Here is a 47,027-nt window from a genome sequence, read left to right as displayed (position 1 = left end):
CGACGGCTCCTACAGCTATGTGCGCGACGCCGGCACCCAGGGCGGCCATGACGACGTCTTCACCTACACCATCAAGGACGGCGACGGCGACCTGTCGCACACCACGCTGACCATCTCGATCGGCGACTCCACGCCGAGCGACACCATCCCGACCCCCGGCGGTCCGACCACCACCGTCTATGAAGCGGGCCTGCCGCCGCATGGCGGACTGCCGGCCGGCTCCGGCGAGATCGCCGACGGCAATCCCAACAACAACTCCAACACCTCCGAGACCACTTCCGGTACCATCGGCTTCACCTCGCCCGACGGCATCCAGACCGTCTCGCTCGGCGGCCATGTGCTGAGCGGCGTGCCGCAGACCTTCACCGACGCCACCGGCTCGCTGACGGCAAGCTATACTTACAACGCGGCAACCGGCGCCGGCACCATCAGCTACGCCTACACCCTCGCCACCAACACCTCGGGCGACAACACCAGCGTCAGCTTCGCGGTCGGCGTGACGGACAGCGACGGCGACAGCGCGCCGGCCGGCAACCTGGTCATCAACATCGTCGACGACGTGCCCACGGCGCATGCCGATACCGACAGCGTCGCCGCCAACCAGTTCAGCGCCGAGGGCGGCAACGTGCTGACGGCAGTCGGCACCACCTCGCCGGTCACCGGCGTCGACGTGCTCGGCGCCGACGGCGCAACCGTCGTCGGCGTCGTTGCCGGCACGACCGCCGGCGGCGAGGACGCCAATGTCGGCACCGTCATCCAGGGCACCTACGGCAAGCTGACGCTCAATGCAGACGGCTCCTACAGCTATGTGCGCGACGCCGGCACCCAGGGCGGCCATGACGACGTCTTCACCTACACCATCAAGGACGGCGACGGCGACCTGTCGCACACCACGCTGACCATCTCGATCGGCGACTCCACGCCGAGCGACACCATCCCGACGCCCGGCGGTCCGACCACCACCGTCTATGAAGCGGGCCTGCCGCCGCATGGCGGACTGCCGGCCGGCTCCGGCGAGATCGCCGACGGCAATCCCAACAACAACTCCAACACCTCCGAGACCACTTCCGGCACCATCGGCTTCACCTCGCCCGACGGCATCCAGACCGTCTCGCTCGGCGGCCATGTGCTGAGCGGCGTGCCGCAGACCTTCACCGACGCCACCGGCTCGCTGACGGCAAGCTACACTTACAACGCGGCAACCGGCGCCGGCACCATCAGCTACGCCTACACCCTCGCCACCAACACCTCGGGCGACAACACCAGCGTCAGCTTCGCGGTCGGCGTGACGGACAGCGACGGCGACAGCGCGCCGGCCGGCAACCTGGTCATCAACATCGTCGACGACGTGCCGACGGCTCATAATGACACCTGGGGTTCGCCCATCACCGGTCCGACGACCCTTACTGGTCTGCTGAGCAACGACGTCTTCGGTGCCGATGGCGTGGCGACAACAACGCCCGGCGTGATAACGACCACGAACGGGGCTCATGGCACGGTCGTCTACAACAACGACGGAACGTTCACCTACACGCCGACCGGCGTCTACGTCGGGTCCGACACCTTCACCTACACCATCAAGGATGGCGACGGCGACACCTCGACGGCCACCGTCACTGTGAACGTCAACACCAATACCGTTCCGACCGGCGGCGGTACTGCATCACTGACGCTGAATGAGGCGGCGCTCGATACAACGCTCGACCTTGCGGCCCCTGCTGACTTGCAAGCGGGCGTAGTGACTGGCACTGATCCAGGCAGCCGAGGGGAAACTGCGCAAGCCAGCAGCGGTATCACCTTCACTGCCACTGGCGAAGCGATCAGCGTCGCATTCGCCAACCCGACAGGGGATCCGAACTGGGTGGCACCGACCGTCTCCGGTCTTGCCGCAGGATACTCAATCAGCTGGTCCCTCGTCGGCGGCCAATTGGTCGGCACTCTGATGCAAGGCGCCACTAATCTTGGGGCGTCCATATATCTGGCGCTGTTGAACACCAGCGCCGGCCCGAACAGCACTTTGACCCCGGTGGTCACCGCGACACTGACTGACCAGCTGCAGCATACCGCCGGCTCCGGAAATATTACCATCAACGGGCTGCAGGTGGTGGCAACCGACACCAGCGGCGATCATGTCTCCGGCGCCGTCAATCTGACGGTCTTGGACGATGTCCCGCGCTCGTTCATCGGCGACGGAATCAATCTGCCCGACTCGCTGCACACCACCTTAACGGAGCATCTCAATTTTGCCCCAGGCGCCGGTGCCGACGGTGTCGGCAATGTCGTGTTCAGCGTAACCGAAGGTGCTCCAGTCACTGACGCCAATGGTGCGAATGTCTTCCTCAATGGCGAGCAACTCTTCTACCACATCTCGCCAGACGGCCACACGGTGCAGGGACTCACATCCGTTGCAAACGGCTCTGATCTTGGCTTCACCGCTACGCTCGACCCGGCAGCCGACACGTGGTCCTTCACGTTGAACGGCACGATCTTCAATGGGGCCGAATTCACCACGCAAGGCGCGATAGCGGTCGGCGGCAACAATCAGGTGAACGCGTTCACCACGCTGACGAGTCCGGATACTCCGAACGATTTGCTGGTGACCGCGAATGGTTCGAACAACGTCAACACCAGCACAGGCAACTTTGGTGTCGGCAGCGGACAAAGCATCACGAATGGTGAAGCGATCCGCTTCGACTTCGTGACCAATACATCGACCAACGGCACAGTGGCCGGCACCAGCTACACCGACCACTATGAAGTCGCGAGCTTCACTCAGGGGCTAACCAAAGTGGTCGGCGGCACGGTGGACCTTACGATCCGAGCAGTGAATGCCGACAATGACTCGGTCTTTATCGGCGACGCTTCGGGGGAAACCACGGCCACCGGTATCACGGTTACTGTCGTGAACGGATCAGGCGGAGCCGCGCCGACGGTGACGGCAAATGCCGACGGCACTTTCACGTTGCATGGGATGGCGCAAGGAGACACCTTCACTGTCACGGCAAGTTCTGATCCGTTCAGCGCGGTCGAGATCTATGGCGCTTCGTCGGGAACGTTCAAGCTCGGCTCGGCCAGCTTCTCGACCGCTAATGCCGTGGATCCGTTCGATATCAAGATCCCGGTGACCGGAACCGATGGTGACGGCGACACGGCTGCCGGCAGCCTGACCGCGCACCTTTATCCGACGAGTTCCTCGCTGGAGGGCACCAATGGCATCGACTCGCTGACCGCGACAGCGACCAAGACGACGGTGATGGGCCAGGACGGCAACGACACGCTCACCGGCATCAATGGTCACGACACCATCCTTGCTGGCGGACAGGGCAACGATACGCTGACCGGCATGGACGGAAATGACAAACTCTATGGCGGTTCCGGCGACGACACTCTCATCGGCGGCGCCGGCAACGACCTGCTGGTCGGCGGCTCTGGGCTAAACCATATGACCGGTGGGGCCGGCAACGACACGTTTGTGATCGATCCATCCAAGCTGTCGGTCCACTTGACCGATGTAATCGCGGATTACACACCCGGCCAGGACGTTATTGACTTGTCTGATCTTCTCAAATCGCTAGGGACCGGCGCGCCGACCACCGATGCGCAGGCAGGCGCCTCGATCGATGTTACCTTCTCTGGCGGCGCGGCTCACGTAATGGTTGACAACAACGGCACGGCGGCTGGCGGAAGCATGGTCGAGGTGGCCTCGTTGACGGGAGTTGCAAGCGGCTCTGTAATCAGCATCCTCTACGATCACAATCAGCCGACCCACACGGAAACCGTGACTTGACGGTGTCTGGATGACGCAAACTTTGGTGGCTTGGGGGCGTGGCGTAAAGCCACGCTTCCATGCTATGCATTAGAGAACCGTGAATTCGCAGTTTGGAGAGGGGCTTACATGAAACATTCCGCAAGATTGCTGGCTTCGGCCGCGGCGCTGCTGCTGGCCGGGTCGACGGGCTTTGCCGCCGATATCATCGGCGAGCCGGCGGTGAATTATTGCCGCACCGTGGGCACCTCGGACCTGGTGCTGACCGACAACATGGTCGAGCTCAAGGACCATGTGGTGAAGCTGATGGACGAGTCGGTCGCCGTCGCCAACAGCCCGGAATGGATCAACTCGTCGCGTCCCGCCTTCGTCTGGGCTTCGGAAGCCAAGGTCGCCTGCGGCATGGCCTATGGCTACCTCAAGACGAACTACAAGGACGAAGACACGCTCAACAAATGCGAGTGCTTCCACGACCGTATGGTCGAGTACATGCACTGAGTTGACGGGCGAGCGCTGCGCCGACCGGTTGCGATGATGGCCATGAAAGCCCGGGCGGAGGCGGACGCCTCCGCGACCCCGGCGCCGGCTCCCCGCGTGGCGCCGCCAGCTGATTTCCGACGCAAGCGTTGGCGAGCCCTGGCGCTCGCCTTTGTGGTTGCCGCGGCCGCCTCCGGCTGCCAGTCGAAAAGTGGCGCATCGGATGTGCTCGACCCATCGGCGATCGCGGCACCCGCCGGCCAGGCGGGCAGCGCGGCGACGCAGCAGGCAAGCAGCGCGACCCAGAGCAGCCTGACCCAGGCCCTCGCGGCCCAAGTCCCAGCGGCTCAAGGCGCTGGAACCGCGAACAGCGCGACTGTGAGCGGCCCCACCGCGGCAGCGAAGGCCAACCTGACGCTTGGCACGGGGTCGACCAAGGTGACCATGCTGCTGCCGCTTTCGGCGCCCGGAAGCACGGGCGAGAACGGCCGAAAGATGTATGACGGCGCGCGGCTCGCAATGGCCGATCTCGGCGACAAGCTTCTGACGCTGACGATCCAGGATACGCGCGGCGACAGCGGCTACGCCAAGGACCTCGCGGTGAAGGCGATCACCTCGGGCACGGCCAAGGTCGTCGTCGGCCCGTCGGAGCTTGCGGCCGCGCAGCACCTTGCCAAGCTCTCCGGCTCCAAGCGGCCGCCGGTGCTGGCGCTGGCCGACAATTTCGCCGGTGGGCCTGGCGTCTATTCCGTGCGGCTGAGCGAAGCCGACAGCGCGGCGGCGGGCGCGGCGGCAATCGCCAGCAAGGGCGCCAGGAAATTCGTGCTGATGGTGCCGGCGGGCGCGGATTCAAGCGCCGTCGAATCCCGGGTCGCCAACGCGCTCAGCATCTACGGCGCCACGCTTGCGGTGACGCTGCCCTTTTCACCGACGGACGGTGGCGCCAAGGTGGTGTCCGACATGAGCTCGCTGGTCGAGGCGCCGGATGCCGTCGTCGTCGCCTGCGGCGACAGCAGCCCGGCCGCGGTGCTTGCGGCGCTGAAGGCGAAGGGCATTCCCAGCAGGACGGTGACGCTGATCGGCACCGACCGCTGGCTTGAGCGCCCGATGGATCCGCTCTATGAGGGCGCTTACATCGCGACGCTCGACCAGAGCGAGACCGGGCCGATCGCCGACCGCTTCAAGGCGACCTACAGCTACCAGCCGGACGTCAACGTGGCCTATGCCTACGACATGGTGGCGCTGAGCGCGGGCATAGCGAGCTCAGCCGGCCCCGACGGCTTCAACAAGCAGGTGCTGGAGAACGCGACCGGCTTCCGCGGCTCGACCGGCCTGTTCCGCTTCCGCAGCGACGGCTCGAGCCAAAGGTCGATGCCGTTCTTCAAGGTGGAAAAGGGCCAGCTGAAGCTGGTGGAGAAGCAGACGGCGGGGTTTTGAGAGCAATTCCAGGAAAGCGCGCAACGGTTTGCTGTCCGGATTGCTTAAAAACAAAGGGCTAGAGGGGGTTGGCGATTCCATCAAACGCTGAATCGCTCTAGAATCAGGCTCTGGGGGGTCTCCTTTGGGTTTTCTTAAAAAGCTTCTCATTTTGGCTGTTGTGGGCGCGGTGGCGGCTGGCGCGGTGGCCCTCACCGAGCGCCTGATGTTCGAGGCGCCGAGACCAGCCGTCTCCAGTGAACCGCCGCCTCTGCCCCTCATCAAGAAAAAGCCGGTACGCCAATGGAAATGGCGCCTGACATAGCTGCCGAACAATCAAGGTTCTCGGTCTCCGCAAAGCTCGCGGTTGTTTGCCTGTGCTATGCCGGGCTCGCGGCCTATCTGTACCCCGATACCTATTTCGCCGCGCTGGGCACGTTCAGGCTCCTGCTGCTTTATCTGTTGCTGCCCGTCCTGATCCTGGTCGGGCTGATCGTTGCGGCGGTCATCAGCCAACCACGGGCTCCAGCCAGCTGGCTACGGCGCAAACTCGTATCGCGAGGCGTCGGAGCGACATCAACGCTTGGAATCTTCATCCTTTGTCTGGCTGCATTCACTGCGTATAAGCATGAATTCTCGCAGATGGTGCCGTTCTTCGCCGATCAATTCCTGGCAAGGATCGACGCTGACCTGCATTTCGGCGATCCCTGGAGATGGGTGCGCGCCCTGCCGGTTCCAGGCACTGCGGATCGAGCGCTCTACATTCTGTATTCTCAGCTTTGGTTCGTCGTGCTTGCCACCGTCGTCGTCGTGGCGGCCTGGCTGGACGATGCGTCGAAGCGCCTGCGTTATTTCCTGTCGCTTATCACCACGGCAGTCGTTCTGGGTGTGATCGCTAGACTGGCCGCTTCATCGGCAGGACCGATCTTCTATGATCGGCTGTTCGATCCAGACAGATTCGAGGACCTTATCCGATCGCTCAAGGCAAGCGATTCCGGACCGGACACCCTGCTGATCACCGATTACCTGTATGCGTCGTATACGACCCACAGAGCCTCGATAGGGACAGGCATTTCGGCGATGCCCAGCTTCCACGTGGCTATTGCCGTGCTGAACGCCCTTTTCCTTTCAAGCCTCAATCGACGGGTCGGCGCCGTGGCGTGGACCTATGCCGGCGTGATCCTCTTCGGCTCGGTGTATTTCGGCTGGCATTATGCCATCGATGGTTACTTCTCGATCATCGCGATAGTGGTGATATGGCGATGCTGTAGAGTATCGCCTACCTCACGTTCCTTGTAGCCAAACCTTTGCTGGGCCGGCGGCAGAGTGTGGCCAGCGATGGATTGGTCTCATCGCGGCGCTGGCTGCTGCTAAAGGACCTAGAAGCCAACCAGGGAGTTCTAACCAAGCTGCCCGAGAATACCGGTGCTCGTGGCCAGCATCACACCGCTATAAATCTGGAACAGTATTGCGCAGATCGCGGCGGCCGAGATCGGCACGCCGAACGGCACCACGCCTTTCCTGTCCATGTGCTGGACATAGAGGCGGAACGCGCCCGCCGGCAGGAGAAAGGGGTTCTTGACCAATGCCGCGGTTGCCAGCGCGAAGACCAGCAGGAACATCGTGAACACGACAAGGCCGTTTCCGCCAATCAGAAGCGGCACCGCCGCCATCAGCTTCACGTCGCCGGCGCCGAGCTTGCGCAGGACCCAGAATGGAAACAGCGCCACGAACAGCAGCACGCAGCCGATCACGCTCAGGCCCATGTCCCACCATGATCCGCTCTGCACGGATACAAGCTGGAGTGAGCCCAGACCGAGGCATATCAGCAGCAGCACGTCGCGGTTGGCAATCTTCTGCGTCGTGAAATCGGTCCAGGCGATCCGACCGAGGAGCGGGATGGCCAGCGCCCTGAGCAACAGCGACGCGGCGAGCAACAGGCTCATGACCGTTCTATGTTCCGCACGCTTGACGACAGCAACTTCAGATTGTTGGCCACGGTCGGATCGTTGGGCGCGAGCTCGTAGGCCTTGAGGAAATTCGTTCGCGCCTCCTGCAGTTTGCCGCGCAGCAGATAGGAGTAGCCGAGATTGTTGTAATATTCCGGCGTCGCGCCGAGCAGCTTGAAGGCACGGCTATAGGCCAAATCGGAGAGATCGAAGCGGCGAATGCGGTCGCAGGAGGCGGCAAGGCCCAGCCAGGCGACGCCGTCATTCGGCGCAAGCCGAGTCGCCTTGTAGAACAGCGCGCCGGCATTGCCGTAGTTCTCGGAGCGGAATTGGGTCTTGGCCTCGGTGACCGCCTGGTCGGAGGCATAATAGTCGACATCGCTGATGGTCTTCAGCCCGTCGAAGGTATCGCCAAAGGCGGTGTAGTCGCCCTTGGCGGGCTCGTTGGTACGAACGACGCCGCCCGTGGTGTCGGTCGACTGGCAACCAGTGAGCATGACCAACAGCGCACCGGCTGCGGCGGCGAGGCGTATCGACCCTGTCATTTTCTGCCCCAAGGAGCCCTCCGACTCAATTTTAGAACCTAATCATATGACGGATCAGAAGAAAACGCCTTTCATGCGAATGATCACCGGCAGGAGGATCACCATCAGCACAACCGGGAACACGCAGAGTCCCAATGGGATCATCATTTTGACAGGCAACGCATTGGCCTTTTCCTCGGCGCGAAGGATGCGCTGGCTTCGCATCTCATCGCTATAGACCCTTAGCGCGTCGGTGAGGCTGGTGCCAAGTTCTTCAGACTGCCGGAACAGCACCGCCAAGGCGCGTGCCTCGTCCAGGCCCAGCCGATCGGCCAGTTCGCGCAGCGCCTCCCGCAACGGCTTGCCGGCTCGCATTTGGAGGCTCATGATCGCAAGCTGGATGCCTAGCCATTTATGCGTCCCAGCCAGTTCGGTGCTGACCCGTTCCACAGCTGCTTCCAGGCTCATGCCAGCGTCGGCGCATGTGATCATCATATCCATGAAATCGGGAAAGCCGCGTCGATAGATCTGCTTTTGCGCATTCTCAAAGCGATCAAGCAAAACGCTAGGGATCACAAGGCAGGCGAGAGCGAACAGAGCCGAAGCACCATAAGGGATGAAAGCCGGCAATTTCGGCGGCAATATCCATGACAGAACCGCGTAGGAACCCAGGAAACCCAGACATACGACGCCAAGTCGACATAAGGTGTAGACCACCGGGGCGCTGGATTGGTAAAAGCCCGCCCGGAACAGCTTGGCTTCGAGCGCATTTGGCTCCCCGCGCTCCTTCTCGAGGGTCCGGAAATAGGCATCGATTGGCCTCTGGGCAGCGATCTTCGCGAGCTTCTCCTGTCCCAGTAAAGACCGGCGGTCGCCAACGCCTTCGGCGATAAGGCTCTGGGTCACCAGTTTCCGCGTCTGCAACGCCGGCAGAATGATCAGCCCCCCAAAAAGGAAAAGGGCGACCGTGGCCGCGAAGACGGCCACGGAAACCAAAAGACTCAGATCCAGCCCACTCGCAAACAACTCTGCGCCCGCCTCTCTAGATATCGAAGTTAACCATTCGATACATAATGTAGTCGCCCAACAGGGCCCAAGTTCCGAAAATTGTAAAAGCCGGCAAGATCAACGGATTGTGCCAGACAGTGCCATAGTAGGAAGGCGCACTGACCAGGAGAAACAGGAACATCAACACGGGAAACAACGATATGATCCAGGCAGACACTCGACCTTCTGCCGAGAGCGCCTTGATCTTCATTTTCAGTTTCTGCCGTTCGCGCAGGACCTTTGAAAGATTGGACAGGATTTCCGTGAGGTTGCCGCCGGTTTTGGATTGGATGGAAAGCGACACCGACAGCAAATGCAACCCCTCGAAGCCAACCCGCTCCGACAGCTTTCGCACCGCCTGCTCCAAACTAAGACCGAAAGTGATCTCGTCTGACACGATCCCGAATTCGGTGCCTAATGGGTCCGGCATCTCGCGGGCGACCAAGCCGATTGCCACCGACGCCGGGTGGCCCGCTCTGAGCGAGCGCACGATCATGTCAAGAGCATCGGGAAGTTGCTGGGCGAATTTGAGGATTCGTCTGTTACGGGCTCGCCGGAGAACGAGCAAGGGTAACCCAAAGGCCAGGACGAAAAAGGCGAGGAGTCCCACAAATACCGGGAGGTTGAGCAGCAGGGTTAGAACGAACCCCACGACCAAGCCCGCAAGCAAGAAGAGCGTTGCGAAGAGGATAGGGTTTCCGGTGGTGCCTGATTGCGTGTAGAGTCTGTTGAGACCTACCATTCCGAAAAGATAGTCGCCGCTGGTGCTCAGGCCTCTTTCTCGCAAAAGGCCTTGTAATGTCTGCTCGGCCGCACCTTCGTCTCCGAGCCGCTTGAGCCGGCGATTGATGGTGACGTGTCTTACGCGCCGAGCAGAGTAAGAAACGTAGAACGACTCGACCGCAAGAATGACCGAGGCGCCTGCCAGCACGTAAATGAAATAAAGCAGAGTCTGTCCGGTCAGCATTACAGCGCAACCTGCGGATTGAAGGCATCCTTGGCAAAATGATGCCCCTGAGTGGCCGCCTCCGGGGCGAAACGAGGACGGACCCCTGTGGCTCGGAACTCGCCAACTATAGCGCCGTCCGCGGCAACATCGCGCCGAACGAAATGATAGATCTCCTGTAGCTGGACGACATTGCCTTCCATCCCGGTAATCTCCGAGATCGAGATCACGCGCCGGCCACCATCCGAGAGACGCTGTGTCTGGACGATGATGTCGATGGCCGAAGCAATCTGAGCCCGGATGGATTCATTGGTCATAGGCATGCCCGCCATGCCAACCATCTGCTCCATACGTGATATGGCATCGCGCGGCGTGTTGGCATGGATCGTGGTCATCGAACCTTCGTGGCCCGTGTTCATGGCCTGCAGCATGTCGAAGGCTTCCTCGCCGCGCACTTCGCCGACAATGATGCGATCGGGACGCATACGCAGCGCGTTCTTGACCAATTCACGCTGGCGGACTTCGCCCTTGCCCTCAACATTGGGCGGGCGAGTTTCCAACCGGCCGACGTGCGGCTGCTGCAGTTGGAGCTCCGCCGCGTCCTCGATGGTTATCAGGCGCTCATTTGAAGGAATGTAGCTCGACAGCGCGTTAAGCAAAGTCGTCTTGCCGCTGCCGGTGCCCCCCGAAACCAGGATAGACTTGCGTGTCTGCACCGCGATCCTCAGGAAATCGATCATCGGCTGGCGGATCGAGTTGAATGCCATCAAACGTTCGAGGGAGTAGGGATTTTTAGAGAATTTGCGGATCGAAACCAGCGGACCGTCAACCGAGATCGGCCGCACGGCAATGTTCACACGCGAGCCGTCTTCGAGACGTGCATCGGCCATCGGCGATGATTCATCGACACGCCGGCCTATGGCCGACACAATCTTGTTGACGATGCGCAGCAGGTGCGCCTCGTCGCGAAAACGGATCGCGGTTTCCTCGATGACGCCACGGCGCTCGATAAACACACGCTTGTGGGTGTTGATCAGAATATCGGCAATCGAGTCGTCCTTGAGCAACGGTTCGATCGGACCCAACCCCAGCATCTCATCGGCCGTGTCGCTGGTCAGCTGGTCGAGTTCGCGCGCGTTCAACGGCACATTCTTGTCGCGCACGAATTCGCGCACGATCGGCCGGATCTCGTCCAGGATCTCGTCCTTGGAAGCATTTTCAAGGGCGGTGAGATTGAACCTGTCGATGAGATGGCGATGAAGATCGACCTTCAGCGACAGGAAATCGTCGGAAGCCGGCTCGGACTGGACCGGCTGCGCCGGCGCGCCATTGGCTGCCACGGTCGCAGGCACCGATTGCGACGCGTGCTCACCCGTCCCTTTGATGAAGCGACCCAACATGACGCCGAACCCCGAGCTGTTTCCCCGACGTCGAAACTAAGCGTTAACCACGAGGGGCACAAGCGGCGCGGAGGACACACTTGATCTATTACTTGCGACATAGTTAAGAATTGGAGATCGCGAAAACGTTTTATTTTCCTTGCACCGCAAGGCGGCACACCAAAGTCTTAGGACCTTGGTCGCAACCCGTGTGATTATCCCCATAAACCCAAAGATATAAATGCTTATGTGTTGTCTCTAATATGTCGCAGCGATGACCCGACTGCGGCGGAATTGTGAATGAATGGTTAAGATCGCTTGAAAAGCGAAACGAATCAAGCTCTTGTGAAAATCGAAAGGGCTTTGAATCGAGTATTGAAAGGTTAAGGGACTGTTAATCCGTTTGACTTGGCTTTTTTGCGCGACCTAGGATTGAACGTGACGGGGGATGCTTGGGTATGGGGTTCATCCTTAGGCTCGTCTCGTCGGGTTCAAACCTCCAAAGGGAGAAATTGGCATGAAGAAGCTCATGACGATGGCCCGGCAGTTCCGCGACGACGAAAACGGCGCTGCCATGGTCGAATATGCCATTCTGGTTGGCATTATCGCCACGGCGTCAATTCTGATCATCGTCGGCATCGGCCTTTGGGTCACCGGCCGCTTCACCGCGCTCTGCAACGGCCTGAACTCAGGACCTGGCAGTTGCTCGGTGACTGGCACGGGTAGCTGATCGCTTTGCGCTCTTTCAGGCCCGGACCCAGGTCCGGGCCTGAATCAGCTGTCGGGCGGGCGAAGCTGATTCACAAGCCTTTTTTGGGGTTAGGCTCATGCGCGCGAATACAATCATAATGATCATTCTTGCCGGCATTTTCGGAGTGCTGGCGGTCGTGCTTGCCAATATCTGGCTTGCAAACCAGCGCAGCGCGATGGCACAGGCGGGCAATATTCCTCACGACACCATCGTCGTGGCAGCGGTGCCGCTGAAATTCGGCGACACTTTGAGCGAGGACAAGCTGCGCGAGATTGCGTGGCCAGCGGGCGCGGTTCCGACCGGCGCGTTCAAGACGACTAAAGAGGCCCTGGCCGGCAACGGCACAAGGCAGGCGTTGCAAGCAATCGGCGCAAACGAGCCGGTTCTGACAACCAAGATTACCGGGCCCGGTCAACGCGCCACGCTTTCCGCCGTGCTCAGCGAAGGCATGAAGGCCGTTTCCATTCGGGTCAACGATGTCCTGGGTGTCGCCGGCTTCGTATTTCCCGGAGACCGGGTGGACATTCTCCTTACTCGCACAGTGCATGGCGACCAAGGTGCGGACAGAAGTTTCGTCGATGTGCTTTTGCAGAGCGTCAAGGTGCTCGCGATCGATCAGGTCGCCGACGAAAGTAAGGACAACCCACAGGTCGTGAAGGCGGTGACGGTCGAAGTCAGCACAAAGGACGCTCAGAAGCTGACGCTTGCCGCAGGCGCCGGCCAGTTGTCGCTGGCGTTGCGCCAAGCGGCGGCAAGCCAGGGTGAAGCAACCGAACGGGTCACGGTTTCGGACCTGACCGGCGACACTCCCGAAGATGTCGCCAAGCGGCAGGCGGAACTGGACAGACAAAAGGCCGCCGAGGAAGCTGCCGCCGCAGAGCGGAAACGTGCCGACGACAAGATCGACGGGCTGGCTCAAGCCGTGCAGCGGGTCGGAAGCCAGATTGACGAACTGAGCAAGGTCAAGGCGGCGCCGGTCGTGGCATCGGCACCGGAAGTGAAGGAAGTCGTCAAAATTGTTCAACCAGAGCCACCGGCCCGGGCGACGATCGGCGTGTTCCGCGGCGTGAAGCTGGAGACTTATGACGTGCCGCGGCAACGCTAAGAGGCGGGCGGCAAAACGAGGGGCTGCCACAGGGCAGCAAGTGGGAGACGAGGATGAAGGGGTTCTGGTTGAGGATGGCGGCGGCCGCGCTATCCTTGTTGAGCGTATCGGCAATCTTGGACCATTCAGCATCGGCGGCTGATCGCTTCATCGATGTGTCGAGCCCATCGCTGCATCGCGTGTTCGTGCCGGTTTCCCAGTCCGCGACGATCTCGGTCAACGCGACGCTGGGCGATATCGTGGTAGGCGATGAGAAGATCGCCGACGCGCAGCCGATGACCGACAAGACGCTCTACATCATCGGCAAAGCCGTCGGCACCACGACCGTCAACCTGTTTTCCGAAGACAAGCGCTCGCTTGGCGCCATCCAGATCGAGGTCGGCCAGGACGTCAGCGACATGGCGGTCGCGATCCGCCAGGTGGCGCCTAAGGCGCGCATCGAGATCGGTTCGATCAACGGCAAGATCCGGCTGAGCGGCCATGTCAAGGACGCCGCGACGCTGGCATCCATCGTCGAAGTCACCCAGCAATACGGCCCGGATGCCATCATCAATGCGGTGACGATCGACGACAGCGAGCAGGTCAATCTGTCCGTCCGCATCCTGGAAGCCAAGCGCAATGCTGGCCGAGATCTTGGGGTGTCGTTCAGAAGCACGAATAGCAGGGGCACGACTCGAACCGGTACGGGCGATGCGGCAGTCGATAAGGACAATGTGGTGCTCGGCCCAGGAGATATCCTCTCTGGCCTTTTGTCGAACACTAGCCCATTTGCAGCGCTGATAACGAGGGTAATCGACAACAACCTCAAGGTTGATCTGATCATCGAGGCGTTGGAGGCAAAGGGCGTCGTCCGTACGCTGGCCGAACCGAACCTCACCACGGTTTCCGGCGAGACGGCCAGCTTCAATGCCGGCGGCGAAGTGCCGGTTCGCAGTGTCAACGCGCAAGGCGAAGTCGAGATTGTCTTCAAGCAGTTCGGCGTCAATCTGAACTTCACGCCAGTGGTGCTCGACGACGGCAAGATTCACATGAAGCTGGCGCCGGAAGTCAGCGACCTGACCGGCTTCACCGCCGCCGGCGACCCGATCTTCACCAACCGCAAACTATCAACGGTGGTTGACCTGCGTGACGGTCAGAGCTTCGCGGTCGGCGGTCTGCTTTCGAGCAAGAACACAATACAGCAAGACCAGGTGCCATGGCTTGGCCAGGTGCCGGTCGTCGGTGTGCTGTTCCGGAATTCAAGCACCCAGAAAGAAGAGACGGAGCTGGTCGTGATCGTCACGCCGCATCTCGTGCGGCCGGTGAGGCCGGGCGAGCAACTCGCGACGCCTTTCGACAAGACGAAGCCGGCCAATGACCCGGAACTGATGTTGCTCGGCCAGCTCGAGGTCAACAAGGACATGATCCGCATGTACGAGCATGGCGAGGGAGTCACCGGCCCCTATGGCCACATGCTCGATGTGAAATCGAAGGACAAGCTGCTCTATGTCAAAAAGTAAGCTCCTGCTCGTTCTGCTCGGCAGCAGCCTGCTTGCGGGCTGCGCCGCCGACTATCTGCACAATTACGATACGATGACGTTGGCTTCCGGCGACTCGCAGAAAGCCAACCAATTGCTGCAGACGGTCGATCCGTACAATCCAGCTTCGAACAACACCAGGATCGAAGGCGACGGGGCGCGGTCTGTCGGTGTCGTGCAGAAATACAAGATTCCACCTTCACCCGCGTCGACGCCGGCGACGACCACGGCGATCAATGTCGGTTCGGCCACTGCAACGTCTCCATGAACTGAAACCAAGCATGCGGAGGACGCGTCAGGCAGCGGGGGCCGGCGTATAAAACAGAGAGTAAGGTCATGTTGGGGACCATACGCAAGTTCTGGCGCGATGAGAGAGGCATAGCGCTGATCCTCGTCAGCGTCATGCTGCCAGCGATCATCGGTTTTTCCTTGCTGGCGATTGACTCGAGCAGGGTCAACAACCTGCACAACGACTTGCAGAAGGGCACCGACGCGCTCGCCTTGGCAGCCGCGGCCGAGTTGAATGGCAGGACGGGCGCCTGGACGCGTGCGCAAAACGCCTTGGACAACCTCCTCGCCAACAGCACGCGGTTCTCCGATGGCGGAACCGTTGCGTTGACCACCGGAAACGGGAGCGTCACCGTAGACCCGACTTATGCCGCCTGCCGATCAAAAGGGCAGGTATCGTGGTGCTTCCTTGCAACGATACCAGCCAACGACTCCGATCCGATCACTGCGGCCAACTACGCGGCATCGGAGGCCGTAACCCGGTTCATCCAGGTTGATGCGCAACCGGAAGCAGTAACCGCGCTCTTTCCGATATCGTTCATCTCCGGCGGCAGTTCAACCAACAGCCGCTACCGTCTCGGCACGGAATCGGTTGCCGGCTTCACGTCCGGCGTCTGCAACTACACGCCCGTCTTCATGTGCAATCCCTATGAGATGGTGAACGGCACCAATAGCGCGGGGGGCGCAACGCTCGAGCAGGCAGTATCGGATCCGGCAATTCATCGTCGCCTGATCGAGCTGCGCATGGTGGGCAACAACGCCGCCTATGGCCCGGGCAATTTCGGCTTCCTGGCGCCGCCCGACGGCGTTGGCAACGGTGCCCAGGCACTTGCCCAGACCATCGCGACATCGACACCGCTCGGCTGTTATTCGGCACAAGGCGTGAGCACCAAAACCGGCCAGAACACAGGTCCGGTTCAGGACGCCTTTAACGTGCGTTTTGGAATCAATGCCAATGGCAATGCGTTCAACAGCCCCGAATACGGTCCGGCCGCGAATGTTCGCAAGGGTGGGTCGACGAATGGCAATGGCAACCAGTGCCCGAACTACAACCAACTGACATTCAACGCGCCAGGCAACATGGGCCTGCCTCGCGATGCCACGACCCCCTATATGGGCGGACGCATGGGTGACGGAAACTGGAACCTTTCCGATTACTGGAGCACCAATTTCGGCGGCACGAGCTATCCTTCTTCCTGGGATACGACCAAGCCGACCCGCTATCAGGTCTATAAGTACGAAAACGCGAACAGCCTGATCAGCCACGCTTCAACGGGCGGAGAAGTTGGAACGCCACCAAGTGCCTGCCAACCCGCGGTCACTTCCGTCGATCGCAGGCTGCTTTATGGAGCAATACTCAATTGCCAGGCGCTGCAGGCCGCCGGCAACAACCTTAACGGCAACAGCAGCAATCTTCCCGTCGAGGCCTTTGCCAGTTTCTTCCTGACTGAGCCAGTTCCGGGCTCCAATGCCGGCGGGTCGGTCTTCGTCGAGCTCGTCGACATCACCGGTCGCGGCGGCGCGGGGACGCTCGACAATTTCCTGCGCGACGAACCGCAGCTCTATCGGTGACGGCCATGAGAAACCCGCTGTCCCGCGTCCTCAGCCGTTTCCGCCGCGACGAGCGCGGCACCGTCCTGGTCGAGATGGCGATCGTCGCGCCGATGATGTTCATCTTGTCGGCAGGCGTCTTCGAATTCGGCAACTTAATCCACGACAAGCTTCTGATAGAAGCCGGCCTCGAAGATGGCGCGCGGTTCGCCGCGCGCTGCAACAGCCAGCTCTACACGGATGCCGGCCTCACGATGGATTGCGCCACCACCGCCAAGAGGATAGCCATCTTCGGCAATGTGGCGGGGTCAGGAACGGCACGTGTCCGCGATTGGCGGACAACGGATGTGACGATCAACATCGCCGACCCGGCCACTTGCAGAAATGCGGTGGACCCCAGTACCGGTACAGTCCTCTATCTGTCGACGACATCCCAGGTCTGTATCGTCACAGCTTCCTCAACCTATCCCTATGTCACTCGCGACAGCGTCGGATTTCTGACCCTGCTCAACATCACCAGCATCACGCTTTCCGCTAGTCATCAGGAGCGGTTGATCCGGTTTTGATGATGCTGAAGCAATTCATAAAGTCGGAAGACGGGGCGACGATGGTCGAAATGGCCATCTCCATGACGCTGCTGCTTATGCTCACTCTCGGCTTCGTCGACTTCGGCTATGCTTTCTACCAATGGAATGCCGCGACCAAGGCTGTGCAGGTCGGCGCAAGGCTCGCAGCCGTTTCAGACCCCGTCGCGGGCGCCCTGATGACCGCGGCGCCGACCACGACCCCTGGCGCGCCGGTGGTCGCCGGCGCCTACGGCCCGTTTGCATGCACCTATACCAGCGGCGGCACCGGTACCTGTTCCAACAGCGGCGCTTTCACCGCAGCCGCATTCAGCCGCATCTTCCGCGGCGACACCGCAAATACCAATGACGATGCCTGCCCGGACCCGACCGTCAACCAGCGACCGGGCATGTGTCACTTCTTCCCGGGCCTGCTGCGCAGGAACGTCGTGGTGACCTACACCGCCACTGGTCTCGGCTACCAGACGCGACTGGGCGGTCCGGTGCCGACGATCACCGTCGGCTTGCAGAACATCAACTTCCAGTTCTTCTTCCTGGGCGGGTTCGGGTTCGGAAATATGACAGTGCCTTCCATGCTGAGTACAGTAACGGGTGAAGATTTAAAGAGTACCTCGCCATGAACGCTATCGACACCAGAGTTCTGCCGACCAAGCGCAAGCAGGTGGCGCTGTTTTCCGCCGATGCGAATTTCAAGCGCGACGTCACCACGCGGCTCGACGCGCTGGCGATCTATGACGTCAAGGTCTCGGACACGGCCGAGTTCCTCAAGGGGCCGCCGGCCGACAGCCGGCCCGGCATCATCATCCTCGATCTCGGCCATGGCGAGCTGCTCGGCAATCCAGCGATCGTCGAGGCGCGCGCGGCCTGGGCGTCGGTGCCGCTGATCGCGATCTCCGACGAGCTCACCTCCGAGCAGACGCGCGTCCTGGTGCGCATGAACGCGTCCGACTGGCTGCACAAGCCGCTCGACGCCAAGGAGCTGCTCAACGCCGTCACCTTCCACGACACCGGCAACCAGGGCACCAAGAGCCGCATCATCACCTTCATTGCCGCCAGCGGCGGCGCCGGCGCCACCACGCTGGCGATCTCGGCGGCGGAGCATCTCGCCTCGAAGTCGGCCGAGCGGGCGGCCGCGACCTGCCTCGTCGACCTCGACTTCCAGAGCGCCAATTGCGGCGCCTATCTCAACCAGTTCAACCAGTTCGATCTCTCCGGCATCATCGGCCAGCCGGACCGGCTCGATGTCGAGCTGATGGACGTCATCAAGCTGTCGCGGCCGTCCGGCCTCACGCTCTATTCCTTCGAGCGGCCGCAGCTGCCGTTCGAGCCGCACGGTTCCGACTTCGTGTTCCGGCTGCTCGACCTCGTTGCCTACCGCTTCGACGACATCGTCATCGACCTGCCCAACATCGAGACGCCGTGGCACGATTCGGTGCTGCGCACGAGCGACGAGATTTTCATCGTCTTCGAGCTCAACGTCGCTTCGCTGAGACAAGGCAAGCGGCTCTACAAGAAGATCCGCGAGTTGCGCGGCAACAAGGTCAGCATCACGCTGGTCGCCAACAAGCACAAGCGCAAATGGTTCGGCAACCATTTCTCGCGCAGCGAGCTGGAGAAGATCTTCAAGGCGCCGCACATCAAGTCGCTGGCGCTGGACAACGCGCTCTTGGCCGACGCGCTGAATCGCGCCATTCTGCCCTCCGAGGTGGACGGACGCGCGCGCTTCAACAAGGACCTCAAGCGCATGTTCAAGGAACGGCTGGACAATGCCCAGCGCTAGCTCGAAGCGGCGCGTGACGGCGCGCCTCGCGGCTGCCTGCCTGATCGGCATGGCGTCGACGTCGGCCTGCGGTTTCGCGCAAGCCGCATCGGGCCTGCCGCCGCTGCCCGCCATGGGTCCCAGCCTGCGCAGGGCGGTCGCCTTCCAGACGAGCGAACAGCCGGGCACGATCATCATCCGCAAAAACGAGAAGGCGCTCTATCTGGTGACGGGCCAGGGCCAGGCGCTGCGTTACCAGATTAGCGTCGGCCGCGACGGTTTCGGCTGGACCGGAACGGTCAAGGTCGCGTCCAAGACCGAATGGCCGGAATGGCGCCCACCCAAGGAAATGCGCGCACGCCAGCCGGAACTGCCGGCGATGGTGCCGGCCGGCCCCTACAATCCGCTTGGCGCCAGGGCGCTTTATCTTTCGCGCGACGGGCGCGACACGCTCTATCGCATCCATGGCACCAACGATCCCAAGGGCGTCGGTTTCGACGGCACGTCCGGATGCTTCCGGCTGACGAACACCGACGTGATCGATCTCTTCAAGCGCGTCGCGGTGGGCGCAAAGGTGGTGGTTGAATGACGATGATCAGCGAGCCGGACGTTCCGGCAATCGAACTCGGTCACCGGGAACCCGTTCCGGAAAAGCCCAGCCGGGCCAGGATGATCGGCGTCATGACGGTCGGCGCGTTGCTTGTCACCGCCGTCAACGTGACGGCCGCGGTCTATCTCTATCGCGGCGTCAACGACCTCAAGACGATTGAGGCGCGGCTGGGAGAGCTCGGCCAGTTCGAGCAGCGGATCGGTACCCGCATCGACACCGTCAACAACGGTTTCCAGAGCCGGTTCGAGACGCTGGACCGCCAGTTGCAGGCGAATTTCGGCCAGATCAACGGCAATATCGCCAGGCTGGAGCAAGGCCAGCCCGTCGCGGCCAGCGAGCCGGCGCCCAGCGCGCCCGAGCCCGCGATGCTCGACAACACCACGGTGGCGGATGCGTCCGCGGCCGATGAAAGCGGCACCGATCCCGCCGCGCAACCCTTGTTCAAGCGCAAGGTCGCGCCTCCCGGCCCCAACCCGTCCTACCAGCGCATCCAGCAGCCGGACGGCAAGGTCTATTACAAGAAGATCAACTGAGCGCGCGGACTGTCGCTGGCGATTACAGATCGCGCTGCAGCGCCAGAACGCGAACCACGCGGGTCTCGGCGCGCTGCCTCGCTTCGCGCAGGAAGGCGACATGGCAGTAGGCGCAGGCCGCCAGACCCAGGCACAGCAGCAAGCTGTTGTTCAAACTGAAATCGATCGCCAGTGAAAACTGCACGCCGCGCGGCGCGGTGAACGAGGCGATCGTGCTCGCGGTTTCAGAATGGCTGCCGGCCATAATCATCAGCCCGGCGAAAAGCAGCGCGAGGTGGTTGGCGAGGAAGAAGCCTGCGGACCGCTTCGCCCGGCAGGCCATCCAGCAGGCAGCCGACGCGACGACGATGATGGCAACATTAAGGGACATCGATCCGCCGAGATAGAAATCCACCTGCTGCCAGAACATGGTCGAGTAAGGACGCAACTCCAGCCAGACGCGCCACACGGCGGGGCTGGCCGGATAAAAGCCGAGAAGCAGCGCCGCCAACCGCTCCGCCGCCAGCAGAACCAGCATCAGGGCCGGAAAGGCAAAGAGCAGTACCGGCTTGCGTATCATGTCATCCCCTCGACATCCGATAACCGATTCTAGGCCGCATTGGTTGCGCGAGACTTAACGCAACGCCTTGCTTTTCAAGGAATGTCGCGCACGTCTAATGTGTGGACGGGTTCAACGGTCGGGATGGCGCCGTGTCGACAGGAGCTAACGGGCTGGGCTCGAGCAGCATCACCGGCTGTCGGCGCGATCCCGCGGAGGCCCTAGCGTGAGCCGGGCGCGACCGCCCAGCCGCCCGCTGCTAGCGCCGATGCTCGGTGGTCTCGGGCTGCTCGCCGGCATGCTGCTGATCGCCGAGGGCAGGCGCTGGCTGCCGCCCGACCCGCCTCCGGTCACGCCGGCCCAAGATGCCGGCGACCTCAAGCCGGCCTCTCAGGCTCCGGTTCAAGACACGCGGCCAGGCGAGCCTGCACGCAAGATCGCCGAGGATCTCATAGCGCCGCCGCCGCTCGACCCATCCGGGATCGAGCGCATCGAGCCGCGCCCTCCGCTCGGCGAACTCGGGCTAGCGCCGCGAGCGAAAACGCCGATGCCGCAGGATTGGCGCGAGACGCTGCTTTTTCGCCCGGTCGCGACATCCTCGACGGTCTTCGAGGCCATGGGACGCACGGTCGCCATCAGCGGGACGGCCGACATAGACCCCGACAGGACCTGCACGTTCGACAACACCGCCTGGCCGTGCGGCCAGCGGGCGCGGGCCGCCTTCAACACCTGGCTGCGCGGCCGGGCGCTGAAATGCCTGCTGCCGCCGGATGCCGACCGCTTCGCCATCGCCGCGCCCTGCGCACTCGGCAAGCAGGATGTCGGCGCGTGGCTGGTCTCCAACGGCTGGGCGATGGCCGCTCCCACCGGCATTTACGGCAAGGCGGAAGCGGTGGCGAGAGAATCCAGGATGGGCATTTTCGGTCCGCCGCAATAGCGCAATCGCGGGGAAGCCCATGACCGGTTCCGTCATGGAATTGCGTGAAAGCAGAATGGTCAGAGCGATCGAGCGATTCTAGAAACCGTGGACTGCTCCGGCCGATCAAGCGCGCAAGCCCAGGGCCACGGTCGCATGCGCAGGCCGGATCCAGCGATCCCCATGGGAGAAGAAGCCGATTTTGCATCAAATTGTACGCTTTCCTGAAACCGAAATTGCAACGGACTCCTGTAAGCCAATGCGACGAACAGGAGATTGGCCCTTGACCGCGAAAACACCGACCGCGCCGGCTCAAACGTGGAAGCATCTCATCTTGCTGACCGTGCTTGGCACCGCCGGCTGCGTCGCCCTTTCGCTCGCGCTGAACTACCTGATGCTTTTCAGCGACAGCCTGACGCCGTTCGCCCGAGGGGCCGTCACGGCCATCATCGTGCCGATCGCCATCGGTCTGCCGCTATTTGCGATACTCGGCTGGCAACAGATCGAGATCCGCCGTTACCGGCAGGAGCTTACCAAATCCGGCACCTACGACCAGCTGACCGGCTGCCTGAACGGCAAAGTGTTCACATCGATGGTCGACAGGAGAGCAGCGAGACCGGCCGGTCCGCGCTCCGGCGCCTTTCTGGTCATCCATCCGGAGCATCTGGCGTCGATCAACCTGCGCTTTGGTCTGGAATGGGGCGACGAGGCCTTGCGGCTGATCGCATCGGCCATCCGGTCCGCGGTGCGCAAGGACGATCTGATCGGCCGGCTCGGAACCTCGATGTTCGGCGTCTTCCTGCCGGGCGCGAGCGAAGAGGATGCCAAGGACGTCGGCGAACGCGTTCGCGGCGCGGTCGGCGAGATCTATTTCGCGCCGAAAGGCGACAAGGACGTGCTTGCGATCAAAGTCTGCGGCGTCATTTTCGAGCGCGAGTTGGATTTCGAGGACATGTTCCGCTTCGCGGAGGAAGGCATGGCCGAGGCCCCGGAGGAAGCCGGCCTGCGGCTGTCGCACGTCACCAACTGAACCGGCGCGATCGGCTCCTTGGTCGCACTGGCGAACGCGGCTGGGCTGTGGTGGCGCCGGGACTGGAGCTCCCAGAATACCAGGCCGGCACCACATTCAAGGCCAGCATCCATTGAAACCTCTATCTCAGCCCATGCGCTATTAGTCGCGCGGTCGGCATGCGCCGAAGCACTATCATCGCGACAACACCAAGCAGTGGGCCGGGCGCCAGGACCAGGAAGCTCCAGCGCCAACCTACAATCTGCGCCATGAATGACACCAGATGGATGGAGCAAAAAGTGAGTGCGATGCCGACGCTTAGCTGCAGGGAAAGCGCCGTGCCCACATAGCGTTGATCGCTCAGTTCGGTTGCCATGGCCGAGAACTGCGCGGAATCGCCGATGACGGTCGCTCCCCACAGAATGGCAACGACGGCGAACAACCAGAACGGACCGGCGAAGGTCAGGCCGATCGTTAGTGCGCAGAGACCGGACATAGCCATCATTGCAGCCGCCGTGGCGGTGCGGCCGAAGCGGTCCGCCACGATGCCGCCGGCAATCGAGCCGATCCCGCCCGATGCCACGACGAAGAACGCCAGCAAGGAGGCGGCGCCCGGATCCCCAGTGCCCAGGCCGGGGCCTCCTGCCCTGATGTAGGCCAGTATCCAGCCCCACATGGCATAGAGCTCCCACATGTGACCGAGATAGCCAAGATTGGCGAGCATCAGCGCGCGGTTGCGCACCAGCGTTTTTATGTGGCGAGGGTCGAATGCCGATCTCGCGAAGGGATGAGGCCCTTCCTCGCCCAGCCAGAGGATCAACAAAGCTCCAGCCAGTGCTGCGAGAGAGGTGGCCACGATGACGCTTTGCCAAGCCAATTCGTCAACTCGGGCTGATACCAGATGAGGAAAAGCAGAACCAAGCGTCAGCGCAGCGAGGAGGGCGCCGAGCGCCGTTCCCCGTCCGCGACTAAACCATGTCGATACCAGTTTCACCGCTGGTGGATACACGCCCGCCAGGGCCAGGCCGGTGACAAAACGGGCGACCAGCAGCACGCCGACGGAGGGCGCGAACAAGAGACAGAGGTTGGCAGCCGCCGCCGTCAAGGCGCTGACGCCGATCAGCTTGCGAAGCGAAAACACATCCGGAAGGCCGGCCATGCTGGAGGCCAACGCGCCTATGGCGAAGCCGATCTGCACGGCACCGGTTATCCACGCGCCCTGCGCCGGAGAAAGGTCCCACAGCCGGGTCAGCTGCGGCGCAATCGCCGTTGCGGAAAACCATGTCGTCATCGGCAGGAAGGCGCCTACTGAGACCACGCTTAGCATCAACCAGCGCCGCGCGGCGCTGGTTGCGGTGACATTCGTGGCTGTCATGTGGTCCATGTCCGTCGGCTCAGGCCGCGATGGAGCCCTGCAATCGTTTGAGCACCGGAAGAAGGTCGGCCGGGTCGGGTCTGCGCGTGTAGTCCGGGCTGACCTCGGCATAGGCGATGATGCCGTCTTGCCCGACCACGAAACGAGCCGGCATCGGCAAGGTCCAAGAACGATCCTCATTGATAAGCGGCAGGTCGACGCCGAAGCCGCGATACAAGTCGATCAGATCGTCGGGCAGGCGAAACCGCAGGCCGAAGGCATCGGCGACCCTACCGCCGGCGTCGCTCAGCATCGGGAATGCTATCTGCTTGTCGAGCTTGGCCTTGCGGCCGTTCGCCAGCGACTGCGGGGATATGGAAACCAGTTGTGCCCCGGTAGCCTGGATTGCTGGCCAAGCTTCCTGCAAGGCTGCCAGCTCGATGTTGCAGTAGGGGCACCAGACCCCGCGATAAAAACTGAGCACCAAGGGACCCCGGGTAAGCAGATCGCTGGATGCGACAGACCCGCCATCAGCCTCCGGCAATGTGAATGCTGGCGCAACGGCGCCTGCCTTTAGGGCCTGGGCGGCCTGACCCGACGCTATGAGTTCGGCGGTCGCACGGCGCATGACCTCGACCGCTTGCTTGGGAGCCTTGCTTTCAAAGTCGGCTTTGAAGGCATCGAGCTTTTCCTGAAGAGACATGAAACACTCCAAATCTTGACCGCACGGCTTGCGGCGCAACGTCCTCGCCTATTTCCAGAAAGGGGGGTAGCTTGCCAAAGAGCATAGCAATCATCCGGAAAACGAATGGCCGACAGACTGCAGGAACTTGAGGTTTTCGTGCGGGTGGCCGAACGGGCAAACCTCTCCCAAGTCGCACGTGAGATCGGTCTGTCGCAGCCGTCGGTGTCGCGGATTCTGAACGATCTGGAGGCGCGCATCGGTGCCCGCCTGCTCATCCGCACCAGCCGCAAGGTCGGGCTGACCGAGGCCGGGCAAGTCTACCTCCACCAGATCCGGCCGCTGCTGGCGGATCTTGGGGCAGCGGCCGACACCGCAGCAGGCAATGAGGAGTTACGGGGCGTTCTGCGCGTCGAGCTGTCAGTCACATTCGGGGTGCGCGCGGTCATTCCTCGCTTGCCCAGCCTTCTCGCCGAGCATCCCGATCTCTCTGTCGAGTTGATGATGGACGATCGCCGGCGCAGTCTCGCTGAGGAGGGCGCCGATGTTGCGATACGGCTTGGCCTGCTCGACAATTCCAGCATGATGGCGCGCAAGGTCGGGCAGACGCCTCGGTTGCTCGTTGCCGCGCCGGAATACATTGCCCGGCACGGTCAGCCGAGCAGCCCTGCGGATCTGGCGAAGCACCAGGTGATCTTCGGGCCCTCCGACAGTTCCGGCGCGACGTTTCAGGAGCTGGCGGATCCACAGGTCCGCTTTGTGCTGCCCGAAAGTCCTCGCATCAGGGTCTCGAGCTCGGCCGGCGTTACAGCGTGTGTTGTGGCTGGGCTTGGCGTAGCATTCGGTTCAGGATGGATGTTCGACGCCGAGCTGAAGGACGGCCGTCTGTGTCGGCTGCTGCCGGATTTTGCGCTGCCGACCATACCTATCCATGCTCTGTTCCCGGCCGGGCGTCAGCCGAGCAAGCGGGCCAGAGGATTTGCCGACTGGTTAAGCAAGTCACTTGGCTCGTCACAATAAGTCGGTGCCGCCGCCCGGCGGTATCACACATAGTCCGTAATGGGCGCCACTTTGCCCAACGCTATCAATTGGGTTAGTCTCGCAATATGCGCCATCGCTGATAGACCATTTCGCTGAGGGGGCGAGATTTCATGGAGATGCAGCAGGTCCGCTATTTTTTGGCCCTGTCTAATACGTTGAATTTCACCAGGGCGGCCGAGGAATGCAACGTCACTCAGCCGGCTCTTACGCGCGCGATCAAGACGCTTGAAGAGGAACTTGGCGGGGAGCTCCTGCGGCGCGAGCGTCAGCACTCGCATCTCACGGAACTCGGGCGCCGCATGCTGCCGTTGCTGCAACAGTGCTATGATGCGGCCACTTCCGCCAAGTCATTGGCCAAAGCCGTGCAAAGCAGTGACGTGGCACCCCTCAACGTCACCATATCCAACAGCATCAACATAGCGCTGCTGGTTTCGCCCTTGACGGAGCTTTTCCGGGCCTATCCCGGCGCCCACCTCAAGATCAATCGTGGCTCGCCCGCTGCTGTCGTCGACGCGTTGAAGAGTGGCGACGTCGAGCTGGCAATTGCCGGCCCCCTGGGACAGGCCTGGGACCGCCTGGACGTATGGCCGCTGTTTCGGGAAGAGATTGAACTCGCTGTAAATGCCGATCATCCGCTGGCCCGGCGCAACGAGGCGGACGTTGCGTTAGCTCAGCTTGCCGCCGAACCCGTGCTCAGTCGGATCGATTGGGAGACGGGCGAGGAGCTATCGCGCTCCCTGTCCGCCAGGGGTCTCACGCCTCGAACCGCGCATGAAGTCGAGACCGATCAGGACCTACTGGCATTGCTCGAGGCCAATGCCGGAGTAGGTTTTGTCTCGCTTACGGCTCCACGATCCCCGACCACCCGCCGGCTCAAACTTCGCGATCTGGACGTTTCTCGGATCGTTGCCGTCTATGCGGTAGCCGGCAGGCATCGCTCGCCTGTCGCGACAACGCTGCTCAACCTGCTGAGGGCCGCCGACTGGTCATCCTTCGGCGTCAGCGAGCCCGCCTGAGCGCCGCGATCAGGTCGTCGATTTCCATGCGACGGCGGTAGTCCGGATCCACGAAGCGATCCGTAATGATCCCGTCCGTTCCGACGATGAAGGTGGCTGGAATAGGCATGAACCAGCTGCTGTTACCCTGATAGTTAGGGATATCGAACCCCAGGCCCATGAGCCGCTCCATTTCGGCGCCGACCCAGATCGCGAGGTTGAGCGACAACGCATATCCATTGTCCATGTCGATCAGAAACGGGAATTGCGCGCCGACCAGAGCCTTCATGGCCTTCGCGAATTTGCGCCGCTCCGGCATGATCGCAATTACCTGTCCGCCCAATTCCTCGATCTCGCGCTGCACCTCGACAATCCCGATGGCGTTCAAGCGGCAATAAGGGCACCAGTGACCGCGTTGAAAGGTGATGACGGCTGGCCCCTTGGCCAGGATTTCGGCGAGGCTGACGAGCCTGCCATCGTCATCAGGCAACAGGAAACCGGGCATGGCTTCGCCCGGAGCCGGCGCCATTGTGCCGGCACCTTGCTTCTCAAGGCGGTCCACCAGTCGCTCGACGGCGTCGGCGAATTCTGCGTTCAGACGGCGAACCGCCGCGGCAATCACGGCCAGCCGTTCATTGAGGGGCGCATCAAGTTCGATGGCTGCCTGGACGGACTGCTCGAATGTCATTGCCTGGTCGTCGGCGGCCATGTCTGCACTTTCACGCGTCCCGCACAGCCTACCACCGTAACCCCTCGGCAATCGCCATGTTTTTCCTGCATGGTTTTGATGCCCTGCGTGCATCGACGCATGCCGGGCCTCCGCTCTACTTCGCCGGCCTGGGCCGACGCGTTACATCATGTTCCTGATATCCGCTGTGAAAGTCGGGAAAGCGCAGACCATCTCAGACAGCTCTCGAGCCGTGATGCCGTGCTTCATCGCGAGCGCAAAGGTGTGGATCAGTTCTTCCCCGGCATGGCCGACCAGATGGGCTCCGAGGATCCTGCCTGTCGTTTCCTCGACTATGATCTTCGACAACGCGACCGGCTCCGCGTAAGTCCTGGCGGAGAGCCAGCCTTGCATGTCGTTCAGGTGGACGTTGACGATGAAGCCACGTTCCCTCGCCTGGGTCTCGGTCAAACCGACGGCAGCCACGGCCGGAATGCTGTAGAGGGACGCAGGTATGTGACTGTAGTCGGGCCGATGCTTCGGGCCGTCGACGATGTTGCGGCCGACGATCCCGCCTTCATAGGTCGCTACCGGCGAAAGCTGCGGAGAGTTCCACACCGCATCGCCGCAGACATAGACGTCTGGATTGGAACGGGAGCGCAGATGCTCGTCGATCTCGATGCGGCCTTCGCGATGCACAATGACACCCGCCCCAAGATCGAGCCCCTCGACATTGGCCACGCGCCCCGCGCAATTGACGGCCCGATCCGCGCTGACCGAGCATTCGGCGCCATCCTTCGCGAAGCTCACCCGCAGCCGCCCGTCGGTCGTTTCGATCTTCTTGACCCAAGCCTTGGTATGGATCCTGATGCCCAGCCGCTCGCTCTCGGCACGGATTTGGGCGACGGCATCCTCGTCGAAGCCTCGGAGGAGTTGCGGCAGTGCCTCGAGGACGGTGACCTCGACGCCGGCGCGCGCATAAACGTGACCCAGTTCGAAGGCGATAACGCCGCCGCCGATGAATACCACGGCGCGAGGCAACACAGGATCGTTCAGCACTTCGTCGGATGTGGTCAGAAATTCCGACCCCGGGATCGACAGCGGGCGCGGCTTCGAGCCGGTGGCAATGACGATGTTCCTGGCCTCAAGCTCCCGGGCGCCGACGCGGATGGCATTGCTGGCGACAAATGCGGCTTCGCCGTGGATGACATCGACGCCTCGCTTGGCCATCAATGCGGACAGCCGGGCTGGGATATCCGCGATGATGTCCTTTTCCCGCTCGATCAGGGCCCGCCAATCGAGCCTCGGCGGTTCGATCTTGATTGCATGGGTGCCGGCCCTTGCGATCTCGTCGAGCGCGTGGGCCGCCGCAACCAGCACCTTCTTCGGCGTGCAGCCGCGATTGGGACAGGTTCCACCGAGATCGCGAGCCTCGATCATGGCGACCGAAAGTCCGGCGGCGCGCGTCGCGACCGTGGCGCCCATGCCGGCATTGCCGCCGCCCAGGATCACGACGTCATACTTTTCCATCGCACCGCCTCCGCCGCGCTCAATGAAGCTTGATCCGCGGTCTGGCGCGCCTGACGATCATCTCGCCGATCGAAGCCAGCATGGTCTTCGCCAGTCCGTGCACCGCCTTGAGATGCATCTTGTGCAGCGAGCGATAGACGAGCCTCGCAACGAGACCTTCGATCTTCAGCCCTCCAATCAGGCTGCCGAACGCCCCGTAGTCGGCGAGCGAAACCAGGGAACCATAGTCGCGGTAGCGATACGCCGGCGCGGCGTGCCCCGCGAGACGTGCTGCAATCACCTTGGCCATGTGCTCTGCCTGCTGATGGGCCGTCTGGGCTCGCGGCGGCAAGGCGCCTTCTTCGCCCGGCAGCACGCAGTTCGCGCAGTCGCCGATCGCGAACACATTCTCGTCTCCGACCGCCCGCAAGGTTTCGCCGACGATCAGGCGGTTGATGCGGTCGGTTTCGAGACCATCGAGGCCCTTCAGGAACTCCGGCGCCTTGATGCCGGCCGCCCAGACGACCAATTCGGCAGGCACAAAGAGCTTGTCGCCCAGCCGAATGCCGTCTTCGGTCACTTCGGTGACCTTGATGCCGCAACGTATCTGGACGCCCAACTTGATCAGCAAGCGTGCAGTTGCGCTTGCCATCTGCTCAGGCAGCGCGGGCAGAATGCGCGGCCCTGCTTCGACGATGGTGATGCGGATCAGCCTTTCGAAATCGATGTTGTCGAGATTATGCGATGCAATTTCCCGCATCGACTTGTGCAGTTCCGCCGCCAGTTCGACGCCGGTGGCGCCGGCGCCGACGATGACGCAATGAAGCTGGCCAGGCGAAAGCGGCTCGTATTGCGCGTTGGCGCGCAGGCATGCGTCGATCATCCGCTTGTTGAACCGGGCCGCCTGCTCCGCGGTGTCGAGCGCAATGGCGTGGCGCGCGGCACCCGGGGTGCCAAAGTCATTGCTGACGCTGCCGACGGCGATGACCAGCGTGTCGTAGCCCAGGACACGTGGCGGGATGACCTGGCGACCGTCATCGTCGAAGCTGGGCGCTACGAACACCCGGCGCTTGGCGCGATCGATGCCGACGACCTCACCAATGCGGTATCGATAGCCGTGGCGGCTGGCATGGGCGATGTATTCAACCGCGTCGTGCGATGCGCTCAAGGCGCCGGATGCCACCTCATGCAACAGCGGCTTCCAGATATGGGTGCGGTTTCGGTCGACGAGCGTGACGGAAAGCCGACGGTTGCCGAATTTGCGGCCGAGGCGCGTCGCCAGCTCCAGGCCACCCGCGCCGCCGCCCACAATCACCACGCGATGCAGTGACTTGTCCGCGTGCGAGGGAGTCTCCGCAATCGTGCGGAAGAGCGCCGCGTCGTTGGCGAGTACGGCTTCCGGAATCAACCGCATGCCGGGGGTGATGATCTGCATCGGTGGTCTCCGTAATCTTCTCGGCGCGGGCCATCACTCTTGGGATTCGTGGATCACGATGCCCTGCAGCATGTCGACCCCGCATTCCCAGGGCTTGTCGGTGAGGACGCGCTGCCCATGCTCGTATCCTGCCTGCCAGCGGGTGCGGATGCCCGAGCGGGTGAAGTCGATGTCCTTGGTATGGTCCTCACCGTCCAGTCGCGGCGACAGCAGGCGGACGAGGTGCATGACCGACGGGCAGCCATAGGAGGCGAGTTCCTTGAACATCGGATCCTCGCGAAGCTCCTCGGGCACGAGCTTTCCCATTTCGCGCACGACATGCCGAAGCCGATGCAACTGCTCCTGCCGTGCAACGTGGCTCCGGCCGCGACTGGCGTATTGAAGGTCCTTCTGCCGCCCCATGACCTGCCAGATCGATTTGGGTTCGGTAGCGCGGGGCTGCCACATGTTGACGGCAAAGATCAGCGCGTCTCGCCTGGGTCGCGCATCGAGCACCACCTCGATCGGCGTGTTAGAATAGATGCCGCCGTCCCAATAAGGCTCGCCGTCGATGCACACCGCGGGAAACGCCGGCGGCAAGGCGCCCGACGCCATGATGTGCGCCGCCGACAGGATCATCTCGCGCGTATCGAAGTATTTGAGCTCGCTGGTGTTGACGTTGACCGCGCCGACCGTCAGCCGCGTGTGGCGGCCGTTGAGGTAGTCGAAGTCGACCAGATTGTTCAGCGTCCTTTTGAGCGGATCGGTCGTGTAGTAGGAGGCATTCTCGACACCGACCTCGCGATTCACGCCAAACATGGCGCTCGGGTTCGGTTCGAAGAATCCCGGGATGCCGCGCATCACGGTGCCCATATTGGCAAAGATGTTGCTCGGAACCATCATCCGGAAAAACTCGTCGAATGGACTGCTCCGGCCGACGCCATCCCAGAATTCCTGAAGCCTGGGCAGACGATCGCCGGGCTGGTTTCCGGCAATCAGCGCGGCGTTGATGGCGCCGATGGACGTGCCTATGACCCAATCCGGTTCGATGCCGCCCTCGACCAGCGCCTGGTAGACGCCGGCCTGATAGGCGCCGAGCGCGCCGCCGCCTTGAAGGACAAGGACGGTCTGACGTTTGACGTCGCTCTGGTGTCCAGTCGCCGGTTCTGCTTCCGGAACGGACAGGTTTTGCGCGATCTTGTTCATGGCCTTCGCTCCCTATGCAGGTCTAGTGGGCGGTCCAACCGCCTTCGATCGGCATCACGGCGCCGGTGATCGAGGCCGCCTCGTCCGACGCCAGGAACAGACACAGCGCGGCAACCTGCTCGACCGTGACAAACTGCTTGGTGGGCTGCGCGGCCAACAGAACATCCTTGATCACCTGCTGCTCGGTGATCCCGCGGGCCTTGGCCGTGTCGGGTATCTGCTTCTCGACAAGCGGCGTGAGCACATAGCCGGGGCAAACGGCGTTGACCGTGATACCCAGTTCGGCAACCTCCAGCGCGACGGTCTTGGTCAGGCCTGCGACGCCGTGCTTGGCCGCGACATAGGCGGACTTGTAGGGCGAGGCGACCAGGGCGTGCGCCGAGGCGACATTGATGATGCGACCCCATTTGCGCGCCTTCATCGCCTGGAGAGCGCGCCGGATCGTATAGAACGAAGACATCAGATCAATCGCCACGACCGCTTCCCATTTCTCGATCGGGAAGTCATCGATTGGCGCGACATGCTGAATGCCGGCATTGTTGACCAGTATGTCAACGGCGCCGAACTCGGCGATGGCCTTGTCCATCATCGAAGTGATTGCGTCGCCCTTGCTCATGTCGGCATTGTCGTAGCGGACGGCGACCTTATGATCGGCGGCGAGCTTTGCCCGCAGACGTTCGATCTCGGCGGCATCGCCAAAGCCGTTCAGAACGATGTTGCAGCCCTTGGCCGCGAAGGCTTCGGCAATACCTTGCCCGATGCCGCTGGTCGAACCGGTGATGAGCGCTGTCTTGCCTTTGAGCATCGTCTTGTCCTTCTGATTGCGCGGCTACGAGCCACGGCGCGGGCCGGCTCTGGATCTGAGGATTAGTATGGTGAACCGCCGCAAGCTGCGGAAATGCCGTTGAGACATGGATTCGATAGCTGACGGTCAGATCGTTGGCTCCAAGCCCGGGACCTCGATCGACCGGTCGGGTTGTTTGACGTAACGGCAGCTAGTAAGATTGCGTGGCTACGCGGGTCATGCCGTATGCGCGTCCAGTGAGGGGAGCGTGCAGTGGAGATCAGCCAAGTCCGATACTTCTTGGCCGTCGCCAAGGAGTTGAATTTCACCAGAGCGGCCGAGCAGTGCAACGTCACGCAGCCGGCGCTGTCGCGTGCGATCAAGCTGCTGGAGGATGAATTCGGCGGGCCCCTCTTCCACCGCGAGCGGCGTTTCACTCACCTCACCGAGCTCGGCCGCATGGTCGAGACCTATCTCGAGGGAGTCTTCGAGAACTCTCGCCAGGCAAAGCAGATCGCCGAGCAGTATGTGACCCTGAAGAAGATGCCGCTCAAGGTCGGCATCATGAGCACCATCGCTCCGGACGAGATCATCGAGCTGATCGCGGCCGTCCGCGGGCATCATCCTGGCGTGGAGCTTCACCTTTGCGATTCAGACGCCGTGAATCTTCGCAAGAGACTGCTCGAAGGCGATCTTGAAGCCGCCATCTATGCGCTGCCGTCGGACGTTCCCGACGAGGAGGTTCACTCACTGCCGCTGTTTCGCGAGCAGATGGTGATGGCGGTTCACCTGTCGCACCGGCTGGCGAACCAGCAGGTCGTGCGGGTCAAAGACATGAGCAATGAAAGCTACATTCACCGCAACAACTGCGAATTTGCCGGTTATGCGGATGCCATCCTTGCGCAACAAGGCGTTACCGTCAGTCCGGTCTACTGGAGCGATCGCGACGACTGGACGCTTGCCATGATCGCTGCCGGCCTCGGTTTCGGATTCATGCCCGAGCACACCGCCAAGCACCCAGGTGTGGCGGCATTGCCGATTACGGAGCCGGAATTCTGGCGTGACGTCAATCTGGTCACGGTGCGCGGCCGCAGGCATTCGCCCGCGGTCGGCGCATTGGTGCGAGAGGCCACGCAGAAGAAATGGTTCGGCGAGCGGGTGAAGGCGTTGTCCGCCGCCGAATGATCTGTCTGTGCGAGGCTTACAGGCTCGGAGAGCCTAAGCATTTCGGCATTTCGCGCCGATCAGTTCTTCCGGACCGACGATGTGACGGACTGGATCACCTCTGTCGCCATCTTGAACTGTGCCTGCCGGTCGGTGATGCCGTGCCGCTTCGCAATCCAGTCGAAGTCGCTGTAGGCTGCGTAAACCGTGCCATCTCCGGTTTGGTAAACCAGCACGCGCACCGGCCAGTCCAGGCCGGCCTCGGGATTTGAGGTGATGAACGTCGTGCCGAGCGCCGGATTGCCAAACATGACGAGCCGCGACGGCCGGACGTCGTTGCCGGCCTTGTTGCCGAGCTTCGCCTGGTCGATCACGCCAAAGAACATGAGGCCCTTCTTGAGCACATCCTTCTTGATGCGGGCGACGGTCTCGGCGACCGAGTAGTCGCTCTTCACGGTGACGACGCCGTCCGAGGCGGCGGCAGGAAAGATGACCGTCATCAACATGGCGGCCCCGGTGATCAGGGTTTTCAGGTAGGCTCTCATCGCATTCTCCTTGGTTGCTGGGTTGGCTATGGATTGAGTTTCTTGGGGTGATCTTGCCGGCGCAAACGGTCACGCGGCTGGCGTCCTCAGCGTTCGGGCTACCGCGATCGCTACCGCGAGAACCGCGACCAGCGCGGCCACACAGGCCGTCCAGCCGACCCGATCGTAGATCTGTCCGATGAGGAAGCTGCCGGCCAGCCCGCCCGCATAGTAGGACGCGAGATAGATGCCGCTCGCAGCAGCGCGGTCGCGCGACGCGGTCCTGCTGACATGTCCCGTGGCTATCGCCTGAGCCAGGAATGTGCCGACGGCAATGAGCGCCATCCCGGCGAGAACGATCGGAAGACTGGGTGCGAGCAGCAGAAGCAAACCGATGATTGCCAGCGCAAGCGTCGCTCCGATCCCTCCCCTCGGGCCAAGGCTCGCTGCGACTCGGCCGGCAAGCGGGGTCGTCAGCATCGATGGCAGGAAGACGAAATAGACGGCGCCCAAGGCCATCGGCGTGAGCGAAAGCGGCACCGCAACGAGCTGGAAATTCACGTAGGTGAACGTGCCGATGAAGACGAACAGGATCAGGAAGCCGATCGCGAAACAGGCCCGCAGTTCGACGTTCCGCAACGGCGCTTTCCAGGCGGCGCGGACAGGCTGGCCGTCCAGGTCTGCGCGCATCATTGCCGAGGTCTTCTGCAGCGTGAACCAGACAAGAGCCGCGCCGAGCAGATTAAGTGCGGCGAAGGTCAGGAAGTTGGTGGAGATGCCGAAGGTGTCGGCGACAGCGGCCGACATCAACCGGCCGAAAAAGTTGCTAGCGACATTTCCCGTCACATAGGCAGCAAGCGCGCTCGTGGTCTGCCGCGCCGAAAAATGCTCGGCCAAATAGGCCATAGTGAGCGTGAACGCGGTCGACATGCAAAGTCCCTGCACCACGCGCAGCAGAGCGAAGACGACGATATTGTCCGTCTGCGAAAGCAGCGTCGTCGGGATCGCCAGGATGGCCAGGCTGATCCAGATGCCGTTGCGGCGATCGATGCCGCGCCCGAAAAGCGCGACGGCGATCCCGGCCACCGCCATGCCGAAGGTGCTCGCGTTGACGGCGAAGCCCATGGTGGCACGGCTGACACCGAATTTCACCACCAGCGAAGGCAGGATGGCCTGGGTGGCGAACAGGTCGACGAGCGTCAGGAACGCGATCAGGGCGATCAGCCCGAAGCGCCAGCTGTCCGCGGCAACCATGCGAAGCCGCGTCGGTTCGGAATGTTCACTGGTCGTCATCACAAGCTCCTGGCATGCGTCCTCAGGCGATCGCCCGAGGACGCGCTGTTGGTTGCTGCTGCTGGGATCCGCTGGCCGCGACGAGCGGCTCACATCATGTGGTCGTTGTGCATCGCCGGCGGCAGAACGTCGGCTGAGTAGAGCACCGCCGGGACCTTGCCGTTGTTCTTCCACCAATGGGCGAGCTGGCCGAACTCGGCCGTCACGTCGCCGGCCGGATGTTCGATGCCGACCTTGCAGGTGCTGGCGTATTCGGTGATGGAGCCTTCGACGACGATAATGTTGGCGGGGCGAGCCGTGTGCTCATGCCACGGCACCACGCCGCCCGGCTGAACGACAAGCTTGCGCAGACGCAGCATATTGCCCTTCCAGGCTTCGCCCTTCGGGCTGAGATCGATCGCCGAAAGAACCGTGTCCGTCACGCCGACGGGCTTGCTGGGATGCTCCTGGATGTCGGTCGTGGCGGCCTGGCCGGCAGGGCAGTCGCCGGCGAAAACCGGGGCCACCGAAAACGCGGCGGTCGCGGTGAGAAGTCCGAGTGTCAACGCCAGCTTCAGCGGCACCCGCAATGCAATAGTCTTGGAAGCCATGTCTATTTCTCCTTTGTCGGTGCCCAATCGCGGAAGCGGGGCATGAGAGGAGAGTGACGGCAGCCTCGAAAAAAGAGAAATGCTGACTGGCTCTTAATTCGATACCTGAAAACTATGGTGGATGACAGCGCCAGCGCGACTATGCAGCCACGACATTCAATCGCGGCGTTAGACTTCATTTCGAAATGCTATGCAGCCGTCTTTCTGGCCGACAGGTCGATGCCGCTTTCCGGCCAGCTATGCGCCTTGACGCTGTTCACGAAGGTCGATGTTGCCGGCGAGAAGCGGCGCCCCGCTACCACTACGAGCGAGACTTCGCGCCAAACTTCGGGATCGACGACCGGCCTGATCTGTAATCCCGGGATGACGGCGCTGAATTCCGGGATGAAGCAGATTCCCAGCCCGCCTGAGACCATGTTTTGAATCCAGTCTTCGCGTTCGCTGGCGTAGGAGATCCTGAGCTTCACGCCGCGTTCGCTGCAGAGGCCGGCGAGGTAATCGCGATACTCGCAGTTCAGCCGTCTGAGATAGTTCTCGCCGTCGAGTTCCGAGATGGCGACATTGTCGTTGCGGGCCAGCCGATGGCCGTTGGGAAAGGCAAGCACGAACCGTTCGCGATAGAGCGGCGTCACATCGAACCGCTCCGGGAAACTGTTGCTGGACGCCATGATGGCGACATCGATCTCGCCGGCTTCCAGCAGTTGCGAAAGGGAGGCCGGAACGCCCTCGACAAGCTGCAGTTGGATGCCCTGCTGGCGCCTGTTGAAATCCGTCAATAGACCGGTAAATCGCCGCGGACCGATTGTGCACATCACTCCAACCTTGAGATTTGCATTCTCGAGGCAGAGGAATTTCGACGCTTCCTGACGCACGCCGCTCACCTCATCGAGAATTTGCTGGAACCGCGGGCGCAACAAGGCACCGAGATCCGTGAGATGGGTCAGATTCCGCTCGCGGCGAAACAACAGGCCGCCGACCTCATCCTCGAGCTGCTGGATCGCGCGCGACAGCGCCGGCTGGGTGACATTGCACTTCTCGCCGGCGCGCGTGAAATTCCGAGTCTCGCAAACGGCCAGGAAGTAGCGGATGTGATGGATGTCCATGCGTATCGTCCCTCAGCTGCATAGATGCATTTGCATGCTCGAAGACTGCCGCAGTGGACCGGATCACGCCAATGCGCGGGGGCTATAAAGTCGATAGCGTTTCGTAATGCGACAACGCTGAGGGGTATCAGCTGTGCCAAAGCAGCTGCCTAGTCGGATAAAAAGTGCGGCGCGCGACGACCGGCAGCCAATGCAATCTGCCTATGGACTTCATGCCACCTTGGCATTTCGGCTGCACAATAAGATGCGGCAGTCTCTCTCCAATCGCCCTAGCTGGCGACCTTGGGGATGGAGACCAAACCATGCTTGCCCAGTCCGTAGTCGGAACAGCCGAAGCCGCCGCGCCCGTGGGGCATCTTGGTGTCGAAGGCCGGACGATCGACATCATCCTGGCGAATGACGCGCATGGCGCCTTCGTCTGGGGTGTGCTCGATCGGCTGCTGGACGAGGCTAACTGCAGCGTGAGCGGCGTTACCGCATCGGGCTTTGCAGCAATGCAGGCAGCGGTCTTTGTCTACGGCTTAAGCATCGGCGGCAGGCGCGGCGCGCGTACGGCACTTGCCAACTTCTGGCGGCGCGTCAGCCATGCCTCCATCTTCGCCATCGACAGAACGAGCCTGCTGCGATCGATGCTGGAACAGTCTATCGACCTCAAGCAGATCAGTAACGAAGACTGCCCGGTGAAACTGGGCGTCCTGGCGGTCAATGCCCGCACCGATGCTGTGAAGATATTTTCCGGTGAGCAGCTGTCGATCAACGCGATCGTGGCGGCAGCCACCGTCCCGTTCCTCTCCCCGCCTGTGGAAATCGACGGCGATAGCTATTGGGGGGACGGCGACATCTCGCAATTCCCGCCTGCTCGATCACCGAAAACGAGTCACCGCCTGATCATCGCAGGCAGGGCTTCGCTGTTCACGACGCTATGTCCGGATCGCAGCTTTTCCTCCACCCATTGCGCGACCAAATGCGCGCCGGTTCACACCATCTTCGACAGTCAATACCGAGCAGGGGCTGCACTCTTCGTCAGACCCTGGATCGACTGGGGCGAACTGACCGACATGCGTGACAGAGGTCGACAATGTGCCGAAGGCTGGCTTGCGACTGATCTTTTCAGCACCGACGAACGCCCGGCCATCGGCTGTCGAACCCAATACATCTAGGCGTCTCCCTCCCGCCTAGCCGCGCCTGCATCGCATACTCCCGAACGCAGGTGCCAAGCCCTTCGGTGTCCCCGCCGGAGGGCTTTTTCGCGCCGAGCTCCTGAACATAGTGGCCGCGTATCAATTCCATGCCGAGACAGCATTTCAGCTCGGCGCCACGATCGGAGAGACTGATCTGCAGACGGGCCTAAGGCCGGTCTTTCCCTCGAAACGCCAACCAGGAGACAAGCCTGTGATCAACACCAAGACCCTTATCGGATCGGCCCTCGCGGCTGCCACCACGCTTGCCGCGACGGCGGCCTACAGCGGCCCCGCCGCCAAGCCCGGCTTCGCCTTCGAGAAGTGCTACGGCGTCGTCAAGGCCGGCCAGAACGACTGCCAGACCGCGACGCATTCCTGCGCCGGCACCGCGACCGCCGACAACCAGCCGGATTCCTGGCTCTACGTGCCCGCCGGCAGCTGCGCCAAGATCACCGGCGGCAGCGACAAGCCGAAAGCCTAGCAACTTCCACCTCGAGCCAACCAGACCAGAATGGAGGAGACCGATGTCCAGCATGTTTTCACCTCTTGCAATCCCCGCATCGGCGGGCATCGGTCTTCGCTCGCCTCACATCGCGGAGATGCTGACGCGGCGCCCTTCCGCAGGCTGGCTCGAGGTCCACGCCGAGAACTACATGGGTGACGGCGCCGGCGTCGAGGCGCTGGAAAAACTGCGTGGGATCTATCCCCTTTCGGTGCATGGCGTCGGCTTGTCGCTCGGCAGCGCGCGAGGCCTGGATCGCGATCATCTGGAGCGACTACGCAAGGTCTGTGAGCGCTTCCAGCCCGATCTCGTTTCCGAGCATCTGGCCTGGAGCGTCGCCGACGGCGCCTATCTCAACGATCTCTTACCCCTGCGCTACGACGAAGAAGCGCTGGCGATCGTCGCGCGCAACGTCGAGACCGTCCAGGAAACGCTGAAGCGGCAGGTGCTGATCGAGAATCTGTCTGCTTACGTCGCCTTTGCGGACTCCTCGATGACCGAGGCCGAGTTCCTCGCCGAGCTCGTGGTTCGGACCGGCTGCGGCCTGCTGCTCGACGTCAACAACGTCCATGTTTCCGCGCACAATCTGCAATACGACGCCAAGGCCTTCATCGATGCGCTGCCGGCGGAGGCGATCGGCGAGATCCACCTTGCCGGCCATGCGACCAACCACGTCGGCGCCGACACTGTGCTGATCGACGACCATGGCTCGCGCGTGCCACCCGTCGTCTGGGCGCTCTATCAGCATGCCATAGACCGGCTCGGGCCGCGCCCGACCTTGATCGAGTGGGACACCGACGTTCCCATCCTCGACGTGCTGCTTGGCGAAGCGATGTGGGCCGACATGCTGACCGCTTCGATCATGTTCAATCGCAAGCAAGCCATACGGCGCGAGCAAACGACCAAAACGCGAGCGACGCCGATCCATCTTTCTGTCCAAAGCGAAACGACGACCGGCATGCCCGTCCTTGCGGCGTTTGCCGCTGCCAGGTGCGCCAGGCCGTGCATGTCCGCGGCGCTTGTCTCAATCGAGGAGGAATACCATGCTGCCGCTTGAACACTTGCAGACCACCATGGCGCGGTCGGTGCTGGCCATGGAGCCGGTGGTAGCCGCAAATATGCTGACCGCCGGCAAGGCAGATCCATTGGCGCGCCTGCGTATTTACCAGAACAACACGCGCAGTTCCCTCACCGCAGCGCTGATGGCGGTGTTTCCCGTGACCGTCCGCCTCGTCGACGAACGCTTCTTCCGCTTTGCGGCGAGCGAATTCATTCGGCGGCATCCGCCAGTGGAGTCGCGGCTGGCACGTTACGGCGCCGGCTTTCCACGCTTCCTGAAAACGATTGACACGCTGTCCGACATGCCGATCGTCGCCGAGACGGCGCGTCTCGAATGGGCCATAGCGGAGGCGCTCGACACGGCGTCGCTGCCGCCTCGCAGCCTGGCAGAATATGACCACACCGATCTTGGACTGTCGCCGGATATCCAGCTCCAGCCCTCGCTGCGGTTGATCGTCTCGCACTGGTCGATCCTGTCGGTATGGATGGCGCATCAACAGGAGACGACGGTCGACGAAAACATCACCTGGACAAGGCGCCCCGAACGCGTGGCGTTGTGGCGATCGGGCAACTACGTGCGGCTTTTTCTGCTCGACCGCGCGAGCTTCGCCTTCTGGCATTCACTGAAGCATGGTTTCGGCCTCGAGCATGCCACTGGCCGCGCCTTGGCGCTCGACCCGGCCTTCGACCTGGTTTCGGCCCTTGTGCGTCTGTTCCGCGATAGGCTCGTCACCGACGTGCGGGTCGCCGCGAATTCCCCCTCAAACTGACGGAGACGGTCATGACCGCAATATCGGAGCAATCCTCGTCCAACCCGGCCGGCTTTGTCGGCCTCTACAAGCGTATCATCAAGCTGCCCGAACACATTCCTTTTTCGCTGGTCCAACTCGCCGCGCGCGTGGCGGTGGCACATGTCTTCTGGCAATCGGCCCAGAGCAAGCTGGCGTCCTGGCCAGTGACGCTGCAGTTGTTCGCCAACGAATACAATCTGCCGTTCATCGACCCTTCGATCGCGGCGCCGCTTGCGACGACCGCGGAGCTGACGGGCTCGGTGCTGGTCTTCTTCGGGCTGTTTTCGCGGCTGGCCGCGCTGATGCTGCTCGGTGTCGTCTCCGTCATCCAGTTCTTCGTCTATCCGGAAAACTGGGCCGAGCATCTGCTGTGGGCCTCGTTGCTGCTTCTGGTGCTGACACGCGGCGCAGGTGCTTTCTCGCTCGACCAGATCGCCGAGCGAATCCTTTCGGCACCCAGGAGATAGGCATTTCGGCCAAGTGGAAACGCACGGTGCGCATCTTCATCGTTCACGCTCACCCTGAGCCAGACAGTTTCAACGGCGCCCTGACCCGAGCGGCCGAGCAAGCGCTGGCTGCGGCTGGGCACGAGGTCGTTATCTCCGACCTTTATGCGATGGGCTTCAATCCGGTGTCGGATCGTCGCAACTTCACGACCGTGGGCGACCCGAACTACTATCGCCAGCAGGCTGAGGAGGCGAATGCTGCGGCCCAGGACGGATTTGCTCCCGACATCCAGGCGGAGATGGACAAGCTCTTCTGGTGCGACGCCTTGATCCTGCAGTTTCCGCTCTGGTGGTTCGGGCTGCCGGCGATCCTCAAGGGCTGGGTTGACCGGGTCTTCGCATCGGGTGGCCGAATCTATGGCGGCGGCAAATGGTATGATCGCGGCGTGTTCTCAGGAAAGCGCGCGATGTGCTCCGTCACGATCGGCGGGCCGCCGCCGATCTATTCCGATCGAGGGCTGAACGGCCCGATCTCTGAGATCCTGTTCCCGATCAACCATGGGATGCTCTACTTCGTCGGCTTCACGGTTATCGAGCCTTTCCTCGTGCACGCGCCGGCGCGCATCAGCGACGGTGAACGCCGGATTTTCCTCGATCGTTACCGTGAACGCGTCCTCGGGCTCGCACACGCTCCTACGATCGCATATCCGAAGCTGGCGGACTTCGACGACACCCATGTTCTGAAGTCGGCTTGAACAAATGAGCGCCGGCCTTCGCCTGCCAAAAGCGTCAGCGCGTTCAAAGGGAAGTGCTGGTGCTGCGAGAGAGGATTGAACTCTCGACCTCTCCCTTACCAAGGGAGTGCTCTACCACTGAGCTACCGCAGCCTGCGATGGCGGCGCTTCTGCCATATCGAACCGGCAAGCGCAAGGCCAAGAAAAACCCAAAGCGTCGCATGCGATTCTTGCCAACAATTATGGCGGCTCGAAGCGGGATGCGCGGCTGATCCACAGCCCTAACGCGCGTCGCGATCTTTCAGGTGCGCTCCATGCGCTTTAGGTTTTTGATTTTACGCATGTCTTTATCCCAAAACCGGTTCCCACTTTCGGGAGACAAGCTTTAAACCCGCCCGGCCGCCTGCTTTCATGACATCCCTGGGCCAAAATGCTACCTATTGCGGAATCGCAGCCGGCTGACCACCGGTCGGGGATTGGACGATGGGCGAGAAGACAAATCCACCGAAAAAGGACGAAGCCGAGCGCAAAGAACGGCTGGCCGAGGCGTTGCGCGCCAATCTGCAGAAACGCAAGGCGCAGACGCGTTCCCGGCGCGCCGGCGACGCTGACAAGCAGCGCGCCCGCGATGCCGATCGGCGGTCTGAAGGCTTGCCGGCTGCTGGAAAAATGCACAAGGACTGACCAAATCAGCCATACTGCCCGGCCATAGTCGGTCCGGTTTTAGGAAAATCCTATTTCTTGAACCAAGCCGGCCAATGGTCTAAGCCGGGCACACTCAACCGATTGAAGCGGCCTATTCTGGCCGAGGGGACGTTTTCTTATGGATCGCATCAGAATTGTCGGCGGCAATGAGCTTACCGGCACCATTCCGATCTCGGGCGCCAAGAACGCGGCACTGCCGCTGATGATCGCCTCGCTGCTCACCGACGACACGCTGACACTCGAAAACGTGCCGCATCTGGCCGATGTCGAGCAGCTGATCCGCATCCTCGGCAATCACGGCGTCGACTATTCCGTCAACGGCCGGCGCGAGAGCCAGCAGAAAGGCTATTCGCGCACCATCAATTTTTCCGCCCGCAACATCGTCGACACCACCGCGCCTTACGAGCTGGTGTCGAAGATGCGCGCCTCCTTCTGGGTGATCGGCCCGCTGCTTGCCCGCATGGGCGAGGCCAAGGTGTCGCTGCCCGGCGGCTGCGCCATCGGCACGCGCCCGGTCGATCTGTTCCTCGAAGGTCTGCAGGCGCTGGACGCCGAGCTCGACGTCGACAATGGCTATGTCGTGGCCAAGACCAGGAACGGCCGTCTCCACGGCAATCGCTACGTGTTCCCGAAAGTGTCGGTCGGCGCCACCCACGTGCTGATGATGGCGGCCTCGCTCGCCAAGGGCGAGACAGTGCTCGAAAACGCCGCCTGCGAGCCGGAAATCGTCAATCTCGCCGAATGCCTGATCGCCATGGGCGCCAAGATTCACGGCGCCGGCACCCCCACCATCACCATCCAGGGCGTCGAGGCGCTGTCCGGCGCCCGTGTCCGCGTCATCCCCGACCGCATCGAGACCGGCACCTATGCCATGGCGGTGGCGATGACCGGCGGCGATGTGATGCTGGAAGGCGCGCGGCCCGACCTGTTGCAGACGGCGCTCGATGTTCTCGTCGAAACCGGCGCCGAGATCACGCCCACCAACGAGGGTATCCGCGTCAAGCGCAACGGCGCCGGCATTGCGCCGGTCGACGTGACCACCGCCCCCTTCCCCGCGTTCCCGACCGACCTGCAGGCGCAGTTCATGGGCCTGATGACGATGGCCAAGGGCAAGTCGCGCATCACCGAGACGATCTTCGAGAACCGTTTCATGCATGTGCAGGAACTCGCGCGCCTCGGCGCCCACATCACGCTTTCCGGCCAGACGGCGATCGTCGACGGCGTTGCCAGGCTGAAGGGCGCTCCCGTCATGGCGACCGATCTGCGCGCCTCGGTGTCGCTGGTGATCGCCGGCCTTGCCGCCGAAGGCGAGACCACGGTCAACCGCGTCTACCACCTCGACCGGGGCTTCGAGCGGCTGGAGGAGAAGCTCTCCGGCTGCGGCGCGGTGATCGAGCGCATTTCGGGCTGACGTTCCGCGGCATTCTTTCCGGGCGGTTGCGCCGAGCGGAAAGACCCACTAGAGCGTGGTTGAACTCGACCTAGCCGAGTTCAACCACGCTCTCGCTTTTTGTGTGAGCATGATCCTTACCGAAAACCGGTTTCCACTTTTCGGGATCATGCTCTAACAGAACGCTGAATTGTCAACGTTCAGGTGCGCATCCCGCATGGCAGCCCTCAAGCTCATCGCGTTCGACGACCAGGATCTGAGCATCGTCTCGGCGCATGTCCAGGACGCCGTGATGAAGGTCTCCGACCTGGAGTACCTGCCGGCGGCCAAGCGTTTCGTGCTGACCATGAACCGCTTCGTCTGGGAAGCGAAATCGGGCCTCTTCCGCCAGCACAATGAACGGCGGCAGAGCGTTCTGCATTTCGACCGCGTGCTCGGCGTCAAGACCAGCGGCATTCAACGCGACAAGCCCGCCGAAGTGCTGTCGCTGCTGGCGATCAGCTTCATTGCCATCAGCAAGCCGGCCGGCATCGTCGAATTGGTGTTTTCGGGCGGCGGCACCATCATGCTCGACGTCGAATGCATCGAGGCGAGGCTTGCCGATGTCGGCGGCTCCTGGGAAGCCGCCTCGCGACCTGTGCACAGAGGCTGACGATGGCCATCACGCTCCGCCAGTCCGATACCGATTTCGAACAGCGTTTTTCGGCCTTCCTCACCACCAAGCGGGAAGTGTCGGCCGATGTCGAAGCCGTGGTGCGGGACATCATCGCCCGCGTGCGCGCTGAAGGCGACAAGGCGCTGATCGACTACACGCTGAAGTTCGACAGAGCCGATCTCGGCGCGCTCGGCATCGCCGTCTCGAAAAGCGACATCGCCAAGGCCTACGAAGCGGCCGACCCGGCGACCGTCGAGGCGCTCAAATTCGCGCGCGACCGTATCCGTTCGCATCACGAGCGGCAGAAGCCGAAGGACGACCGCTACACGGATGCCGCCGGCGTAGAACTCGGCTCGCGCTGGACGGCGATCGAGGCCGTCGGCCTTTATGTGCCCGGCGGCACGGCGAGCTATCCGAGCTCGGTGTTGATGAATGCCGTGCCGGCCAAGGTCGCCGGCGTCGAGCGCATCGTCATCGTCGTACCGGCGTCGGGCGGCGTCATCAATCCGCTGGTGCTGGTGGCGGCCGACCTTGCCGGCGTCTCGGAGATCTACCGCGTCGGCGGCGCGCAGGCCGTTGCGGCACTTGCCTATGGCACCGAGACGATCAGGCCCGTTGCCAAGATCGTCGGGCCGGGCAATGCCTATGTCGCGGCGGCGAAGCGCCAGGTGTTCGGCACGGTCGGCATCGACATGATCGCCGGACCATCGGAAGTGCTGGTGGTGGCCGACGCCGACAACGATCCGGACTGGATCGCGGCCGACCTTCTGGCGCAGGCCGAGCATGATGTCTCGGCGCAGTCGATCCTGATCACCGACAATGCCGAATTCGGCAAGTCGGTCGAGCAGGCGGTCGAACGCCAGCTGAAAGTCCTGCCGCGCGCCGAGACGGCGGCGGCCAGCTGGCGCGATTTCGGCGCGGTGATTCTGGTGCCGACGCTGGAGGCCTCGCTGCCGCTGGTCGACAGGATCGCGGCAGAACATGTCGAGCTTGCTTTCGACGATGCCGAGGGCTTTCTTTCCAGGATGCGCAACGCGGGCGCCGTGTTTATCGGGCGGCATACGCCTGAGGTCATCGGCGACTATGTCGGCGGCTCCAACCACGTGTTGCCGACAGCACGCTCGGCGCGTTTCTCCTCGGGTCTGTCCGTGCTCGATTTCGTCAAGCGCAGCTCGATCCTGAAGCTCGGGCCCGAACAGCTCAAGGCGCTGGCGCCCGCCGCGATCGCGCTTGCCAAGGCGGAGGGGCTCGAGGCGCATGCCCGCTCCGTCGCGATCAGGCTGAACATGTAGCGATGTCGGGCCATGACCAAACCCGCGACAGGCTGATCGACGTCGAGCTCGACGAAACGATCGGACGTTCGACACCCGACGTCGAGCACGAGCGGGCGGTGGCGATCTTCGACCTCATCGAGGAAAACAGTTTCAAGCCGGTCAACGACGACGGCGCCGGTCCCTACAAGCTGAAGCTGTCGCTGGCTGAGTCGCGCCTGGTCTTTGCCGTCAGCCGCGAGAACGGCGCTGACGTGGTCACCCACATCCTGTCGCTGACGCCGCTCAGGCGCATCGTCAAGGACTATTATCTGATCTGCGAAAGCTATTACGAGGCCATCCGCTCCTCGACGCCCAGTCATATCGAGGCGATCGACATGGGCCGGCGAGGCCTGCACAATGAGGGCTCGCAGACCTTGATGGACCGGCTCTCCGGCAAGATCGAGATCGATTTCGACACGGCGCGCCGGCTGTTCACGCTGGTCTGCGTGCTGCACTGGCGCGGCTAGATCGGGATGATGTTTCGTTGAAACACCGTCCTGATCCAGCTCTTCGTAGGGGCATGATCTTTCCCAAAAACCGGTTCCCACTTTTTGGGATCATGCTCTTTTGTTGGAGCATGATCTTTTCCAAAAACCGGGTCCCACTTTTTGGGATCATGCTCTAGTGCCCGCCCTGCCCCACTCGATCCTGTTTTTGTGCGGCATGAACGCCGTACGCTCGCCGATCGCGGAGCAACTGGCGCGCCGCTTGCTGCCCGCCACCACCTTCGTCGCTTCGGCCGGCGTGCGCGCCGGCGAGCGCGACCCGTTCGTCGACGCGGTGCTGGCCGAGGAAGGCTTCTCGCTTGGCGAGCGCCAGCCCCGGACGCTGGAGGATCTGGAGGATGATTATTTCGACCTGATCGTGACGCTGGCGCCGGAGGCGCACCACGCCGCGCTCGAGCTCACCCGCTCGCTCGCCGTCGAGGTCGAATACTGGCCGATGCCCGACCCGACCGACACCGGCGGCACCCGCGAGCACATCATGGCGGCCTATCGCGATGTGCGCGAGCGGCTGAAGGCGCGCATAAGCCGACGTTTCCTGCTTTCAGAGGTTAAAAACGCGACGGATTAAGCGTGTTCACAAGCGGACGATTATCATATAGGTTCCGCCGCAATTTCCAGCCGAGTCCTGGAACGCCCATCCAAGCAAAGGTATCGAATGCCGAAGGAAGAAGTCCTCGAGTTTCCAGGTGTGGTCACCGAACTGCTGCCCAATGCGATGTTCCGCGTGAAGCTCGAAAACGAACATGAAATCATC

Annotated in this window: 50 protein-coding genes and 1 tRNA gene (1 of these 51 only partly in view); 33 read left to right on the top strand and 18 right to left on the bottom strand. The window is 62.2% G+C overall.

Features of this window, described 5'->3' with window-relative positions; translation table 11 throughout:
• From EN862_RS30625 to EN862_RS30610, 5 genes are all read left to right on the top strand, one after another.
• Positions 1 to 3,787: Ig-like domain-containing protein (locus EN862_RS30625; protein ID WP_127867383.1), on the top strand; the 3,787-nt coding region annotated here is incomplete at its 5' end.
• A 108-nt stretch (positions 3,788 to 3,895) separates the two neighbouring features.
• Positions 3,896 to 4,264, top strand: coding sequence for a hypothetical protein (locus EN862_RS30620; protein WP_041010296.1), 369 nt, complete (start codon positions 3,896 to 3,898; stop codon positions 4,262 to 4,264).
• Between the two features lie 42 nt (positions 4,265 to 4,306).
• Entirely contained in the window at positions 4,307 to 5,680 is a 1,374-nt protein-coding gene (locus tag EN862_RS30615) for an ABC transporter substrate-binding protein (RefSeq protein ID WP_127867384.1), read from the top strand.
• A 124-nt stretch (positions 5,681 to 5,804) separates the two neighbouring features.
• Positions 5,805 to 5,984 (top strand): hypothetical protein, encoded by a 180-nt coding sequence (locus EN862_RS36345; RefSeq protein ID WP_127867385.1) that lies wholly within the window; start codon positions 5,805 to 5,807, stop codon positions 5,982 to 5,984.
• Positions 5,963 to 6,958: a phosphatase PAP2 family protein gene (locus EN862_RS30610; protein WP_127867386.1), complete on the top strand. Its 996-nt coding sequence runs from the start codon at positions 5,963 to 5,965 to the stop codon at positions 6,956 to 6,958. The genes EN862_RS36345 and EN862_RS30610 overlap by 22 nt, the downstream gene beginning before the upstream one ends.
• A 101-nt stretch (positions 6,959 to 7,059) precedes the next feature.
• Here the strand turns inward: EN862_RS30610 and EN862_RS30605 are convergent, their stop codons facing one another.
• From EN862_RS30605 to EN862_RS30585, 5 genes are read right to left on the bottom strand one after another with little or no spacing between them, the layout of a single operon-like run.
• Entirely contained in the window at positions 7,060 to 7,599 is a 540-nt protein-coding gene (locus tag EN862_RS30605; RefSeq protein ID WP_127867628.1) for a prepilin peptidase, read from the bottom strand.
• A 2-nt stretch (positions 7,600 to 7,601) separates the two neighbouring features.
• Positions 7,602 to 8,153 (bottom strand): tetratricopeptide repeat protein, encoded by a 552-nt coding sequence (locus EN862_RS30600; protein WP_127867387.1) that lies wholly within the window; start codon positions 8,151 to 8,153, stop codon positions 7,602 to 7,604.
• Positions 8,154 to 8,207: 54 nt separating this feature from the next.
• Positions 8,208 to 9,158 carry a type II secretion system F family protein gene (locus tag EN862_RS30595; RefSeq protein WP_127867388.1) on the bottom strand — a complete coding sequence of 317 codons (951 nt, stop codon included), beginning with the start codon at positions 9,156 to 9,158 and terminating at the stop codon, positions 8,208 to 8,210.
• A gap of 16 nt (positions 9,159 to 9,174) precedes the next feature.
• The gene (locus EN862_RS30590) at positions 9,175 to 10,146 is read right to left on the bottom strand and encodes a type II secretion system F family protein (protein WP_127867389.1); all 972 of its coding nucleotides are present in this window, start codon (positions 10,144 to 10,146) and stop codon (positions 9,175 to 9,177) included.
• The gene (locus EN862_RS30585; protein ID WP_127867390.1) at positions 10,146 to 11,525 is read right to left on the bottom strand and encodes a CpaF family protein; all 1,380 of its coding nucleotides are present in this window, start codon (positions 11,523 to 11,525) and stop codon (positions 10,146 to 10,148) included. The genes EN862_RS30590 and EN862_RS30585 overlap by 1 nt, the downstream gene beginning before the upstream one ends.
• Before the next feature lie 496 nt (positions 11,526 to 12,021).
• Between EN862_RS30585 and EN862_RS30580 the strand changes: the two genes are divergently transcribed.
• The 10 genes from EN862_RS30580 (at position 12,022) to EN862_RS30535 (ending at position 20,202) form a co-directional block, all read left to right on the top strand.
• Entirely contained in the window at positions 12,022 to 12,234 is a 213-nt protein-coding gene (locus tag EN862_RS30580) for a Flp family type IVb pilin (RefSeq protein ID WP_127867391.1), read from the top strand.
• 97 nt (positions 12,235 to 12,331) lie between these two features.
• Positions 12,332 to 13,360 carry a Flp pilus assembly protein CpaB gene (gene cpaB, locus EN862_RS30575; protein ID WP_127867392.1) on the top strand — a complete coding sequence of 343 codons (1,029 nt, stop codon included), beginning with the start codon at positions 12,332 to 12,334 and terminating at the stop codon, positions 13,358 to 13,360.
• Between the two features lie 53 nt (positions 13,361 to 13,413).
• Entirely contained in the window at positions 13,414 to 14,859 is a 1,446-nt protein-coding gene (locus tag EN862_RS30570) for a type II and III secretion system protein family protein (protein ID WP_127867393.1), read from the top strand.
• Positions 14,846 to 15,145, top strand: coding sequence for a hypothetical protein (locus EN862_RS30565; protein WP_127867394.1), 300 nt, complete (start codon positions 14,846 to 14,848; stop codon positions 15,143 to 15,145). Before EN862_RS30570 ends, EN862_RS30565 begins: the two co-directional genes overlap by 14 nt.
• Before the next feature lie 68 nt (positions 15,146 to 15,213).
• Entirely contained in the window at positions 15,214 to 16,737 is a 1,524-nt protein-coding gene (locus tag EN862_RS30560; protein ID WP_127867395.1) for a pilus assembly protein TadG-related protein, read from the top strand.
• A gap of 5 nt (positions 16,738 to 16,742) precedes the next feature.
• Positions 16,743 to 17,282 (top strand): TadE/TadG family type IV pilus assembly protein, encoded by a 540-nt coding sequence (locus EN862_RS30555; RefSeq protein ID WP_127867396.1) that lies wholly within the window; start codon positions 16,743 to 16,745, stop codon positions 17,280 to 17,282.
• Positions 17,282 to 17,920 carry a TadE/TadG family type IV pilus assembly protein gene (locus tag EN862_RS30550; protein WP_245519756.1) on the top strand — a complete coding sequence of 213 codons (639 nt, stop codon included), beginning with the start codon at positions 17,282 to 17,284 and terminating at the stop codon, positions 17,918 to 17,920. Before EN862_RS30555 ends, EN862_RS30550 begins: the two co-directional genes overlap by 1 nt.
• Positions 17,917 to 19,080 (top strand): AAA family ATPase, encoded by a 1,164-nt coding sequence (locus tag EN862_RS30545; RefSeq protein ID WP_127867397.1) that lies wholly within the window; start codon positions 17,917 to 17,919, stop codon positions 19,078 to 19,080. The genes EN862_RS30550 and EN862_RS30545 overlap by 4 nt, the downstream gene beginning before the upstream one ends.
• On the top strand, positions 19,067 to 19,648 hold the full coding sequence (locus tag EN862_RS30540) for a L,D-transpeptidase (RefSeq protein WP_127867398.1): 582 nt from the start codon (positions 19,067 to 19,069) through the stop codon (positions 19,646 to 19,648). The genes EN862_RS30545 and EN862_RS30540 overlap by 14 nt, the downstream gene beginning before the upstream one ends.
• Complete coding sequence (locus tag EN862_RS30535; RefSeq protein WP_127867399.1) at positions 19,645 to 20,202, top strand: hypothetical protein; 558 nt, start codon at positions 19,645 to 19,647, stop codon at positions 20,200 to 20,202. The genes EN862_RS30540 and EN862_RS30535 overlap by 4 nt, the downstream gene beginning before the upstream one ends.
• 22 nt (positions 20,203 to 20,224) lie before the next feature.
• Here the strand turns inward: EN862_RS30535 and EN862_RS30530 are convergent, their stop codons facing one another.
• Entirely contained in the window at positions 20,225 to 20,761 is a 537-nt protein-coding gene (locus tag EN862_RS30530) for a hypothetical protein (protein ID WP_127867400.1), read from the bottom strand.
• Between the two features lie 205 nt (positions 20,762 to 20,966).
• Here EN862_RS30530 and EN862_RS30525 point away from each other — a divergent pair, with 205 nt between their 5' ends.
• Complete coding sequence (locus tag EN862_RS30525; protein WP_245519744.1) at positions 20,967 to 21,677, top strand: thermonuclease family protein; 711 nt, start codon at positions 20,967 to 20,969, stop codon at positions 21,675 to 21,677.
• A 262-nt stretch (positions 21,678 to 21,939) separates the two neighbouring features.
• On the top strand, positions 21,940 to 22,686 hold the full coding sequence (locus EN862_RS30520) for a GGDEF domain-containing protein (protein WP_245519743.1): 747 nt from the start codon (positions 21,940 to 21,942) through the stop codon (positions 22,684 to 22,686).
• A gap of 121 nt (positions 22,687 to 22,807) precedes the next feature.
• Here EN862_RS30520 and EN862_RS30515 read toward each other — a convergent pair whose 3' ends face one another.
• Together EN862_RS30515 and EN862_RS30510 are read right to left on the bottom strand one after the other, a co-directional pair.
• Positions 22,808 to 24,040 carry an MFS transporter gene (locus EN862_RS30515; protein ID WP_127867402.1) on the bottom strand — a complete coding sequence of 411 codons (1,233 nt, stop codon included), beginning with the start codon at positions 24,038 to 24,040 and terminating at the stop codon, positions 22,808 to 22,810.
• 19 nt (positions 24,041 to 24,059) lie between these two features.
• A complete protein-coding gene (locus EN862_RS30510) occupies positions 24,060 to 24,722 on the bottom strand; it encodes a peroxiredoxin-like family protein (RefSeq protein WP_127867403.1) in 663 nt (220 codons plus the stop codon).
• Between the two features lie 105 nt (positions 24,723 to 24,827).
• Here EN862_RS30510 and EN862_RS30505 point away from each other — a divergent pair, with 105 nt between their 5' ends.
• Positions 24,828 to 25,721, top strand: a complete 894-nt coding sequence (locus EN862_RS30505) for a LysR family transcriptional regulator (protein WP_127867404.1) — start codon at positions 24,828 to 24,830, stop codon at positions 25,719 to 25,721.
• 131 nt (positions 25,722 to 25,852) lie between these two features.
• Complete coding sequence (locus EN862_RS30500) at positions 25,853 to 26,758, top strand: LysR family transcriptional regulator (protein WP_127867405.1); 906 nt, start codon at positions 25,853 to 25,855, stop codon at positions 26,756 to 26,758.
• Here the strand turns inward: EN862_RS30500 and EN862_RS30495 are convergent.
• From EN862_RS30495 to EN862_RS30475, 5 genes are all read right to left on the bottom strand, one after another.
• Positions 26,742 to 27,446: a peroxiredoxin-like family protein gene (locus tag EN862_RS30495; protein WP_127867406.1), complete on the bottom strand. Its 705-nt coding sequence runs from the start codon at positions 27,444 to 27,446 to the stop codon at positions 26,742 to 26,744. The two genes, EN862_RS30500 and EN862_RS30495, sit on opposite strands and share 17 nt — an antisense overlap.
• A 141-nt stretch (positions 27,447 to 27,587) precedes the next feature.
• A complete protein-coding gene (locus EN862_RS30490; protein WP_127867407.1) occupies positions 27,588 to 28,934 on the bottom strand; it encodes an NAD(P)/FAD-dependent oxidoreductase in 1,347 nt (448 codons plus the stop codon).
• A 19-nt stretch (positions 28,935 to 28,953) separates the two neighbouring features.
• Positions 28,954 to 30,348, bottom strand: a complete 1,395-nt coding sequence (locus EN862_RS30485) for an NAD(P)/FAD-dependent oxidoreductase (RefSeq protein WP_245519742.1) — start codon at positions 30,346 to 30,348, stop codon at positions 28,954 to 28,956.
• Between the two features lie 33 nt (positions 30,349 to 30,381).
• The gene (locus EN862_RS30480; protein WP_127867408.1) at positions 30,382 to 31,533 is read right to left on the bottom strand and encodes a patatin-like phospholipase family protein; all 1,152 of its coding nucleotides are present in this window, start codon (positions 31,531 to 31,533) and stop codon (positions 30,382 to 30,384) included.
• Positions 31,534 to 31,555: 22 nt separating this feature from the next.
• Entirely contained in the window at positions 31,556 to 32,338 is a 783-nt protein-coding gene (locus tag EN862_RS30475; RefSeq protein WP_127867409.1) for a 3-hydroxybutyrate dehydrogenase, read from the bottom strand.
• A 252-nt stretch (positions 32,339 to 32,590) separates the two neighbouring features.
• On the opposite strand from EN862_RS30475, the gene EN862_RS30470 reads away from it, so the two are divergent.
• Entirely contained in the window at positions 32,591 to 33,502 is a 912-nt protein-coding gene (locus EN862_RS30470; RefSeq protein ID WP_127867410.1) for a LysR family transcriptional regulator, read from the top strand.
• Positions 33,503 to 33,561: 59 nt separating this feature from the next.
• Here EN862_RS30470 and EN862_RS30465 read toward each other — a convergent pair whose 3' ends face one another.
• The 4 genes from EN862_RS30465 to EN862_RS30450 all read right to left on the bottom strand — a co-directional run bounded on the left by EN862_RS30465 (position 33,562) and on the right by EN862_RS30450 (position 36,991).
• Complete coding sequence (locus tag EN862_RS30465; protein WP_245519755.1) at positions 33,562 to 33,987, bottom strand: DUF302 domain-containing protein; 426 nt, start codon at positions 33,985 to 33,987, stop codon at positions 33,562 to 33,564.
• Positions 33,988 to 34,095: 108 nt separating this feature from the next.
• Positions 34,096 to 35,298: an MFS transporter gene (locus EN862_RS30460; RefSeq protein WP_127867412.1), complete on the bottom strand. Its 1,203-nt coding sequence runs from the start codon at positions 35,296 to 35,298 to the stop codon at positions 34,096 to 34,098.
• 89 nt (positions 35,299 to 35,387) lie between these two features.
• Positions 35,388 to 35,888: a cupin gene (locus tag EN862_RS30455; RefSeq protein ID WP_127248507.1), complete on the bottom strand. Its 501-nt coding sequence runs from the start codon at positions 35,886 to 35,888 to the stop codon at positions 35,388 to 35,390.
• 188 nt (positions 35,889 to 36,076) lie between these two features.
• Positions 36,077 to 36,991: a LysR family transcriptional regulator gene (locus EN862_RS30450; RefSeq protein WP_127867413.1), complete on the bottom strand. Its 915-nt coding sequence runs from the start codon at positions 36,989 to 36,991 to the stop codon at positions 36,077 to 36,079.
• Positions 36,992 to 37,293: 302 nt separating this feature from the next.
• Here EN862_RS30450 and EN862_RS30445 point away from each other — a divergent pair, with 302 nt between their 5' ends.
• From EN862_RS30445 to EN862_RS30420, 6 genes are all read left to right on the top strand, one after another.
• Complete coding sequence (locus EN862_RS30445; protein WP_127867414.1) at positions 37,294 to 38,151, top strand: hypothetical protein; 858 nt, start codon at positions 37,294 to 37,296, stop codon at positions 38,149 to 38,151.
• A gap of 232 nt (positions 38,152 to 38,383) precedes the next feature.
• The gene (locus EN862_RS30440; RefSeq protein WP_127867415.1) at positions 38,384 to 38,653 is read left to right on the top strand and encodes a DUF2282 domain-containing protein; all 270 of its coding nucleotides are present in this window, start codon (positions 38,384 to 38,386) and stop codon (positions 38,651 to 38,653) included.
• Positions 38,654 to 38,696: 43 nt separating this feature from the next.
• Positions 38,697 to 39,731 carry a DUF692 domain-containing protein gene (locus EN862_RS30435; RefSeq protein ID WP_127867416.1) on the top strand — a complete coding sequence of 345 codons (1,035 nt, stop codon included), beginning with the start codon at positions 38,697 to 38,699 and terminating at the stop codon, positions 39,729 to 39,731.
• Complete coding sequence (locus tag EN862_RS30430; protein ID WP_127867417.1) at positions 39,718 to 40,503, top strand: DNA-binding domain-containing protein; 786 nt, start codon at positions 39,718 to 39,720, stop codon at positions 40,501 to 40,503. Before EN862_RS30435 ends, EN862_RS30430 begins: the two co-directional genes overlap by 14 nt.
• Before the next feature lie 11 nt (positions 40,504 to 40,514).
• On the top strand, positions 40,515 to 40,991 hold the full coding sequence (locus tag EN862_RS30425) for a DoxX family protein (protein WP_127867418.1): 477 nt from the start codon (positions 40,515 to 40,517) through the stop codon (positions 40,989 to 40,991).
• Positions 40,992 to 41,017: 26 nt separating this feature from the next.
• Positions 41,018 to 41,725, top strand: a complete 708-nt coding sequence (locus tag EN862_RS30420; RefSeq protein WP_127867419.1) for an NAD(P)H-dependent oxidoreductase — start codon at positions 41,018 to 41,020, stop codon at positions 41,723 to 41,725.
• 57 nt (positions 41,726 to 41,782) lie between these two features.
• On the opposite strand, the gene EN862_RS30415 is transcribed toward EN862_RS30420, so the two are convergent.
• Positions 41,783 to 41,857, bottom strand: a tRNA-Thr gene (locus tag EN862_RS30415).
• Between the two features lie 330 nt (positions 41,858 to 42,187).
• Between EN862_RS30415 and EN862_RS30410 the strand changes: the two genes are divergently transcribed.
• From EN862_RS30410 to infA, 7 genes are all read left to right on the top strand, one after another.
• A complete protein-coding gene (locus EN862_RS30410) occupies positions 42,188 to 42,388 on the top strand; it encodes a hypothetical protein (protein WP_127867420.1) in 201 nt (66 codons plus the stop codon).
• Between the two features lie 139 nt (positions 42,389 to 42,527).
• Positions 42,528 to 43,820, top strand: a complete 1,293-nt coding sequence (murA, locus tag EN862_RS30405; protein ID WP_127867421.1) for a UDP-N-acetylglucosamine 1-carboxyvinyltransferase — start codon at positions 42,528 to 42,530, stop codon at positions 43,818 to 43,820.
• 196 nt (positions 43,821 to 44,016) lie between these two features.
• Positions 44,017 to 44,451, top strand: coding sequence for a DUF2948 family protein (locus tag EN862_RS30400; protein ID WP_127867422.1), 435 nt, complete (start codon positions 44,017 to 44,019; stop codon positions 44,449 to 44,451).
• 2 nt (positions 44,452 to 44,453) lie between these two features.
• Positions 44,454 to 45,746 carry a histidinol dehydrogenase gene (gene hisD / locus EN862_RS30395; protein ID WP_127867423.1) on the top strand — a complete coding sequence of 431 codons (1,293 nt, stop codon included), beginning with the start codon at positions 44,454 to 44,456 and terminating at the stop codon, positions 45,744 to 45,746.
• 2 nt (positions 45,747 to 45,748) lie between these two features.
• Positions 45,749 to 46,234 (top strand): UPF0262 family protein, encoded by a 486-nt coding sequence (locus EN862_RS30390; RefSeq protein WP_127867424.1) that lies wholly within the window; start codon positions 45,749 to 45,751, stop codon positions 46,232 to 46,234.
• 157 nt (positions 46,235 to 46,391) lie between these two features.
• Positions 46,392 to 46,841 (top strand): low molecular weight phosphatase family protein, encoded by a 450-nt coding sequence (locus EN862_RS30385; protein WP_281035867.1) that lies wholly within the window; start codon positions 46,392 to 46,394, stop codon positions 46,839 to 46,841.
• 87 nt (positions 46,842 to 46,928) lie between these two features.
• Positions 46,929 to 47,027, top strand: partial view of a translation initiation factor IF-1 gene (gene infA, locus EN862_RS30380; protein WP_006200926.1) — the beginning only. The gene runs 120 nt beyond the window's last position; 99 of the gene's 219 nt are visible here — the first part of the coding sequence; the start codon lies at positions 46,929 to 46,931; its stop codon lies off the right edge, out of view.

The sequence above is a fragment of the Mesorhizobium sp. M2E.F.Ca.ET.219.01.1.1 genome (assembly GCF_004016445.2).
Lineage (GTDB): Bacteria > Pseudomonadota > Alphaproteobacteria > Rhizobiales > Rhizobiaceae > Mesorhizobium.
The sequence above is the reverse complement of the archived record's forward strand: the minus strand, read 5'-3'. Positions and strand labels throughout refer to the sequence as shown.

Bases quoted from the DNA above. Each gene is read 5' to 3' on its own strand.
- EN862_RS30620 (WP_041010296.1), top strand. From the start codon at position 3,896: ATGAAACATTCCGCAAGATTGCTGGCTTCGGCCGCGGCGCTGCTGCTG.
- EN862_RS30615 (WP_127867384.1), top strand. From the start codon at position 4,307: ATGAAAGCCCGGGCGGAGGCGGACGCCTCCGCGACCCCGGCGCCGGCT.
- EN862_RS30610 (WP_127867386.1), top strand. From the start codon at position 5,963: ATGGAAATGGCGCCTGACATAGCTGCCGAACAATCAAGGTTCTCGGTC.
- EN862_RS30600 (WP_127867387.1), bottom strand. From the start codon at position 8,153: ATGACAGGGTCGATACGCCTCGCCGCCGCAGCCGGTGCGCTGTTGGTC.
- EN862_RS30590 (WP_127867389.1), bottom strand. From the start codon at position 10,146: ATGCTGACCGGACAGACTCTGCTTTATTTCATTTACGTGCTGGCAGGC.
- EN862_RS30585 (WP_127867390.1), bottom strand. From the start codon at position 11,525: ATGTTGGGTCGCTTCATCAAAGGGACGGGTGAGCACGCGTCGCAATCG.
- EN862_RS30580 (WP_127867391.1), top strand. From the start codon at position 12,022: ATGAAGAAGCTCATGACGATGGCCCGGCAGTTCCGCGACGACGAAAAC.
- cpaB (WP_127867392.1), top strand. From the start codon at position 12,332: ATGCGCGCGAATACAATCATAATGATCATTCTTGCCGGCATTTTCGGA.
- EN862_RS30570 (WP_127867393.1), top strand. From the start codon at position 13,414: ATGAAGGGGTTCTGGTTGAGGATGGCGGCGGCCGCGCTATCCTTGTTG.
- EN862_RS30565 (WP_127867394.1), top strand. From the start codon at position 14,846: ATGTCAAAAAGTAAGCTCCTGCTCGTTCTGCTCGGCAGCAGCCTGCTT.
- EN862_RS30560 (WP_127867395.1), top strand. From the start codon at position 15,214: ATGTTGGGGACCATACGCAAGTTCTGGCGCGATGAGAGAGGCATAGCG.
- EN862_RS30555 (WP_127867396.1), top strand. From the start codon at position 16,743: ATGAGAAACCCGCTGTCCCGCGTCCTCAGCCGTTTCCGCCGCGACGAG.
- EN862_RS30550 (WP_245519756.1), top strand. From the start codon at position 17,282: ATGATGCTGAAGCAATTCATAAAGTCGGAAGACGGGGCGACGATGGTC.
- EN862_RS30545 (WP_127867397.1), top strand. From the start codon at position 17,917: ATGAACGCTATCGACACCAGAGTTCTGCCGACCAAGCGCAAGCAGGTG.
- EN862_RS30540 (WP_127867398.1), top strand. From the start codon at position 19,067: ATGCCCAGCGCTAGCTCGAAGCGGCGCGTGACGGCGCGCCTCGCGGCT.
- EN862_RS30535 (WP_127867399.1), top strand. From the start codon at position 19,645: ATGACGATGATCAGCGAGCCGGACGTTCCGGCAATCGAACTCGGTCAC.
- EN862_RS30530 (WP_127867400.1), bottom strand. From the start codon at position 20,761: ATGATACGCAAGCCGGTACTGCTCTTTGCCTTTCCGGCCCTGATGCTG.
- EN862_RS30515 (WP_127867402.1), bottom strand. From the start codon at position 24,040: ATGACAGCCACGAATGTCACCGCAACCAGCGCCGCGCGGCGCTGGTTG.
- EN862_RS30510 (WP_127867403.1), bottom strand. From the start codon at position 24,722: ATGTCTCTTCAGGAAAAGCTCGATGCCTTCAAAGCCGACTTTGAAAGC.
- EN862_RS30505 (WP_127867404.1), top strand. From the start codon at position 24,828: ATGGCCGACAGACTGCAGGAACTTGAGGTTTTCGTGCGGGTGGCCGAA.
- EN862_RS30500 (WP_127867405.1), top strand. From the start codon at position 25,853: ATGGAGATGCAGCAGGTCCGCTATTTTTTGGCCCTGTCTAATACGTTG.
- EN862_RS30495 (WP_127867406.1), bottom strand. From the start codon at position 27,446: ATGGCCGCCGACGACCAGGCAATGACATTCGAGCAGTCCGTCCAGGCA.
- EN862_RS30490 (WP_127867407.1), bottom strand. From the start codon at position 28,934: ATGGAAAAGTATGACGTCGTGATCCTGGGCGGCGGCAATGCCGGCATG.
- EN862_RS30485 (WP_245519742.1), bottom strand. From the start codon at position 30,348: ATGCAGATCATCACCCCCGGCATGCGGTTGATTCCGGAAGCCGTACTC.
- EN862_RS30480 (WP_127867408.1), bottom strand. From the start codon at position 31,533: ATGAACAAGATCGCGCAAAACCTGTCCGTTCCGGAAGCAGAACCGGCG.
- EN862_RS30475 (WP_127867409.1), bottom strand. From the start codon at position 32,338: ATGCTCAAAGGCAAGACAGCGCTCATCACCGGTTCGACCAGCGGCATC.
- EN862_RS30465 (WP_245519755.1), bottom strand. From the start codon at position 33,987: ATGTTGATGACGGTCATCTTTCCTGCCGCCGCCTCGGACGGCGTCGTC.
- EN862_RS30460 (WP_127867412.1), bottom strand. From the start codon at position 35,298: ATGACGACCAGTGAACATTCCGAACCGACGCGGCTTCGCATGGTTGCC.
- EN862_RS30455 (WP_127248507.1), bottom strand. From the start codon at position 35,888: ATGGCTTCCAAGACTATTGCATTGCGGGTGCCGCTGAAGCTGGCGTTG.
- EN862_RS30450 (WP_127867413.1), bottom strand. From the start codon at position 36,991: ATGGACATCCATCACATCCGCTACTTCCTGGCCGTTTGCGAGACTCGG.
- EN862_RS30445 (WP_127867414.1), top strand. From the start codon at position 37,294: ATGCTTGCCCAGTCCGTAGTCGGAACAGCCGAAGCCGCCGCGCCCGTG.
- EN862_RS30435 (WP_127867416.1), top strand. From the start codon at position 38,697: ATGTCCAGCATGTTTTCACCTCTTGCAATCCCCGCATCGGCGGGCATC.
- EN862_RS30430 (WP_127867417.1), top strand. From the start codon at position 39,718: ATGCTGCCGCTTGAACACTTGCAGACCACCATGGCGCGGTCGGTGCTG.
- EN862_RS30425 (WP_127867418.1), top strand. From the start codon at position 40,515: ATGACCGCAATATCGGAGCAATCCTCGTCCAACCCGGCCGGCTTTGTC.
- EN862_RS30410 (WP_127867420.1), top strand. From the start codon at position 42,188: ATGGGCGAGAAGACAAATCCACCGAAAAAGGACGAAGCCGAGCGCAAA.
- murA (WP_127867421.1), top strand. From the start codon at position 42,528: ATGGATCGCATCAGAATTGTCGGCGGCAATGAGCTTACCGGCACCATT.
- EN862_RS30400 (WP_127867422.1), top strand. From the start codon at position 44,017: ATGGCAGCCCTCAAGCTCATCGCGTTCGACGACCAGGATCTGAGCATC.
- hisD (WP_127867423.1), top strand. From the start codon at position 44,454: ATGGCCATCACGCTCCGCCAGTCCGATACCGATTTCGAACAGCGTTTT.
- EN862_RS30390 (WP_127867424.1), top strand. From the start codon at position 45,749: ATGTCGGGCCATGACCAAACCCGCGACAGGCTGATCGACGTCGAGCTC.